Origin of the sequence: Thermotoga sp., assembly GCF_021162145.1 — a bacterium.
Taxonomy (GTDB): Bacteria; Thermotogota; Thermotogae; order Thermotogales; family Thermotogaceae; genus Thermotoga.
In genome coordinates this window covers 1-56,005 of record NZ_JAGGZH010000147.1, presented here as the reverse complement: position 1 = coordinate 56,005, position 56,005 = coordinate 1, and the positions used below count along the sequence as shown (strand labels likewise).

Sequence of the window (56,005 nt, the reverse complement as noted above, 5' to 3'; positions counted from 1 at the left end):
AGTCGACGCTGTCGTGGAAAAGATGGGAAAGATATACCCGGAGGTCGCACGCGGGAAAGACATGGTGAAAGAGGTACTTTCTTCCGAGGAAAACAGGTTTCTGAAGACCCTAAGGCAGGGAATGAAGATCTTCGACGAACTGGTGGAAAAGAAGGGAAGGATAAACTCCCAGGATGCATTCAGACTCTACGACACGTACGGGCTTCCTCTCGAACTCACCCTGGAAATTGCGAGGGAAAAGGGTGTGGAAGTTGAGGTGAAGGACTTCGACAGGTACATGGAGGAACAACAGAGAAAGTCAAGAGAAGCCATGGAGAAAGTGGAGTTCGCAAAGAGGTACGAATACTTGGAAAGTTTACCAGAAGGCTTCAAGACCGAGTTCACTGGATACGAACATCTTGAAAACGAAGCGGAAACGATTCTCATAGCGAAGGAAAATAAGCCACTGGAAGAGGCGATGGAAGGAGACAGAGTAGAAGCGGTTTTCTCCAGAACACCTTTCTACGCGGAAAAAGGTGGACAAGTCTCGGACGTGGGAGTGATGGAGTGGGAAAACGGAGAGGGAGAAGTAGAATACGTCTTTGAAGCCTCAGAAGGTATAATCGTCCACAGGATCAAGGTGTTGAGGGGGATCCTTCGGAAGGGGCAGAGGATTCTTTTGAAGGTGGACAGGAAGAGAAGAGAAGCCACCATGAGGAACCACACGGCAACGCACCTGCTCCACGCTGCCCTGAGAAAGGTGCTTGGGGAACACGTGAAGCAGGCTGGGTCTCTTGTTGCTCCTGAAAGGTTGAGGTTCGATTTTACCCATTACAAAGCACTCTCAATGGAAGAGGTAAAGAAGATAGAAAACCTGGTAAACAAGTGGATCATGCGGGCAATTCCCGTTGAGGTGAGATACACGAGCTATGAAGAAGCCATCGAGTCTGGTGTCATAGCGCTCTTCACGGAAAAATACGGTGACGTGGTCAGAGTGGTGGAAGTTCCAGGTGTGAGCAAAGAGCTCTGTGGAGGAACCCACGTGAGGAACACAGGACAGATAGGTCTCTTCAAGATAGTGTCGGAAGAATCCGTTTCTTCCGGTGTGAGAAGGTTGGAGGCGGTTACAGGTTTTCACACGCTGGAACTGATCAGGAAGTATGAGGATGTGGTGACACAATTGAAAGAACTCCTTGGTGCTGGAGAAAGTGAAATCGTGAGCAGGGTGGTGAACCTTAGGGAAAAGATCAAGGAGCTGGAAAGGAAACTCTCTCGGGGAAAGATCTCCGAAGAGAAAATCTCCGAGAGAAAGCTGGGGGATGGAACAAGGGTGTTCTACGGTGTTTTTGAAGAAGTAGAGCCGAAACACCTTGGGGGAATAGCCGACAATGTACTGAACAGGGAAAAGAGCGGTGTAGTGATAGTGTTCAGTCGATTTGAAAACAAAGTATCCCTTGTTGTGAAGGTCTCAAGCGATCTTGTGGAAAAGTATAATGCTTCTATGATAGCCAAAAGCATCGCAAAAGAACTCGGGGGAAGCGGAGGAGGTAGAAAGAACTTCGCCCAGGCAGGGGGAAAACACCCGGAGAAGTTGGAAGATGTTTTGAAGCGACTTGAGGAATTTCTGAGGTGAAGTTTTGTGGAACTTCTCGTTGATTCTCATGAGTTGAGAGAGTGGGTTTTTTTGCTCGACAAACTTGTTGGAACCATAGAACCAAGCGCGAGATTCATCGATTTCTTCTTCAGGGATGGACTCTGGCTCAGAGCGAGTGACAACTGTGCGAGCATGGAAATATTTCTAGGAAAGATCCCGCGCTTTGAGGGAAGCAGAACGGTTTCCCTGGATCTGCTCAAGTTCTTTCTGAGTGACGTGAAGGTCAAAGAAGTGTACATCACAATCTCACAAGATCATCTCGTTTTGAAGGCAGGAAACGAGGTACTGGATGTCAAATGTAAGGTGGGGGAGATCCCACCTGAAAATGGAAAGGAGGAGTTCCTCTGCACACTTTCCAAGCGCGAGTTTGAAAGATCGATCAACTTTGCCAGCTCGAATCTGGACGAAGGAGAATTTCTGATCTTCCTCTTTGAGGAGAAGAGTGTGTTGATGTTCGGACCTTCTTCGGATATAGTGACTCTCTCTCAGGTCTCCGCCGTTCCCACGACTTCTTTCTCCTTGAAAATACCCTACGTAACGGTGAGACACATCTTCAAAGCCCTTCAGAGACTGAACGTTCAAACTCTGGACTTTTACGAAAAATCAGGAAAACTGGTGGTGAAATACCCCTATCTCATCATGGAGGTCTGCGGAGACAGGGTGGACATGGTAGAAAAAGAGGCTCTCAAAAACATCTTGGTGGAAGAGACCATTGAAAGATTGGAGTCAAGAAAAGAGATCCTTGCCAAGCTTGTGAGAAAAGCAGCGGTGATCTCAAAAGGGTCTTATGCCACACTTTCAAGAAAAAACGATATAATGAAGATAGTTGTGAAGAAAAAGAATCTGAGCTATACCGCGGAACTGTTCGTAGAGCCGGGCAGGGATTTCCTCGTGGTCTTTCCCTCAAAGAAATTGAGAAGCACCCTTGCCCGCATGGAAAGCGAAAAAATTGTCCTTGAGATCACAGAAAGATTTTTGAAGATCTCGAACCCTTCAGGAACTCGCACTGTTTTTCTTGAGCTTGAGAAGCTCTCTTAATTCCTCTTCAGAGAAGACATATTTCGTGCTGCACCACTTGCAGATTACTTCTCCCTTTCCTTCCTTTCTCATATCTTCCAGTTCTTTTTCATCCAGCACAAGAAGAGCAGATTTTGCCTTCTCACGGTTGCAATCGCATCTGTATCTTATCTCCGCTGTTTCGACGAAGCCCACCTTCTCTCCGAAGATCATTTCCAAAACGTCCAGCGGTTCTGTCTCCTGAAAGAGTTTTGTGACGTAAGGAAGGTTCTTTATGTTATTTTCTATCATCTCCACATTTTCTTTTTCAAGGGACCTATCGAGAATCTGAACAGCAAATCCTCCTGCTATTTTCACACCCCTTGTATCCATGAGGACCCCAAGAGAAAAGGCAGATGGAATCTGCTCGGAAACGGTGAAGTAGTAGGCAAGATCCTCAGCAATTTCTCCGCTCACCAGTGGAACCTGGGAGACGAAGGGAGTTTTCAATCCAAGATCCCGTATCACCCTAAGGGCACCCCTTCCGATCGCTCCAGAAACGTTGAACTTCCTGTTTTCTTTCAGAGGAAGCTCCACGGAAGGATTTGCAACGTACCCCCTGACGGTGAACTTGTTCGTCGACTGGGCGATCACTTTTCTTATGGGGCCGTCCCCCTCTATGTCGAGGGTCCATCGTTCTCCTTCTGCGAGCCACGGTGTCATCAATGCTGCACCGATGAGGGCTCTTCCCAAAACGACCGTGGCAAGATAAGAAAGATTGTGCCGGTTTCTTACTTCTTCCACCACTTCTTTCATCCGGACGATAGAAAATCTCACTTTGTGATCGAATATGGTACCATAGTAAATCATTCTATCCTCTCCCACTCTCTTGCGATAATCCTCGCAAGTTCAAGGTCGCTTTTGAAAGTCACTTTAAAACAGAAGACATCTCCTTCGACAATGGATATCTCCACACCGAGTCTGTGAACAGGCTCAGTGTCGTCCGCCCACTCTTTGCCTTCGCTGTGCGCTTTTTTCAGCAGATCGTATGAAAAGGCCTGAGGTGTTTGCACCCTGTAGATGCTATCTCTTGGAACATAGTTGATCTTCGAGTCACTGAGTTTCACGAGTGTGTCTGAGTTCCTCAGAGCAAGAGTGGCCGCCCCGGTTTCCTGGGCCTTTTTTAAAACCGCTCCGACGTACTCTTTTCTCAAAAAAGGACGCGCCGAGTCGTGTATGAGAACGTACGACGGCTTGATGTTTTCAAGAAACTTAAGAGCGTTTCTGACACTCTGACTTCGAGAATCGCCACCTTCGACGATTCCCAGGATCTTTTCGTGCTTTGCTTTCTTTGTCACGCGGCCGATCCAATCTTTTGCCACCACGATCACGACACCGTCGATAACATCGCTGTCTAAGAGTGTCTTGAGAGGATATTCGAAAAGCATCCTTCCCTCTATCTCAAGAAACTGCTTGGGTACCTTTTCACCGAGCCTTTTTCCTTCCCCAGCAGCGAGCAGTACCGCAACGTTCATGTCTGATTCGCCTCTTTCTTCTTCTGACTCTTCTGATACTGATGGAAATAATTGAGTTTCAGTGTGGAGAGCACTCCCTCCATTTCACGACGCACCTTTTCGTCCACCAGGTCTTTGATCTTGTTGAAAACCGCATCTAGCGTATCTATACCCAAACGAGCCTCACCGAGATCCTGGTAGAAATCTCCGTATTCGTCTTCTGTAAGGCCCAATCTTGCCCAGCACCTTGCGCTTATAGTACTGAAAAAGAGGAGGATGAGATCCTTCATGGAGAGTTTTTCTTTCCTCTCTTCCATGGATCTTCACCTCCTCTCAATCTTCAGACCGTATTCGTCAGCATCGACCACGATGTGATCTCCCTCGCTTATTTCACCCTCCAGGATCTTGTCGGCTACCATAGACTCCAGTTCGAGCTCGATGATTCTTCTGAGAGGTCTTGCACCGAGTGAAGGAACATACCCTGCCTCGGCCAGGTATTCCTTCGCCCTTTCAGTGAGCTCGAGGGTGATTCTTTTGTCTTTCAGGATGTCTCCAAGTTGTTTTACCATGATCTCGACGATCTTCTTCACCTCATCCATTGTGAGAGGTTTGAAGTAGACAACTGCATCTATTCTGTTCAGAAACTCCGGTTTGAAGGTGTTTCGAAGCTCTTTTTCTATCTCGAGCCGGACGTTCTCCAAGGACCCCAGAATCTTATCACTTCCAATGTTGCTCGTCATGATGATGATGGTGTTTCTGAAATCCACCGTGTTTCCTTTCCCATCTGTCAGACGCCCATCTTCAAAGACTTGAAGCAATATGTTAAACACATCGGGGTGCGCCTTTTCTATCTCGTCGAGCAGTACCACACTGTAAGGTCTTCTCCTCACAGCCTCTGTGAGCTGGCCACCTTCCTCGTAACCCACGTATCCCGGAGGAGCTCCTATAAGTCTTGCAACGGAGTGCTTTTCCATGTACTCGCTCATGTCGAGCCTTATCATGGCGTCTTCACTTCCAAAGAGCACATCGGCGAGAGTTCTTGCAAGCTCGGTTTTTCCAACACCGGTTGGCCCCAAAAAGAGAAAGACACCGATGGGTCTCCTCGGATTTTTGATCCCCACCCTGGCTCGCCTGATGGTACGGGCCACTATCCTCACCGCTTCTTCCTGATTCACCAGGCGCTGGTGGATCAGTTCTTCCAGTTTCAGGAGTTTGACTTTTTCAGATTCCATGATGCGAGACACGGGAATTCCAGTCCACTGTTCCACAATTTTCGCCACAACGCTTTCGTTGACCACGGGTTCCATATTTTCCTGGTTTTCCTTTGCTTTCTCGTACTCTTCTTTCAATTTCTGGAGCTCCACTTTCAATTTTGCCGCCTCTTCGTATTCTCCTCTCACTACGGCATCGTTTATTCTATCCTCGAGATCTCTCATCTTTTTTTCCAGCTTCAAAATTTCCTCGGATGGATACGAAGATTCTAGTCTCACGTAAGAAGCCGCTTCGTCTATTAGATCTACCGCCTTGTCCGGAAGAAACCTGTTGGTTATATAGCGGGCGGAGAGTTTTGCGGCAGCTTCCAAGGCATCGTCCGTTATCTTTACCTTGTGATGGTCTTCGAAAACTTTCCTGAGTCCCTTCAGAATCTCTATCGTTTGCTCAACGGTGGGTTCCTCCACCAGAACGGGCTGAAATCTTCTTTCAAGTGCTCTGTCTTTTTCGATGTACTTTCTGTACTCTTCAACAGTGGTGGCACCTATTATTTGAATCTCTCCCGTTGTGAGCTCTGGTTTCATGATATTCGCAGCGTCGAGAGCGCCTTCGGCGGCTCCTGCACCCACGACCGTGTGTACCTCGTCTATGAAGAGGACGACTTCTCCCTTCTTCCTCCTCAACTCATCGAGGAGACGTTTCAGTCTTTCTTCGAAGTCCCCTCTGAAGCGTGTTCCTGCGACCAGTCTTCCCATGTCGAGTTTGAGCACCCTCACGTTTCTCAGAAAGAGGGGAACCTTTCCTTCAACAATTCTCTGTGCAAGTCCTTCAACAACGGCCGTTTTTCCAACCCCTGGATCTCCAATCAGAACAGGATTGTTCTTGGTACGACGTGAGAGTATCTGTATCACCCTTCTGATTTCTTTCTCACGATCCACCACGGGCATGAGCTTTTTCTCGCGGGCAAGCTGGGTGAGATCCACCGTGAAACGGGCCAAGGCTTCGATGTTCTCTGCCTCGTCCGTTTTCCCAGCTGCTCTTATCTTTCTTATGGCTTCGTACACTTTCTCTGGTGTCACGCCGTACCTTGAAAGGATACGAAATGCTGTGGAGTCGGGAGAAAGAACCATTCCGAGAAGAAGATGCTCCGTTCCTATCTTCGAGTCTCCCATCCTTCTGGCTTCTTCGCGGGCCTTTTCTATCACGTGTCTTGCGTCCGGTGTTATGAAAATCTGGGAGACGGATGTTCCATCCGGGACCCTGACACCGTATTTCCCTATGAACGTTTCTACGTCGTCTTTCAATCTGTTTATATCCACGTTCACCTCCTTCAGGAGTTCCACACCAACGTTGTTTCCTTCCTCAAGAATTGCAAGCAATATGTGTTCGCTGGAGAGCTGGTTCTGCCTGTATCTGGTCATTATATCCTGAATGCTCATCATTACTTTTTGGGCCTTTTCCGTGTACTCTTCGAGATTGAACATGCAGGTCACCTCCTCAAAAGAATATTACCACGTGTGTTAATCTTTTTCTTAGCAAGCATCAAAGGAGAGGAGATGAGTATGAAGCGAAACATTCTTCTTCCGGTGATCATAGGAATAGGTGCAGCCGTCCTCATAGTATCTCTTGCAGGCAGTGGAAACGTTTGGAAGGGTTTAAAACACCTGGATATGAGATTCATCTTTCTGCTTGCTCTGAACTTTTTCACAATAGTTATCGTTGATGCCCTGAGGACCAGTATTCTCCTCGGGAGGATTCCTTTCAAAACGTGTGTTTCGAATTCACTATGGGGTTTCTATGCCAGTACCGTAACACCCTTTGCAGCTGGGGGACAACCTTTCCAAATATATCACCTTGTGAAATCTGGCGTTCCCTTCGAGAAAGCTGCTTCGGTGATAGCGGTGAGGTTCTTTTCCTCGTTTTCCTTCACGATCGTGTCTGGTTTTTTCTTTTTCCTCTTCTATTTTGACACGTTTCGCTCTCTTGGAATCCTAGGGGATCTCTTCTTTATCGGAATTGTCCTTGCTTTCGCTTTTTACGTTTTCATAATCCTTCTTTCTTTCAGCAGGAGATTTCTCGAGAAATTCTTTCTGTCAAATCCCATCATGAAAATCATGGCGTTCTTCTCCAAAAAGAGCAGAAAAGAGGTAGAAAGCCTCGTAAAAGAGAGGATTTTGGGTTACATGTCCGCCATGAAGGAACTCTGGAGATCTTCGAGAGCGAAAGCCTTCATTACAATGGTTCTTTCCGGAACGATGATTGTGTGCATTCATGCGAGCACATACCTTTCGATAAAGACCGTGAATCCTTCGATAGAAGTGTCTCTGTTTCAGATAGTCAGTATCCAGCTTGCTCTGAGCCTGGTTGTGTACTTCGTTCCCACACCCGGTGCCAGTGGTGCTGTCGAGGTCATCTACTACGTTGTCTATTCGAACATCATCGAAAAGGCAGACGCGATCGTGTCACTTCTTATCTGGCGGTTCTTCAACTACTATCTGTTCATCATTCTGGGAATTCTCCTTGGAATTGGCAGATTAATGAAAAAACCGGAGGAACAGTCCTCCGGTTGATCTGCTTGGTGCCGAGGGCGGGACTTGAACCCGCACGGGCCGAAGCCCACATGGCCCTCAACCATGCGTGTCTGCCAGTTCCACCACCTCGGCAACTCCGAAATATATATTAGCACAACTTTCTGACCATTTCAAGTCCTTTTGAACTCCAACTCCACCTTGACGTCACGTTACAGTTATGGTATTATAATTAAGCGGTGATGGGTGCGTAGCTCAGTGGGAGAGCGCTTCCTTGACGAGGAAGAGGTCGCAGGTTCAATCCCTGCCGCACCCACCAAAAGGGAGCCTATAGGCTCCCTTTTCTTTTTAATACAAAAAAGATGTGCTCTGCTCTCCACAGAATTGCCCTGTCTTTAGAAAATTCCCTCTCCAGATCAAAAATGATGCCTTCCTCCCTCTTCAGTTGATCTTCAGTGTAGTCGAAAACCCCTATTCCACGCATGTCGATCATATCAAAAGCCTCTATAGATTTTATATCTTCCGGTTTGAAAGCATAGGAGTTGAAAGAAAAGAGTGTGCTTCCCACTTCGATGGTCTGCGTTTTCAAAAAGCGCGGGATTCTCTCCCAAGCCTCTTCTTTTATCATGTGTTGAAGAAAAGCGTAAAAATTGTCCACCGTTGCTATCAGAAGGCCACTAGGTTTCAAAACCCTTGCTATTTCGGAAAACGCTTTGATTTTATCTTCAACGTAGCTTAAGACATCCCCCATGGCCATCACAACGTCAAAGGAGTGTGAAGGGAAAGGGAGATCTTCCGCACGCGCTTTGAAAAGTTTTTTTACACCCTTTCTTTCTGCAACTTTCAACATCTCCTCGGAAGGGTCAGCTAGAGTTACGTCAAAGCCCCTCTCTTGAAGAAACAAGCTCCACCTTCCCGTACCCCCACCAAGATCCAGTACCTTACAGGGTTCCTTCAGATACTCACTCAAGAAGGACTGAATCAACTTGTGGTAAAGCCTCCACTTTGGTGTCTCGTACATGGGGTCGTACTTTCCTGCGATTCTGTCGTAGTACTCCCAGGATCTTATGATCATTCTTTCACCTTCAAAAAAACGAGTTCCGTTTCACCGTAGCCTTTTCTTTTGGTGATCTCAAAACCGGAAAGATCTATCTTGATTCTTTTGCCCTTTTCGAGAATCGCCAGGCCTTCTTTCCTCATTACCCGCGGGAGTAGTTGTAGAGTCTTTTCGATGACTTCGACATTTTCGTAAGGAGGATCGAGAAAGACGATATCGAACTTCTCACGGGCCGTTTTCAAATAATCTATTGCATCTTTGTAAACCAGTCTGGCTGAGTTTCCTATCGTTTCGAGATTTTTCCTGCATATTTTGAGAGCTCTCTTTGACCTGTCGACGCATACAACCCTGTCCGCCCCTCTGCTCAGTGCTTCGCAACTCACCACACAGCTACCGCAGAAGAGCTCCAGAAAACTCTTTCCTTCCACATTCACCATGTTGAAAAGAGCACTCCTCACGGAGGACATGGTGGGCCTGAAAAAGTCACCTGTTTTCAACTTTCTTCCCCTGTATTTGCCTCCTGTGATTCGCGTCTCTCCCATATGAGGCTCACCACTTCCCTGACTTTTTTTTCAAGATCTGCGATCGAAGAGTTGTTCGGGATGACAATCCCCTGGGGGATCACGTCTTTTTGAAACTTCAGTCTCTCTCTTGCGAATTTGTTCCTCTCAACGATCTTTTTTTCCTTCGCAACGACGGTGATGACGTGATCGCAGAGTGTATCCAATTTCATTCTCCTCAAAAGAGCGGCCTCTATCACAACAAGGCCGCTCCTTTCTTTCACGATATTTTCCACCTTTTTCCTCATGAGTGGGTGGACGAGTCGTTCGAGCTTTCTCAGTTTCTCCTCGGATCTGAAGACGATTTCACCCAGTTTTTTTCGAATCACCTTGCCGTCTTCCAGAACCGATTCACCGAACAACTCGACGAGTTTTTCTTTCACCTCTTCCAGGATCTCATGACCAATCTCGTCTACGTTCACCACGTAGGCTCCGTAGTCTCTCTTCAGAATTTCGCAGACCGTTGTCTTTCCTGTCCCTATCTTCCCCGTAACTCCGATCACCATACTCTCTTTGCCTTTTTCTCTAACTCTGACTTGAACCTCTCGTACTCGTCCCTTGCGAGGAAAATGACACTTGGTGTGTTCAGCTTTTCCATTATTTTCGATATCCTCTCCTCAACGGTGGGGTCGTCAGAAACGATAATGTAAGTTCCTTCTTCTCCAAGTGGTCCACCTTCTATGAAGAAGACCATTTCCCCTTCGTACATCACTCCTTTAAAGACGCTCATTCTATGACCACCTTCTTGGCGCGATCTTTTATTTCGTATTCGTAACCCTCTCTTCCCATGAGAGCGAATGTAATCTTCTTTCCGAGCTCCACACCCGGCTGGTCGAATGGATTGATCTCAAGAAGACATCCCATGAAGACTGTCGCGGCTTCGTAATAAGCGAAGAACTGACCCACGTTGTAGGGAGTGAGCCTGTCGAAGATCACCTTCATGTTCGGCCTGTTGTTTTTCCTCAGGGCTTCCTCCGTTCCTGTTTGCTCTGCAAAGAGAAGTTCAGAGAGCTTCCTTCTTGCAAGGTACTTGAGTTCTTCCCTTCCGGTGTCCGGTATCGTGATTTCTCTGTCGAAGTTTTCCACTCTCAAGAACGTTATCACTTTGTCGTTCGGTCCTTCGTTGTAGAGCTGTATCTGTGAGTGTTGATCAGTTGCGCCTATGGCTTTCACCGGTGTCTGCCCTGTGAAAACCTCCTCCCCTCTCACGTTGTACCTCTTTCCAAGGCTTTCTGCCCACAGCTGTCTGTACCAGTCTACAAGGTAGGTCATTCTGTTGGAGTAGGCCATCATGACGGAGATGTTCTTTCCCTTTTTCAGGTAGAGATAGTGCGTGAGGGCGATCATCGCCGCTGGATTTTCAAACACGTCTTCCTTCGTACATTTTTCGAACGCATCGCGGGCGCCATCATGGAGTTCTTCTATGTCGATACCCTCTGCCATGGCAGAGAGGAGTCCAACAGGTGTCAGCACACTGAACCTTCCCCCAACACCAGGTGGTACCTCGAGATTTCTGAAGCCTTCTTCTTTCACCACTTTTCTCAAAAAGCCTTTCTCCGGATCCGTTGTGATGAGCATATGTTCTCTAGGATCGAGTCCATTTGTCTCCAGAATTCCTCTCGCGATCGAGTAATTTGCCATAACCTCGGCGGTGGAACCGGATTTTGAGATCACGTTGAACAGCGTCGTCTTCAGGTCTATTCTGTCAAGGACAGAAGCCGTGAAGTCGGGGTCGACGTTGTCCACGACGAAGACCCTCGCGTAGCCGTTCCTCTCATCCCTGGACATCTCGTTCCAGTTCAGTGGTCTTAAGGAATAATGAAGAGCGAGGTTTCCGAGGCCAGATCCCCCAATTCCCAGAACAACTATTGTATCGAAGTTCACTACCCACTCCTCGAGTTCTTTCACCGAATCGATCCACTTTCTATCCAGTCTGGCAAAGTCTGGTGTGTTCTCCGAGAAATATCTTATCGCTTTTACCACCTTTTCTTTTGCACTCTCCACGTCTTCCTCTTTCAGTCCACCGGAGATATTTGGTTCGAAAAGATTCGAAAAATCAAATTTTAAAGCCATTTCCTCCACCTCTCAGTAAACTATCAGCGTTTTGAGATCGTAGCCCTCAAGCCTCTTTCTTGGTTCCAGATAAGAAAGCTCTACAAGGAAAGCAAGGGCAGAAATCTCTCCACCGAGTTTTTTAACGAGCCTTATGAGCGCTTCTGCTGTTCCGCCTGTTGCGAGCACATCGTCCACTATGAGGACTTTTTGGCCCTTTTCTATGGCGTCTTCATGGATATGAAGTTGCTCGATGCCGTACTCCAGCTGGTACTCCGCGTACACAGTTTTGTACGGAAGTTTTCCGGGTTTTCTTACAGGAACAAAGCCCTTTCCCAGTTTGTAGGCCATGGCAGCTCCAAGGATGAATCCTCTTGCCTCGGGAGCGACTATCAAGTCGAACTCCCTGTCAGCCACGAGTTCACACATTCTGTTGATGGCCTCGCTGAAAGCTTCGCTGTCTTTGAGGAGCGGTGTGATGTCTCTGAAGATGATACCTTTCTGTGGGAAATTGGGAATGTCTCTAATGAACTGCTTCAAATCCAATTCAAACACCTCCTACGAACGAATATTTCCCTGTGCTCGATGGATAGAGTGCGAAGAAAGTGCTGCCACTTCCGGTCATCATTCTCAGGATGGAACCTTCACCGAATCCTTCCAAATCGCGCAAAACACCCGGATATCTCTCAAGGAATATTTTCTCAAATACGTTGTAAGAGAGCTTCCTTATCTTATCGTAGTCTCTCTTCAGATAGGCTCTGTGAAGTTCTTTCAGGTTATCTGGTCCTTTCCCATACGTGTCTGGTGTAAGAAAGCTGTACATTTCCCGGGTCGAGGAGTGTATGTTTGGAACGAAAAGATTCACAGAGTATCCCGTTATATCCTTCAGCTTTTCCACGAGTTCTCCTTTTCCTTTCACCACGGCCGTTCCTCCGTACAGAAAGAAAGGCACATCGCTTCCCACTCTGATCGCCATCTCGAGAAGTTTTTCAAAAGGCACATCGAACAGCTTTCCAAGGTATCTCAAAATGGTGGCGGCGTTCGAGCTACCTCCTCCAAGGCCAGATCCCATGGGTATTCTCTTTTCTAGTTTGACTTTGAGGCCGAACTCCAATCCCGTTTCCTCTTTGAAGACCTCGTAAGTCTTCTTGATCGTGTTGTTCTTCGGCAGATCAACGTTGCTTTCCAGAAAAAAACCTTCCCTGCAGACTTCCACCGAGATTGTGTCGTACAAGGAGATCGTTTGAAAAAGACCAAGTACGCTGTGGTATCCGTCCGCTCTCTTTTCAAGAACGTCGAGATAGAGATTCAATTTCGCGGGCGAAACAAGTTCAGCAGAACATTCGCTGCGATCTTCGACCACCCTTCCATCACTCCCAAGTATTTTCCCAGCTCATCGAACTCGACAAGATGCCATTCGAACAACTCTTTTTCCTTCATCGACACGAACTTTCCTTTTCCAACAAAGAGAGCTCCAAGATGCACCTTGCTCACTTCAGTGGAAGATGAGTTGATCAAACCAAGAAATTCCAGCTCTTTCAACTCAACTTCTGCTTCCTCGTTCATCTCCCGTTCCAGCCCTTTCAAGAAAGCTTCCTGCGGTGTGTTTCCGTCCTCTTCTCGGGCGTGTCCTCCTATTCCAAGAGAATACAGATTGTGCAATCTTTTCTCCGATTGTTTCGTTGTCCTTTTGGTGAGAAGAACTTTCCTACCATCCAGTATCACAACGTATGGAATGATCTGTTTCGTCGATTCGTCGTACTCTGCCTCCAATCTGTCTCGAAAAAAGCCACAACGTTTCAGAAAATCCAGCAACTCTTCTAAGCTCGTTTTCAGAAATCCTTCAAACTTTCCGAACTCTTCGTATACGTCCTCTGTTCTCACAACCAGGATCTTTTCATCTTTCATCTTATTCTCTTCCCACCTCGTGGCTGGGTCTTTTGAAGAAATCCGTCTTTTCCTCATCTGCTTTCAGCTGTTTCCATCTGTGTGCGGCCGTTTCACAGAATCGCTGAAGTATAGCGGGGAGATCGCTCTTTCTGAAAAGCTCTTCCCCTATTTTCTCTTTGAGTCTTTCACTCAGCGCGTACTCTTCTTTCTCCGGGTCGAAGCTGATATCTTCTGTGTAGTCCCCCGCATAGAAGTCGTCCAGGACCTTCTCCAGAAATTTGAGAGCGAACTCGATAAAAACATCTCCCACTTCATCGATTCTCTTCACGTCATGGAGTTTCTTCCTGTAGTCTTCAATCAACTCCTTTTCCTGTTTCACGAAAGAGAACATCTTTTCACCTTTTTTCATGAGAAACACCTCCGTTCAGATTTTTTGTTTTCTCAGAGCGATGTATCCTACCGTTAAAATGGCTGCCGTTTCGAACCTCAGGATTTTCTTTCCAAGGTTCACCATGATCGTTTTGCTCCTCAAAAGCTCTTTCTCCCTGTCAGAAAATCCTCCTTCTGGCCCCACAACGATTGTTATGCTTCCCGATACGTCTGTCTCGAGCAGGCTGACAGGAGCATCGGGATCGAGGGCGATCGTCTTCTCGTTGAAGTTAAGTTCTTCCATCATCTTTACTTTCGGAAAGAGGTACCTTCTGCACTGTTTCGCTGCCTCTCTGACCACAACACCGGCTTTTTCAAGGTTGATGGTGTGCTGGGATCTCTCGAATCTGTGGAATAACATTTCGTCCACTCCAAGTTCCACGCACTTTTCTATCAGAAGGCGTGTCCTCTCCCATCGACCGACTGGAACTATCACCCTCAGTTTCTCAGAGGATTCCTCTTCTTTTTTCTCTGTTTTCAGGATCCTGGCAATTGCCTCATTTTTTTTTAGTCTGATCAGAACGCAGGTGTAGGAGAAACCTTCACCGTCGGTTGCTTCTATTGTTTGCCCTTCTTTCAATCTCACCACTCTCATGTGGTGTGCTTCTCTTTCATCGAAAATGACCTCACCGTTCTGGGGTGTTCCATAGAACAGGTGAGGCATCTATGGTATCACCTCAAAGCCGGTGTATGGAACGAGCACTTCTGGAACCTTCACACTTCCATCTGGTTGCTGGTAGTTTTCTAGAATCGCAACCAGTGTTCTTCCCACAGCGATGCCCGAGCCGTTCAGGGTGTGAACGAACGTGAGCTTTCCATCCGACCTTCTCCTGTATCTCATGTTCCCCCTTCTTGCCTGAAAATCCGTCACGTTGCTGCAAGAAGAAATCTCTTTGTACGCGTTGTAAGATGGGAGCCACACTTCGATGTCGTACGTTTTTGCGGAGGTGAATCCAAGGTCTCCAGTGCAGAGTGAGACAACGCGGTATGGAAGATTCAACCTCTGAAGGATTGTCTCAGCGTCTTTCACCAGTCGTTCTAGATCGTCAAAAGACCTTTCTGGAGTGGTTATCCAGACAAGCTCCACCTTGTCGAACTGGTGCTGTCTGATCATTCCTCGAACGTCTTTTCCGTAACTACCGGCTTCCCTCCTGTAGCACGGGGTGTAAGCAACGTATTTCTTTGGAAGATCTTTTTCTTCGAGAATCTCACCACTGTGAAGGGCAATCAGGGGTACTTCCGCTGTTGGTATGAGGAACAAATCGTCCCTTTCTGTCAGATACAGTTCTTCCTCAAACTTCGGTAGCTGACCTGTGATCGTAATCGTTTCTCTTTTCACAAGATGAGGAACCCACACTTCCATGTATCCATGCTCCTTCGTGTGAATATCGAGCATAAAATTTACGAGCGCTCTTTCAAGTTTTGCAAGTTTTCCGTACATCACGGTGAATCTAGAGCCACTAAGCTTGGAAGCTCTATCGAAGTCCATGAGTCTCCAGGCAGGTCCGAGGTCCCAGTGTGCGAGAGGAACGAAATCGAATTTTTTCGGTTCACCCCACCTTCTCACCTCAACGTTTTGGGACTCATCAGAACCAACGGGAACGGACTCGTGAGGAATATTCGGCACTCTGAGGAGAAGATCTCTCAATTTCGACTGGAGCTCTTTTTCTTCCTCTTCGAGTGATTTTATTTCCTCGCCAATCTTTTTTCCTTCCTCGATTAGAACATCCGCCTCGGAGGACTTTCCCTCTCTTTTCAATTTTGCCACGCTCTTGGAAATGTCGTTTCTCTTTGCCCGTAACTCGTTGAGCTTTGTCGTCACAGAACGCCACTCACTGTCGATCTTCAGTATTTCATCGATGATGCTGGTGTCCTCTCCACGTTTTCTCAGCGCCTCTTTCACGAAATTGGAATCTTGCCTGATGAGCTTTATGTCTATCATCCTATCCCTCCCTTATTTCAATTCTATCAGAATATGTACCTCACGAATTTTCTGAGGATGAACCCAAGAAGGATCGTGCCAGCAATCATGAAGGTAGAGATGGCGTTCACCGTGGGGGAGATACCGAATCTTATCATGGAGTATATCTGTATGGGGAGAGTTGTTGAGCCCGGTCCCGCGACGAAGAAAGTGATGACGAAATCGTCTATAGACAATGTAAAGACCAGAAGGAATGCTGCCACTATCCCTGGAACGAGATTCGGTATTATGACCTTGTAGAAAACTTGAAAGTCTGTGCTTCCCAGGTCATATGCTGCCTCTATTATGTTTTTGTCGAAGTCCTGGAGCCTTGAGTACACGATCATCATCGTGTATGGGATGGAAAAGGTAATGTGTGCAAGAATGATGGTGAAGAGTCCAAGTCGCACCCTGAGCATCGAGAAGAGTAGAAGAAGGGATATTCCTATGATCACGTCAGGTACCACGAAAGGTAAGTAAGTGAGAAACCAGATGGTGTTTTCGACGCGTGTTTTTCTCCAATGGAGCTCAATTGCCGTTACAGTTCCTATGGCCGTTGCTATCACACTCGACACAGTTGCCACTATCAACGAATTTTTGAAAGAATTCCACACGGAGTACTCCCTAGTGAAGAGCTCCACGTACCACTTCAGGGTAAAGCCTGCCCACACGAGTGATTTGGCCGCGTTGAACGACATGAGAATTACTATGAAGAGTGGCAAGTAGAAAAATACCATTGTCAGGATAGCCACCATCTTGATGAATCGGCCTGGACTCAACTCTTCTCTCTCCTTTTCATCACGATGATGATGCTCAAAAGAGCGATCAGTGTGAGCAAGTTCGACATGGCAGATGCAACCGGCCAGTTTCTGATAGTCATGAGCTGCCTGGCAATCTCATTCCCTATCATTTTGGAGGAGACGCCTCCAACGAGATCGGGAATCGCGTAGGAACCAAGAGCAGGTACGAAAACGAAGACAAAAGCTGTGAGAAACCCCATGCGAACGTTTGGAAGCAGAACTTTTGTGAAGGTGTGGATCTTACTGGCTCCAAGATCCAGAGAAGCTTCCAGAATGCTGTTGTCTATCTTCTCCATGGCGGTATAGAGTGGCAGTATGGCAAACGGCAGGTAGGTGTAAACTATCACGAGAATGACGGCGAAGGGATTGTAGAGGAATTGCACGGGTCCAAGACCGAGAAGATTGAGAAACTGATTTATTATTCCGTTGTTTCCAAGGACGATCTTCCAGGCGTAGATCCTTATAAGAGAGTTGGTCCAGAAGGGAACGATTGTGAGCAAAAGAAGGAAATTCTTCAGTCGGCTTTTTGCTATGTAGAAAGAAACGGGAAGCGCTACCGCGAGAGTGACAAGGGTGGCAACTCCCGAGATCCAGATCGATCTCCATATGAGGTTCAGGTACCTTGGAAGGTACTTATAGGCATCCAGTGTGAAGCTCCACTGGACACCACCGTAGATCTGGGGTTCCAGAAAACTGTAGATGAAGATGATGGAGATTGGTAGAACGAACAGAAGAATTAGCCAGAGAAGGTAAACGTACCTCATTTCAGCACCTCTACGATGAAGCTGTCATCGGGATCCCATGCAGCGAAGACCTCGTCTTCCCATTTTATGATCGGCTCGTCTAGTATGTACTTTGCATGCTGTTTGTACACTTTGAGCATATAACCCTCATCGAGTCGAATAAAATACTTTGTCTGGTGCCCCATGTAGATCTCTTCTTCCACAACTCCGTGAAAGACGTTGAGAGCACCGTTGGATTCAAACCTTTTCTTTGAAATCCTGATTTTTTCCGGCCTGAGTGTGATGATCATCCTGTCTCCCTTTTTGGCTTCTTTGTCCTTGTAACACCTGAATTCTCCAAGGCCGGGACTTTCCACAATATAGTATTCGTCTTCTACGTCCACAACCTCGACTTTCATGAGGTTCGTCTCTCCTATGAAAGTAGCGACGAAAACGTTGGCAGGACTCTCGTAAACCTCGTAAGGTGTTCCAACCTGAACGATCTCGCCTTCGTTCATGAGGGCGACCCTGTCCGAGACGCTGATCGCCTCTGTTTGATCGTGGGTTACATAAATGAACGTGATGCCAACTTTGTCGTGCAGGTTGTCCAGTTCCACAAGGAGTTCCTGTCTCAGCTTCGCATCGAGCGCACTCAGAGGTTCGTCCAGAAGGAGGACCCTCGGTTCGTTCGCGAGGGCCCTCGCTATAGCCACCCTTTGTTTCTGACCACCGGAAAGTTGAGAGGGCATCTTCTTCGCGTGATCTTCCATTCTTATCAAAGAGAGCAGACTGTTCACCCTTTCCTTTATTTCCGCTTCAGATAACTTTTTCAATCTCAGTGGGAAGGCTATATTTTCGAAAACATTGAGATGCGGAAAGAGAGCGTAGTTCTGGAAGATAATGTTCACTGGCCTTCTGTTCGCAGGAAGGTTTAGAATGGACTTTCCATCCAGCAAAACATCACCATTCTCTACATCTTCAAAACCTGCTATCACACGAAGGAGTGTGGTCTTCCCACAACCGGAAGGCCCGAGCACGGAGAAAAACTCTCCTTTCTTTATCTCTAGAGAGATGTTTTTCAAGACATGGAAGTCTCCAAAGAACTTGTCAACGTTTCTTATTAAGACCTCTCCACCTATCAACTTCGTTCACTCCATCACATTATGATTTCGAGCCAGACTTTGTTGTAGAGCTCCAGGGTTTTTCCAACGTCTTCTATGAATTCACAGTTCTTGAGGTTCTCTATGGTGTAGATGGGCTTTGTCTTCATGTACTTTCTTGCCTCAACATTTGGAGAAGGAAGTCCCAGGTAGTCCGCTATCTTCGCGGCATTTTTCGGTTCGAGCAGGAAGTTGATGAATTCGTACGCGAGGTCAACGTTCCTCGCTCCTTTTGGTATCACCATGTTGTCTATCCATAGGGTTCCTCCTTCTTTGGGGATGAAGAAGTCAAAGTTTTCTTCCTCTCCCTCTGGTATCCTTTGGTACACATCCTCTGCGTATCCGTGTACCACCCAGTACTCTCCAGAGACTATTCCATCGGCGTAAGAAGTGGCGTCAAATTTTGCTATGTTCTTTTTCCATTTGAGAACGATTTGTTTTGCCTCTTCGAGCTCCTTTGGATTTTTCGTGTTGACCGAGTAGCCAAGGTATTTCAGCGCGGCACCGAGAACTTCCCTCATATCATCGAGGAGGGTCATTCTCCCTTTAAGATCTTCTCTCTCGAAGATTGACCAGGACTTTTCGTATTTCTTGACGTACTTCCTGTTCACAATGACAACCGTTGAACCCATCATGTAGGGCACACTGTATTCGTGGTTCGGATCGTACGTGGTCTTCGCGAGGATATCCTTGTCGAGGTACTTGAAGTTCGGAATCCTCGAAAGATCCAGTTTTTGAAGCATGCCCTCCTTGGACATGATCGACACGTAATCACCCGAGGGGAATATCAGATCGTACCCTTTTCCACCGCCTGCTTTGAACTTTGCGTACATCTCTTCATTGGACGCGTACGTGTCGTAAACTACGCGGCAATTGTACTTTTCTTCGAAAGCTCTGATGACGTCCTCTGGAATGTAGTCGGCCCAGTTGTAAATGTAGAGAGTGGGCTTGCCGAAAACGGTGAAAGTTGTTAAAACGATGAGGAAAAAGAGAACCTTTTTCATTGTTCATACCTCCTTCTCCCAATATAAAAAGCCAGGCGCTGCAGCCTGGCTTTCTGGAGGCGGCGGTGGGATTCGAACCCACGAATAGGGATTTTGCAGACCCCCGCCTTGGACCGCTTGGCTACGCCGCCGTCCGCATAGAATATAATACCACATACCTGAGGGTGTTCAAGTGTTTTCTAAGTGACACGTATCGTTCAGAAGAACAAGTCTTGGTTTGCTTTCGATTTCAACTATGCTCAAAGAAGCATTATCAAGCTTGAAGTTTCGATGTAAATTAAGAGGAAGTCCTAATACCCAGCAAATATAAGATCTAAGTGAGAGAGAATGAGAAACAATAACAACATCGCTCGAATTGTTGAGTCTTTCCTGAGCTACTATTTTCACTACAACGTTCACCATCCTCTTTTGTACACTTCTCATTGATTCAAGTCCTTTTGTTTCAAAATTTGGATCCACTGACCATTTTTTGTATTCGTAAGGATACCTTCTCAGCGCTTCTTCAACAGTGAGTCCATTCCACAGTGAAATTTCACACTCTCTCAAGTCGTGTTCAATCCTAACTTCTTTTCCAAATTTTTCTGCAATCTCTTTTGCTGTTTCAAAACTCCGCAAGAGAGGACTGGAATAAACAGCGTCCACTCTTTTCAGTCTCTCCGCAACTCTTCTTGCTTGTTCTTTTCCTTTTTCATTCAGAGGGACATCTGTAATACCCTGCCAGAGACCTTTCTCGTTCCACAAGGTTTCACCGTGTCTTATCAAATAAAGTCTCATCTTTCAGAACTCCTCTTTGTGATAAACTTTTTGAGGAGGTGATCAGAGATGAAAACATTCGTTTTTGCGTTTTTAATTATAATTTCGTCCTTTTTGTTCTCATGGAGTGGTCATGAAGGTTTAACCTATTACATCGTGAAAGATATTGTACCAGATGAACTGGTGAAAATCACTCCTTACAACTATCAGGAAAAAAGAGTTTACAATCTCTCAAAACTTGTTCTCAGAGATGTGTGCGGTGAGAATACCATAAAAGCCTGGGAAGGTGCCATCACACCTCCAAATCCTTCTCCGGTTGATGAAAAGGTTCCGGCTTGGCAGATACTCACAGTTTATTCATCTGAACCAGACTGGGGAATGGATCAGGGGCTTGATCTTTCACCGTATCAGTTTCTCATTGGAAACAGTCAGGGTGTGAGGCACATGAAGTATCGCATTATGGGTCTCGAATTCTTCGAAGCCGATAAGAGCTTTTACTACTTTCACGATCTTGCGAAGGAGGCTTTTAGAAAAGGTGACAGGTACTGGGGCTACAGATTCCTTGCAAGAGCGCTTCACTACATAGAAGACCTTTCACAGCCTTATCACAACAAGCCCGGAGAGATAGGAGAGATTTTTCAGGCGCTCTTTGATAAATCAATCATGAAGATGTTAATGAACGCTCATTACACGTACGATGACTATCTTGCCTATCTCATCTATTCGGGCGATGAAGAGACGATAAGAACGATTGAAGAGGCAAAACCGATCTTCCTGAAATCCGAATGGCATCTCGTTCAGGAAGTAAGGAAACTGGCTCTGTCATACTTTCCGAAGGTTCATCATGAGATAAAGAAAGTCTTTGGAAGTAAACTGAAAGATAGAGAAGGCAAGCTGAGAAGTTTTTCCATGGTGTCCGTCGAAGAGTTCAAAGAAGCAGACCAAAGAGGAGACCTTTCCAACTTGAAGCGCTACACACTGGAACTCATAGGAAAGGTCTCTTCTTACTTAAAAGGATACCTCATCGACTTTCTCAAGACTGTGAAAGCTTTCTGATCACCTGATCGAGAGTTCTCCACGAAAGGAGAAAACACTTCACTCTTGCCGGATAGTTTTTCACATCCGACATGATGGTGATGTTGCCAAGTTTTTTCTCATCGAAAGAGCCTCCCTTTGCCATCTTCTCTGCTTCTTCTATGATAGAAATCACGTTTTTCAACTTTTCTCCAATGATCCTCTCTATCATCAGAGAAGCAGAAGCCTGGCTTATCACACAACCTATACCTTCGAACCTGGTGTCTTTTACAACACCGTCTTCTACTTTCAGATAGAGAATTATCTCATCACCGCAGGAGATGTTTTTTCCCTCTTCCACAGCGGTGGCATCTTCTAGCCTTCCCCTGAACCTCTTTGAATTGGCGTAGTCCAGAATGGCTTCTGAGTACATCATCTCGTGAACCACTCCTTTATCTTTTTCACTCCTTCCACGAAAGTTTCAACATCGTCTTCGGTGTTGTAGATGTAGAAACTCGCCCTGCAGGTAGAGTTGGGGAATTCCACCAGGGTAGACTGTTTTTTCAGGAGCTCTATCAAAGGCTGGGCGCAGTGATGACCGCTTCTCACCGCCACACCGAACTCCTGATCAAGGATATGCGCCACATCGTGTGGGTGTATCCCCTTCACGTTGAAAGAAACTATTCCTTGTTGTCTTTCATCGAGGGGACCGTAGATCTCGACTCCGTCTATTTGTTTCAAGCCATCCACGGCAAGCTCCGTTAATTTCCGTGTTCTTCTTCTGATCTCTTCGAACCCCATCTCTTCCAGATAAATCAGAGCCTCCTTCGAAGCAACGATACCTGCTATGTTTGGCGTTCCCGCCTCGAATTTGTACGGGAGTTCGTTGAAGGTCACGTTTTCTAGGGTGACCCTGTCTATCATCTCCCCTCCGTATAAGAAGGGTTCCATCTGTTCAAGAAATTCCCGCCTTCCGTAAAGAACACCAACTCCAGTTGGACCCAACATCTTGTGAAGTGAAAAGACGAGAAAATCCACACCGATTTCTTCTGGCTTTACACGCTCGTGGGGCACAAGCTGGGCTCCGTCTAGAACAATGATCGAGTCTGGGAACACATTTCTCAGTTCCTCTACAGGTAGTCTCTGACCAGTCACGTTCGAAAGACCAGTTATGGCGACAACCTTCGGTCTTGCTTTCCTGAATTTCAGCAGATCGTCCAGTTCGAGCGTGCCAAATCTTCCGGAAGGTTTTATGTAATCCACTTTGTAACCATGAAACTTCGAAAGCCTCAACCACGGAACGAAATTTGCATGGTGCTCCAGGAGAGAAACGAGAACGAGATCATCTTCTTTCAAAAAGCCACTTCTCAAAAGAGAAACAACAACGAGGTTTATGGACATGGTCGTGCCCGAGGTAAACACGATCTCTTCCGGAGACACACCGAGGAAATTAGCGAACTTTTCCCTGGACTCTTCCAGTTCAACCGTTGCCTGTGAAGCCAGAGTGTGAACCGCTCTGTGAACGTTGGAATAGCTGGTGTAATAGAAGTCTTTCAGCTTTTCAACGACTCGCTTTGGTTTCAAAGAAGAGGCCGCACTGTCTAGGTAGACGAGCCTTTTTCCGTTTATCTTTAGTTTCAAAGTGGGAAAGTCCTCATACAATCTGGTTGATAACATTCTCCACCTCTCCCCTCATCGATTCGTTTACTTCATCGAGAAGATCGGAGAAAACACCTCTTACAATCAATTTCTTTGCTTCTGCTTCACTGAGTCCCCTTGTCATCAGATAGAAAAGTCCGTTTTCGTCGAGAGAAGAAGAACTCGCAGAGTGTGAAGCTATGACGTCGTTTTCGTCCACCCAGAGGCTGGGGATCGCGTCCATCCTTGCACTTGGAGAGAGTATCAGAGTGTGTTCCATCTCCTCAGCGACTGCGTTTTTTGCTCCTCTTTTCACATCGAGAATACCGCGGAACACCACTTTTCCTGAGTCGTCCACTATACCATGTCCCTTCAGGTGCCCTTCTGACTCTTCACTGGAGAATCTCATAGCGTAGAGAAGGTCCACTACTCCGTTTTTGTTCTGGTAGAAGTAAGATTTCACGTCGGCCTGGCTCTCTTCACCCAGTTTCACCAGCACATGGCCGACTTTTCTGTTTCCAAAGGCTTTGAAATCTCTGAAGACAAGCTTTGCATCTTCTTCGAGGAAGATGAACATGTTCTCAAAGGAGTGGTTCCCAAACAGATCTACATTCACGAATTTCAATCTGGCGCCCTTTTTCACCAGGATTCTCATGACGGTGTTTTTGAACCTGTCGGTTTTTGAAATTCTGTAGATCTCAGCTTCGTTCTCAACAACTACCAGGTAATTCTCAACACCGTCTTCATTCGATCTTATGATGCTCTTTCCATCTCCAAGAGAGAAGAAGTCTGTGAAAAAAGTGTCCCCCATGAGAACAAACTTTCTGTGGGCACCTTCAAAGTCCAGCTTTTCAAGAAGAGAGATATCGATCTCAAGCTCAGTTTGCTTAAAGGAAAGTTCTGGAAGGATCATTCCATCGAGATTACACCTTTTCCACTTTGGAAAACCCCATTCCCTGTACTCCTGGTACTTTCTCTTTCTCCACTCCTTTAAAGGACCCTCTGTTGCTTCCAGCGCCCTTTCCAAAATGTCGTATCCGTAATCGCTCTCAGAAAAAATCTGGGGAGTTTCCCAGATGACCGCCTTTTCTCTGTCGTGCTCTATCACTATCACCTTTTCCATTTTGAACACCTCACCCTATACTCTTTTCTATTTCCAGCTCGAGAAGTTTGTTGAGTTCGACGGCGTATTCGAAGGGAAGCTCCTTGACGACGGGTTCCACGAAACCTTTCACGATCATCGATTTTGCTTCCTGTTCCGAAAGCCCTCTGTTCATGAGATAGAATATCTGGTCCTCTCCGATTCTGCCTATCCTTGCTTCGTGTCCCACGTCTGCTTTGTCTGTTTCCACCTCTATGATGGGGACCGTATCGCTTTTGGATCTGTTGTCGAGCATTAAAGCCGCACATTCCACAGATGCTTTGCTCTTTACAGCTTCTTTTGTTATTTTCAGAAGTCCCCTGTAAAATGCCCATCCACCTCCGAGCGAGATGCTCTTTGCACTGACCACGGAGCTCGTGTACGGGGCAAGATGAACTACTTTGGATCCTGTATCCATGTGTTGACCAGGACCCGCGTACGTGATCGACAGACTTTCAGCCCTCGATCCCCTTCCTTTCAGTATCGTCATCGGATACAGCATGGTCTTGTGGCTACCAAGAGAACCGGAAACCCACGTCATCGATCCTTCTTCTTCGACGATCGATCTTTTCGTGTTGAGGTTGAACGTGTTTTTGCTCCAGTTCTGTATGGTGAGATATTTCACCTTTGCTCCCCTCTTCACATATATCTCGACCATCCCAGCATGAAGGTTGATAACGTTGTACCTCGGAGCGGAACACCCTTCTATGAAAGTGACCTCGCTTCCTTCTTCTGCGACTATTATGGTGTGCTCGAACTGACCCATTCCGGGATTGCTCATAAGGAAGTAAGCCTGAAGCGGCATTGGAACCTTCACTCCCGTTGGAACGTACAGGAAAGTTCCTCCACTCCATATGGCACCGTGGAGTGCAGCGAATTTGTGATCGGTGTTGGGAACGAGCTTCATGAAGTACTCTCTAACAAGGTCGGGATATTCCCTCACAGCACTCTCCATGTCGAGAAAAATGACACCCAGTTTCTCGAGTTCTTTCTTTATGTTCTGATAGACAACCTCCGAGTCGAGTTGAGCGCCAACGCCTGCAAGGTATTTTCTTTCCGCTTCGGGAATTCCGAGTCTGTCAAACGCCTCTTTTATTTCACCAGGTACCTCTTCCCAGGAGGTACCCTTTTTTGCATCTGGTTTTATGTAAGATACGATCTTTCCTAAATCAAGATCGGATATATCAACACCAAACCTCGGATTGTGCCACTCCCTGAATATTTTCAAAGATTCGAGTCGATGCTTCAGCATCCACCCGGGCTCTTCCTTTGTCCGGGATATCTCCTCTATCAATTTTTCGTCGAGCCCTGGAGGGGCCTTGTAGGCGGTTTTCACTTTGGGGACGAAGTTGAATCTGGAGTCATCGAGGATGATTCTTTCCATCATCTCACTCCTTCCAGGCTGTAACCCTTTTCTTCAACTTCGCTGGCAAGCTCTGCTCCGCCGCTTCTCACAATGCGGCCATCTACATAAACGTGCACTCTGTCAATCCTTTCCAGGTAATCGAGGAGTCTTTTGTAATGTGTGATGATGAGAAGGGTAACTCCCTCTTTGTTGAGATCCGCAATCGTCTTCGCTATGAGTCTGAGCGCATCCACATCGAGACCCGAGTCTATCTCGTCGAGGATGAGGAACTTAGGCTTCAAAAAAAGGATTTGGAGAATTTCGGCCCTCTTTTTCTCCCCCCCGGAGAAACCGACGTTCAGGTATCTTTCAAGGAAATCCTTTCCAAGTCCAAGCCTTTCTGATTGGTTCTCCAGTTCTTTTCTCAGTTCCATGTAGTTTTTTTCCTCTTCGTGGATCTTCCTGTGCGATGTGGTGAGGAACTGAGAAAACCTCACGCCTTCAATCTCGTACGGATTTTGGAATGTCATCATGATACCAAGCTTTGCTCTTTCGTTTGCAGGAAGATCTTTTATGGAACGCCCTTCAAAGAGGATATCTCCCTTTGTCACAACGTACTTTGGATTGCCCATCACAACGTTTGCAAGAGTGGATTTTCCACTGCCGTTTGGTCCCATGAGAACGTGGACCTCGCCTCTTTTTATCTTCAGGTTTACTCCCTTCAGTATTTCCTTTTCCTCGTCTCTCAACTTCGCATAGAGATCCTTGATTTCAAGCATCTTGCTCCCTCCTCTTATGTTCTCCTAATTTATTATACCACATCCACGAAAAATATCCCTTTTGTTTTGGATTTGTAAGGTTGAGATAACAGAATAGGGGTTGTGATATAATAAAGAACGAGCCGGGGTGGCGGAATTGGCAGACGCAGCGGACTTAAAATCCGCTGGGGTTCATAACCCCGTGTCGGTTCGAGTCCGATCCCCGGCACCAGCTGTGAGGCACCAGAAGGGTGCCTCTTTTCTTTGGGGGGATATCATGAAGATGGAACTGGTTTTCGAAAGTGCAAGGTGTCTAATTGAACTGGATGAATCCTACGAGGTGGTTAGAAGGTTGAAAGAAAAGGTTCCGTTCAAGAGTGTGGTGAACACCTGGGGTGAGGAGATCTATTTCTCAACGCCCGTTGTTGTCTCAAAGATGGAGAACCCAAAAGAGGTGGTAGAAATAGGAGACATTGGTTATTGGCCCCCTGGAAAAGCCCTGTGCTTGTTTTTCGGGAGGACACCGATAAGCGACGACAAGATAAGGCCCGCGAGTGCTGTGAACGTGATCGGAAAGATTGTAGAAGGTCTTGAGAACTTGAAAGAAGTGAAAGACGGTGAGAAGGTCACCGTCAGATTTGCATCCTCATGATCTCCCTGTAAGCTTCGACGATTCTGTTTCTCACCTCAACGGTGAGTCTTAGAGCAATCGAAGCTTTTTCCGCTTCTATTATAACCTCGTGGATGTTGCTTATCTTACCCTGTGCGAAGTCGTCTGTCAGTTTTTCCGCTCTTTTTTGGATATTGTTCACCTTTTCCAGAGCTTCCTTCAATGCCTCTGAAAAGTTGTCTCCATTTTTCTTCTGGGTTTTTCCGGTATCTTCTATGGGACCGAGTCCCTCTATCCTATCTATCATACCCTACTACCCCCTTCCAATCTGAAGAGCGCTGTTTACCATGTTCTTGGTCACGTTGAACGCAGCCACGTTCGCATCGTACGCCCTCTGGGCATTTATGAGATCCACCATCTCTCTGACTATGTTCACGTTGGGCATTCTCACGTAGCCGTTCTCGTCTGCATCGGGATGGGTGGGGTCGTAAACGAGTCTGAAAGGTGATGGATCCTCCACGATCCTCACCACTTTCACACCTGCTCTCTCTATTCTACCATCCTTTGCTTTCCTGAGGTATTCAGCGAAGACAGGCACTTTCCTTCTGTAAGGTTCGCCCGTTTCAGTCCTGGTGGTTTCTGCGTTCGCTATGTTCGTGGAAACGATCTCCACCCTGAGTCTCTGAGCGGACATACCCGTCGCGCTGATATTCATTATATCGAACTCGCTCATCATCTCACACCTCTCAAAACGGCGTTGTATCTGTCTATGTTCAAAGACATGAGCCTGGTCAGTACCTGATACCTGAGACCGTTCTTTACAAGCTGAACCATTTCGTAATCGATGTCCACATTGTTACCGTCATTTCTCATGATTGTATCGTTCTGTATCAAAACACGCGGCTCTATCACCCTTTGAAGGTTTCCAAGGTGCTTTTCGTTGGTTTTCAAAAGTTTGAGTTTCATCTTCGACTCTTTCAAGAACTCTTCAAACGCCACGTACTTTCTCTTGTAGCCGGGAGTACTTACATTCGCTATGTTGAGGGCGTGTACTTTCTGCCTCAACAAAGATACATCCATCGCCTGTTTCAGGGTGTAGAAGTTCGAGTTGAACATCTTCACACCTCCACTGTTAATGTTCTCCACTGGAGGTACTTGTTCCTAAAATTTCTTCGATGTTGCTTTCTATATCGTGTTCTATCAGTTTCGATATGATCTCGTCGAGATCCCCGTCGAGAATCTCTTGAAGCTTGTAAGATGTGTAGTTTATTCTGTGATCGGTAACTCTGTTCTGGGGGAAGTTGTAAGTTCTGATCTTTTCACTTCTCTCACCGGTTCCAATCTGCGATTTCCTCTTTTGAGAAAGTTCCTTCTCCAGTTGCTCTCTCTGAAGCTGATAGAGGCGGGCTCGAAGGATTCTCAGAGCGGTCTGTTTGTTTTGATACTGCGACCTTTCGTTCTGGCAGGAAACGACGATTCCTGTTGGAATGTGTGTGATCCTCACAGCAGATTCCGTTTTATTAACGTATTGGCCACCATGTCCCGATGCCCTGAAAGTCTCTATCCTCAGATCCTCCGGTCTTATCTCGATGTCCTTTTCCTCTATCTCAGGAAGGACCACGACGGTTGCCGTTGAAGTGTGTATTCTCCCTCCGGACTCAGTGACCGGTACTCTTTGCACCCTGTGAACACCGCTCTCATATCTCAAGGTACTGTAGGCGTTTCTTCCTTTTACAAAGAAAACAGCTTCTTTTACCCCTCCAAGGTCCGTTTCATGTATCTCGGCGATCTCCACGTTCCATCTTTTTCTTTCGGCGTACCTTGTATACATTCTGAAGAGATCCCTCGCAAACAGGGCCGCTTCTTCTCCACCCGTTCCCGGCCTGATCTCTACAATCGCCTTGTCTCCCGCTTCAGGAGAGAGAAGTAGAAAAAGCTCCTGGAAGAGACCATCCAGCTCTTTCTCGTAGCGTTCTATTTCTTGCTCGCTTTCCCCTTCTTCTTTCAAAAGTTCTATGAACTCCTGTGTCTCCTTTATTTTGTTCACAATACTCTCTATCTCTTCGAGCTTTGAGTACTCCATTCCGTAATTTTTCATCTCCTCTGGACTCAGATCGGGTCTGGCCAGTTGTTCTTCCAGCTCTTTTTTTCTTTCCTGCAGAACCGAAGAGATCTTTTCTACGAGACCTTCACTCCTAATCTTCTGGCCACCTCCTCCTGATCCCTGGCGAACTGTATGGCGTCTTCTTTGGCTATGTCGCCCCTCAGAGCAGCTTTCACAAGGGCGTCGTCGAACAGGATCATACCATGTCTGGCACCTGCTTGGATGACGGATTCCAGCTGATGGATTTTGTTTTCTCTTATCAGATTCCTTACAGCCGGTGTTCCCACCATGATCTCGAGGATCGGGGTGAAACCTATGCCATTCGCTTTGGGAAGGAGTCTCTGGTAAATAACAGCGATAAGTGTGTTAGCTAGTTGAAGAGCAATCTGTCTCTGCTGGTGTGCCGGGAAGACGTCTATTATCCTTTCCGGCGCAGATGCCGCCGAATTTGTGTGTACCGTAGCGAGAACCAGGTGACCTGTTTCTGCTGCGGTGAGAGCAAGAGCCATCGTTTCGAGATCTCTCATTTCCCCAACGAGGATCACATCGGGGTCTTGTCTGAGGGCGTACTTCAAACCGTTGTAGAACGAGTCGGTATCGGAACCCAGTTCTCTTTGGTGTATCACCGATTTTTTGTTTACGAAAACGTACTCTATAGGATCCTCTATTGTGATTATGTGGTGCGGGAAGTTCTCGTTGATGTAATCTATCATGGCGGCAAGAGTCGTGGATTTCCCACTTCCCGTTGGTCCGGCAACCAGTATCAAACCGTACTTTCTTTCAACGAATGTCTTCAAAATCTCGGGAAGTCCGAGTTCCTGAAACGTTCTGATTTTCTTTGGAATCAATCTGAAGGCGAGTGCGGGATTCTTTCTCTCGTAGTAGAGGTTCCCTCTCACCCTGATTGCTTCTCCAACAGTGAAGGAAAAGTCCACCTCTTTTTCTTTTGGTGGAAAAGGATGCCCGATTTCCAGAAAGAGCTCTTTCAGACCGTTCATCACGTCCTCTCTGGAAAACTTACCGTATTTTTCTTGAGGAACGAGTTTTCCGTCGATTCGATAATAGGGAGGGCAACCTGCCGAGATGTGAACATCGGTTGCCCTCAAACCATAAGCTTCTGTGATGATCTTCAAAAGAGATCTATCCATCATTCCTCACTTCCTCTCTCCCTTCAAAACGGCAAGGCACCTTGGACAGACGCCTGGGAATTCTTCAGATTGGGAGATCTCGGTTGTGTATTTCCAGCACCTTTGACATTTTTCCCCTTCTGCGTGTTTCACAATGACCTCGACAAGCTCCCCTTTCAGCTCGCCTGAGCCATCCGAAAGGCTCACTTTGGAAACGATGAAGAGTTCCTCGAGAACATCCCTGTATTCTTCGAGAAGAGCTTTCACAGAGTTATTTTTGGGAACGAGGATCACTTCAGCATCCAGGGAGTGCCCTATCGTATCCTGCTGTCTTTTTTCTTCGAGTGCCTTCAGGACGTCTTCCCTTATGGAGAGGAGTTTTTCGAAATCTTCCATTATCTTCTTGTCGATCAAATTCCCTCTGTACTCTGGCCAGTACTCTGCCTGGACCGTCTTGTACTTCCTGTCCTTCTCGTGAAGATGCAAGTACACTTCCTCCATTGTGAAGGTCATGATGGGTGCGAGGATCTTCATCAGGGCGATCAATATCTCGTGCATCACCGTTTGAGCCGATCTTCTGTAAAGTGAATCTTTCGCCTCGACGTAAAGTCTGTCCTTCACAACATCAAGGTAGAGGGAGCTGAGTTCCGTTGTACAGTACTTCACCACAAGGTTGTAGACTTTCGAGAACTCGTAACTGTCGTAGTACTCCGTAGAGCGCCTTATAATCTCCTGGAGTCTTCCAAGCGCCCATTTATCAATGGTGAGAAGCTTTTCGTAGGGGACTCTGTCTACTTCGGGATCAAAATCTCCGAGATTTCCAAGAAGGAATCTGAACGTGTTTCTTATCTTCCTGTACACCTCTGTCTGTTGTTCGACTATCTTCATGGAGATCTTTATGTCGTTGAAGTAATCGCTACTTGCGAGCCAAAGCCTCAGAATTTCTGCTCCGTACTTTTCGACCACTTCCATAGGGTCCACGACGTTTCCAAGGGATTTGCTCATCTTCCTTCCAAGCTCATCTTTTATGAAGCCGTGTGTCAGAACCTCCCTGTAAGGTGCAGAGTTTCTCTTTGCTACGGCAAGGAATATGGAGGAGTGGAACCATCCTCTGTGCTGATCGCTCCCTTCGAGATACATATCCAGCGGAAATGGATGATCTTCCCTCGTAATTATGTACTCGAAAGATGATCCAGAGTCGATCCACACGTCCAGTGTATCGAGCATCTTCTCGAAGGAACGTGCTCCACACCTTGGGCATTTGAAATCGTCGGGAATCAATTCTTCTATGTCTTTTTCAAACCACGCGTTGGTCCCCTCTTTTTCCACTATCTTCATGAAATGCTCGATCACCTTCGGATCGAGCGTGATTTCTCCACATTCCTTACATTTAACAGCCGGTATGGGAGTTCCCCAGACGCGCTGCCTTGAGATGCACCAATCGGGTCTTTCTTTCACCATGGATCTGATCCTGTTTCGACCCCACTCTGGTATCCATTTGATCCTGTCTATCTCTTCCAGAACTCTTTGTCTCAGATCGTTGTGATCCACGGAGATGAACCACTGCTCGGTTGCCCTGAAGATCACAGGTCCTTTACAGCGCCAGCAGTGTGGATAAGAGTGGGTGATGGAGGAAGCATGAACGAGGATTCCCTTTTCTTTCAAATCGTCTATGATCACTTTGTTGGCATCCTCTATGAACATTCCCCTGTATTTCCCTGCTTCCTCGGTGAAGCGCCCTTCTTCATCGACTGGAGAGACGACAGGAAGACCGTATTTTACATGTCCGTAAATGTAGTCCTCTTCACCATGCCCTGGAGCGATGTGAACACATCCCGTTCCCGTTTCCAGAGAAACGTAATCTGCTAGAATGACACGGGAGGTTTTATCCCCGAAGATGGGATGCTGGAATTCCTTCCCTTCCAGATCTTTACCCTTTATCTTTTCTATTACTTCGGAACAATCCACCCCCGTTTCTTTGGAGAAAGGCTCAAGAAGGTCTGCGGCGATCACCCATTTTTCTTCTCCTACTCTCACAACGGAATACTCGAAATCAGGATGAAGAGCAATACCCACGTTCGCCGGGAGTGTCCAGGGAGTGGTGGTCCATATCACGACGTAAAAGTTTGGATCATCTTCGGATCTGAACTTCACGTATATGGAGGGTGATCTGTGATCGTGATACTCGATCTCTGCCTCTGCAAGGGCTGTTCTGCACCTTGGACACCAGTATATAGGTTTCAGTGATCTGTAGACGTTTCCACGTTCGACAAGCGTTTTGAAGACATCCAGTATTTTCACCTCGTAGTCCGGTTTGAGGGTAATGTAGGGATTGTTCCAGTCACCCCGCACTCCCAACCTCTTGAACTCTTCTCTCTGTATGTCAACGAACTTCAGAGCGAACTCTTCGCACTTCTTCCTTATCTCCGCGGGAGACATCTCTTTTATCTTGTCTCCAAGTTCCTGAGAGACCTTGTGTTCTATGGGAAGACCGTGGGTATCCCATCCCGGTACGTACGGTACCCTGTATCCCCTCATTGTTTTGTACTTGACCACAATGTCTTTCAGAATCTTGTTCAGTGCAGTTCCGATGTGTATGTGTCCGTTGGCGTACGGGGGGCCATCATGGAGGACAAAAAGCGGCTTTCCTTTTCTTTGTCCAAGCACGTAGTTATAGAGATCCATCTCTTCCCAGCTTTTCAGAAAGGTCTTTTCCTTGTTGACCAGGTTTGCTTTCATCGGAAAGGCGGTTTTCGGTAGATTCAGTGTTTTCTTGTAGTCCAATTTTTCCACACCTCCCGGGTCATGAGAGAAGTTTTTTCACTTTCTCTTTCAGTTCGTCGAAGTTGAATGATTTTACAACATACTCGTCGGCAGCCCAAGAAGAGAGATCTGACCTGTAATGAGAATAGGCGGTGAGTAGAATGATTTTGGCATCCTTTTTCTTTTCTCGAATCTTTCCCGCAACTTCCAAACCATTCATGCCGGGCATCTCTATATCGAGGATCACCAGATCGTAACCGCCTGAAAAGAACTTTTCCAAGGCTTCTTCTCCGTTCTCCGCTGCCTCGACTTCGTATCCTTCCTCTTCGAGTTCTTCTTTCAGGAGTTCTCGCATGTTGGGTTCGTCGTCCACAACGAGTATTTTCTTTTTCATTCTCTCACCTCTTTTCCTGGTGTTTTTGGGATCTCGAAAATAAACGTGACCCCTTTTTCCGTGTTCTCCACCCATATTTTTCCTTCGTGTTCATCCTCTATGATCTTCCTGCAAATCGATAGTCCCAAACCCGTTCCCTGAGTCTTGGTGGTGAAGAACGGGGAGAATATCTTTTCCTTCAACTCTTCTGGAATGGGAGAACCTGAGTTCCATACGGAAACTCTGGCACTGTCGTAAACATCCTCCGACTTTATTTTTATCTTACCATTTTCCCCCGTTGCTTCCATCGCATTCTGGACAAGATTTATCAACACTTGTTTTATTCTCGATCTGTCGACCTTCACCCTCAAATCTTCGTTGTCGGTTTCAAAGTAGAAATCTATGTTAAGCTCTTTGAACTTCTCCTCGAAGAGCACATAGACTTCTTTTATGAGCTCGTTCAAATTGAACTCGGAGAACTCCAGCACCTGTTCCTCTTTACTGTACTCCAAGACCTTCCTGGCAATTCCCTCGAGCCTTGACAGTTCATTGGTGATTATGTCCACGTACTTCTTCAGAGTTTCTGGATCGTCTATGTGCTTTCTCATTCGTTTTACGAAACCGCCTATTATGGTGATAGGATTCCGGATCTCGTGAGCAACTCGCGCTGCCATTTCTCCCAGTATGGAGAGCTTTTCTTTTCTCTTTCGCTCTTCTTCGAACCTGTACAGTTCAGTTACATCATCAATTGTAATGATCACACCTTCGAGGAGTTGTGTTTTGGTGTTTCTCAAAGGAGAAAATCTCACGTTGAAGTACTTCTCCTGGAACTTGTAGAAATTGAGAAAGACTGGTTCGCGTTTTTCCATGACACTCTCGGCGATGGTACCTATTTCCTCGAACCCAGACAGGTTCTTCAACTTCTTTCCAAGCACTTGCTCTTTCCTGAAACCAAAGAGTACTTCTGATTTTTTGTTCCACTCCGTTATTCGGTTCTCCCTGTCCAGCGTGATGATGGCGGCCTCCAGACTTTCTAGAATGCTTTCACTGAAGTTTTTCAGTTTCTCTACAAGTTCGTTCTGACGTTGTAGATCCAGGGTTTTTCTCTTCAAATCTTCGTAGTTGATAGCGCTTTCCAGGGCAAGTCCCGCACTCTCCGAAAAGAGTTTCAAAACGTCCAAATCCAGATCTGTGATCGGTCTTTTACTGAATTTGCCGTCTACCACAACCGCTCCAAGGGTATCCCAACGTCCTACGAGGGGGAAAACGACAAAGTTTTCATTTCTGAAAGCATCGAGTACATCCTCTACTTCATAGCCCATCTTCCTGAGAATATCTCCAGAGACTCTCACAATGCTTTTTCTCAGAACCACTCTCTCGAAGATGGGATGTCCCCTGTAGTAAAACCTCCTTTGCTTCAATCTTTCGCTGAAGCTTGTTTCAAAAGAGAATGTGAGTGCTTCTTCTCTGAGGAACTGGACGAGATCGGTGTATCTAAGGGTTCTTCTTCTGAGATACCGTTTCAGTTCTTCATGTTCCTGCGGAACATCTCCTCCCAGTGCAGAGACAATCTCCAAGGAGTTTGTAACATCGTCTTTTTTCAGAAGGACCGCCCGGTCAAAATTGAAACCTCTCTCTGAGACAAGACTCAGAAGAATTACACGATACAGGTTGTTTGGATCGTAAACGGATCGCATGGCCTGGCTAACGTAGTATATTATCCGCATCCTCTTTATGTGCTCTTTCTGAATTTCCACCAGTCTTGAACGTTCCTCCAGAGTCTCCTTCATCTTCTGCATGTCTCCTTTGAGATTCCACTTCTCGCTCAGTGATTCGGCCAGTTCCAAAAATTTTTGACAAAAGAGATTTTCTTCTTCGTCCAGCTCTTTTTCTCTTGCGATAACGAGGTAGAACCTGTTTTTCAACTCTCTCACGTGAATCTTCGGATATCTTCTCTTTATCTCATCTAGGGACAATTCCTCTCCCTTGGAGGAAAAGGAGGCTTGAGTGTCGATGAAGAAGACCTCCTCAGCGTTGAAAAACTCTTCAATTGTCTTGAGGGAGCGTTTGAAAAATTCCTCTTTTGAAAGATAACAGGCCAGAGTGGAGAAAGAAAAGAGTGTCTTATAAACGGAAAGCTTCCTGAATAGTTTCACCACGAGAGCTGAAGTGTGATCGTGCGCCACAATTGTGAAACGACCGATTCTACAGGAGTACACTCCTTCAGGAATGTTCGTGTCGTTTTCCACAATCTTTATTCCCTGTATTTTCTTCAGTTCTTCTAGGGTCATGTCCTATCACTTCCTCGATCCATCTTAGATGAGATCCCTTCCAGAAAATCCTCCCACACTTTGGACACTTTGAGAATTTTTCCATACTCAAGAAGACGTAGACCGGTACTTTGCCGAGCACCTCCTCGCGTTGAACTGACAGCAATTCTTCATTGCAGAATGGACATCTTGATTGTCCTGTCCCAAAGCGTTCAAGAACTATTTTGAGTCCTTCTTCTTCAGTGCCAACAAGTAAACACTCCTGGTTATATCTCTTAAAGACATCGGCGAGAGATTTGTCTTTTGTGAGAAGAATTCTTCGTTCTTTCCTGCAGAACACAAGAACTTCAACCGGTGTTCTCGCTTGGCAGATTATAACGTCCAGACCGAGCGTTCTCATCCTTCTTGCCAGGGAAGCAAACCCCGGATCTACAGCTAAGCGACTTCCTTCCATTTCCGTCCCCTCGTTCTATTCTATCATTTAATGATAAACTAAAAGTTGGGAGGGAAAGCTATGAAAGTAGAAAGACTCGATAAATACATATGGAGGATTCCAAAAGAGAGAAAGATGAAGGTGGACGCCATCGTTTTCACAGACGCAGGAAGTGTGGAAGACCCCCAATTCAGAGAGGCAATGAAGCAGCTTATGAACGTAGCGACACTTCCCGGGATTGTGAAGTATGCCCTTGCCATGCCTGATATACACTGGGGTTACGGCTTTCCTATAGGTGGAGTTGCTGCTTTTGACGTAAAAAACGGCATCATTTCGCCTGGAGGGGTTGGTTTTGATATAAATTGTGGTGTTCGATTGATGAAAACGGATCTCATGTACGAGGATGTCAAAGGCAGGTTGAGATCCATCGTTGAAGCCATTTACGAAATGGTGCCCGCTGGTGTCGGAGCGAGGGGAGACATCGTCCTTGGGGAAAAAGGCCTCAGGAAGGTTCTCGTCGATGGTGCAGAGTGGGCCATAAAAGCTGGATATGGTCTGGAAGAGGATCTCGAAAGAATAGAGGACGGAGGCAAGATACACCCTGCTGATCCAAATTACATATCTGAGGAAGCCTTTGAGAGGGGAAGTGACGAGCTTGGAACACTCGGAGCAGGGAACCACTTCATAGAGGTTCAGATGGTGCAGGAGATCTACAAGGAGGATCTGGCAGAGTTTTTCGGCTTGGAAGTAGGGATGATAACGGTCATGATACACTCCGGAAGCAGAGGATTTGGACATCAGGTGGCAACAGATTACATCAGGCTCATGAGAGATAAATTGAAAGACCACAACAAAGATTTACCGGATAAACAACTCATAAACGCTCCTTTCCAGCATCCGCTTGGTCAGGCTTATTACTCGGCTATGAACTGTGCGGCGAACTACGCGTTTGCAAACAGAGAGATACTCGGCCACCTTGTCAGGAGGGCTTTCTGGAAAGTGTTCGGGAAGGATACGCGTGTGGAGCTTGTCTACGACGTTGCTCACAATATCGCCAAGGTGGAGGAATACGAGATCGACGGCAAGAGAAGAAAACTGGTTGTTCACAGAAAGGGAGCTACACGCTCTCTTGGTCCTGGAAATGAAAAAGTTCCAGAGATCTACAGAGAAGTGGGGCAACCTGTTATCATACCAGGCGACATGGGAACGGCTTCTTATCTTCTGATCGGTACCAGAAAGGCCGAAGAAAAAACCTTCGGATCTACCGCCCATGGAGCTGGAAGGGTCCTTGGAAGATCCGCAGCTCTGAAAAGGTGGAATTACAGAGAGATTCTCAACAAGCTCGAAGAAAAGAACATCTTTGTCATGAGCAGGAGCAAGAAAACCCTTGTCGAAGAAGCACCCGAAGCCTACAAGGATGTGGACAGAGTGGTGCACATCGTACATGAGATAGGCATCTCAAAGAAGGTAGCCAGAATGGTGCCCCTCGGGGTTGTGAAGGGGTGATTCCATGGTTGAAAGGATGTTTGTGAAGGAAGTGAGAGGAAACAAAGTGGTGGTGGCCAAGGTCAGAACGAGCGCGTGTGGAAGCTGTCCCGCGAAGAATGTATGTCTTTCTGGAGATGAGATAAATATCGAGGCGGAGTGGGACGGAGAAGGGCGGTTGAAGCCAGGTGACGAAGTGATTGTTGACATTCCTGAGTACGATCCTATGAAGGTATCTACCATTGTCTACTTTGTTCCACTTGTGATATTCGCTGGGATTGTGGTAGTTGGTTACACCTTGAACTGGAAAGATTGGTTGACGTTTTCTGCGGCGTTGGGAGGCGTTTTTGTATATTATTCTCTTTTGCGGCTCAGAAAGAAAGGTAAGAAACATCCAAGAATCGTAAAAAAAGTTGCCTAGGAGGTGTTTCTGTGACGCTGGAAGAGATAGTTTCCACGGTGGAAGGAATGATTCTCACCGGAAATGGAAAGCTAGAGATAGAAAAGGCTGTTGCAACGGATCTTATGAGTGATGTGCTGGCTTTTGCCGAACCGGGGGTTCTCTTGATCACTGGGCTTCATTCTCCACAGGCAGTGAGAACCGCTATGGTGGTGGGAATTCCAGCGGTTCTTTTCGTCAGAAAAAAAGACATCCCGGAGAATGTCATCAGATTTGCAGAAGAGTGTAACATAGCCCTTCTGTCGACGAATCTTTCCATGTTCGAGACTTGCGGAAGGCTTTTTGCAAAGGGGTTAAAGCCAAGCAGGAGAGGATAGAATGAGTGTTTCCATTATAGACAAGCTCCACACAGTATTCCAGGACGTAAGGGTTTCTGAATTCATGAATCCTGATGTGGTCTACGTGACCCCGGAGAAAACCCTCCTTCATGTGAAGGAGATCATGCGTATCAAGAGGATCTCCGGTGTACCGGTCGTGGACAGTGAAAAGCATGTGATCGGAATAGTCAGTCTGGAAGACATCATAAAGGCTCTTGAAGGTGACTACATAAAAGACACCGTTGGAAAACGAATGACGAGAAACGTGGTGTGTTTGAAGGTGGACGACACACTCCAGGATGCTGTGAAGACGTTCGAAAAGTACGGGTACGGAAGATTTCCCGTTGTGAACGAGGGAAACAAGCTAGCTGGGATCGTCACGAAGCACGACATCGTCTACTTTCTCCTCGCAAAACTAGGCATTATGTACCTCCATGATAAAAGAATGGAGGAGGTTCTCGAGAGAGGAACCTCCCTTGTAACTGGTGAGGTGCTCGAGAAAGGAAAAGCGGATTTCGTTTTCCGTGTAGACTACTTCGATGTAAACATGATAGGTATCGGTGCCTCCAGATTGAAGAGGTTCCTTCTGGACTCTGGGGTGAATGAGGATCTTGCAAGGAAAGTGGCGATTGCCACCTATGAGGCGGAGGCGAACGTGGTTCTCCATAGCGAGTCCGATGGGTACATATACTGTTTCATCGACGAGGAAAAGATCACGGTGAGAGTAGAAGACAGGGGTAAAGGCATTGAAAATCTCGAACTTGCCATGAAAGAAGGCTATTCCACAGCGCCCGATCACATAAGAGAGCTCGGATTTGGAGCGGGAATGGGCCTTCCCAACATGAAGAGATATTCTGATAAGATGGTCATCATCTCGGAAGTAGGCAAGGGTGTAATAGTCGAAATGGTCTTTTTCAGGAGGGATAAACGTGAGGATAGGGGAGATAGTTGAGAAACTGGGACTGGAACACGTGTGTGGGGATCTGAACGTTGAAGTGGAACACGGTTTCACCTGTGACCTTCTGAGTGAAGTCCTGGGAAGGGCTCAACCTTCAACGCTATGGATAACCGTTCAGTCTCACGTGAACATCGTTGCCGTTGCCTCCGTGGTGGGGATAAAGGGTATTGTTCTCTGCGATGGACACGAGTACGAAAGGGAGACGGTGGAGAAAGCCAGAGAAAACGGTATAGTTCTTCTGAAGACCAGCGAGAATTCTTTTGTGGTTTCCGGGAAGGTGTACGAGCTGGGATTGAGATGAAGGCGGATCTTCACGTGCACACGTGTCTTTCACCCTGTGCTGACCTACTCATGATACCACCTGCGATCGAGAAAGCAAGAGTAGATGTGCTTGGAATTGTCGATCATAATAGTGCAAAGAACGCTTCCGCTTTCTTGAAGATGAGAAAGCTCGTGATCCCTGGAATAGAGATACAAACGGTGGAGGATGTTCATTTGCTTGCTTTCTTCGTAGATCTTGAAGCTGCTCTCAAACTCACCGAAGTCGTGTACGAACATCTTCCCAAAGTGAAACATGATCACGAGAAGATGGGATATCAGCTTCTTGTCAACGAAAACGGTGACTACATCGGATACGAGGACGCTCCTCTTGGCTTTCCAACGAACCTGACGATATCTCAGGCAGTTGAACTCGTCTTGTCTTTCAGAGGAGTACCGGCTTATGCTCATGTTGAAAGGAGATTCGGTGTTCTGTATCAACTCGGTTTTTTCCCAGATCTCGATGTTCCGATAGCCGAGGTGGTGAGTGAAGAGGGAAGGTTAAAGGCGGAAGAGAAATTCAGGGTGATAGTTTCGTCTGATGCGCATTTTCCTGTTGAAGTGGGAAGAAGGTACATAGATCTGAAGGGAAAACCAGATTCACCGAAGAAGGTTTTGGATCGAATCCTGGCCGGTGAATACACTCTGGGAGGTGTTCTGGATTGACAAGAGTGAGATTCGCGCCGAGCCCAACGGGATTTCTACACGTTGGTGGGGCCAGAACCGCTCTGTTCAACTTCTTGTTCGCAAGAAAAGAAAGAGGAAAGTTTGTCCTGAGAATAGAAGATACCGATCTGGAAAGATCGGAAAAAGAGTATGAAGAGAGACTCATGGACTCCCTTAGATGGCTTGGCCTCACATGGGATGAAGGGCCTGACGTTGGGGGAGATTTTGGGCCGTACAGACAAAGTGAGAGGGTGGACATATACAAAAAGTACGCGGAAATACTCGTGAAGGAAGGGAAGGCATACCATGTCTACGCCTATCCAGAAGAAATAGAAGAGATCAGAGAAAAACTCCTGTCGGAAGGGAAACCACCTCATTATTCTCAGGATATGTTCGAAGAGTACAACACACCCGAGAGGAGAAAAGAATACGAGGAAAAAGGGCTTTCACCCGCCGTTTTCTTCAAGATGCCAAGGAAAGGCTACAGTTTGAACGATGTTGTAAAGGGTGAGGTGATCTTCAGGAAAGGTTCGATAGGAGACTTCGTGATAATGAGAAGTAACGGCCTCCCCACTTACAATTTCGCCTGTGTAGTGGACGACATGCTCATGGAAATAACACACGTGATCAGGGGAGATGATCATCTATCCAATACTCTGAGGCAGCTTGCGATCTACGAGGCCTTTGAGAAAAAACCACCCATCTTCGCACATGTTTCCACCATACTAGGACCAGATGGCAAGAAATTGAGCAAAAGACACGGTGCCACTTCCGTGGAGGCTTTCAGGGAAATGGGTTATCTTCCGGAGGCGGTGGTGAACTATCTTGCACTTCTGGGATGGTCCCATCCAGAGGGGAAGGAAATTCTGCACATGGAGGAGTTGATCATTTCTTTCTCTTTGGACAGACTCAGTCCAAATCCCGCTATCTTCGATCCCCAGAAACTGAAGTGGATGAACGGGTACTATTTGAGGAACCTACCGATGGAAAAGGTAGTGGAACTCTCCAGACCTTTCTTCAAGAAAGCAGGCATAGAAGTCGGCGATGAAGAATATCTGAAAAAAGTACTGGAAGTTACAAGAGAGCGAGCAGAAACCCTTACCGATCTTCCAGAGGAGGCACGCTTTTTCTTTGAAGATCCAGAACCAGTAACCATACCAGAAGAACTGAGGACCGCCTTTGTTTCCTTGAAGGAAGAGCTTCAAAACGCTGACTGGGAGATGGAACATATCGTGAAGATTCTCAAAAAGGTGTTGAAGGGCAGCAAAATAAGGCCTAGAGACTTCTACATGACGTTGAGGAGGATTCTCACCGGAAAAGATGAGGGACCGGAACTTGTGAACATAATTCCCATCCTTGGCAAAGAGGCTTTCATGAGAAGACTCGAGAGGACACTGGAGGGGGGAACATGAATGTTCAAAGATATGGGGAGGATTGGAAGGGAACGGTTGTGATCGTGCACGGTCTTGGGGAACACTCCGGAAGGTACAGAAGGTTAGTGAGGGAGTTTGTTTCAGAAGGTGTTCAGGTAATCACCTTTGACCTTCCTGGCCACGGAAAAGCCCAGGGAAGGCGGGGACACTTTCGATTCGAGGATGTTTTCAAGATTTTGAAGAGCATCACCCGCGATCTTGAGAAATACGTTCTATTCGGTCACAGCCTTGGGGGGCTTTTGAGCATCAGATACGTTCAGGTCTTTCAGCCAAGGAACCTGAATGGACTGGTGGTGTCTGCTCCTGCTCTTTCGCTCCCAGATCCTCCATTGCCCCCTCTTGTGTTATTCGTCAAATTTTTGTCGATGTTTGTGCCGTTTCTTACCATGAGTAACAACATAGATCCGAAAGACCTTTCCCGTAGCAAAGAAGCAGTGGAGGCGTACGTGAAAGATCCGCTTGTCCACGATAAGATCTCGTTCAAGCTGGCTTCGGACATGTTGTTACACATGAGAAAGGTCTTCAGGGAAGTTGATAAGATAAGGGTCCCTGTCCTTATTCTCCATGGAACGGACGACCGTGTAGTATCTTTCGAAGGAAGCAAGAAATTCTATGACGCATTGAAAACAGAAAAAAAACTGGTGAGTTTCCCTGGTGGTTATCATGAACTGTTCGAGGATCCTGAACATCAGAAAAGTTTCTACCACACTGTGGTGAAATGGAGCGTTGAGAAGCTCGGGAGGGAATGAATTGAAGGGGATCAGAAGATTCGTTGAAGACAGGGCATTCTTCTTTACCACTCTGTACATCCTGGTGTCTTTTCTGGTGTTCAAGGTGTTTCCAGAAGTTTTTGTAGTCATCACCATGATGATATTCTTCACTCTGCTGTTGGATCCCGTTGTACAACTTCTGGAGAAAATGAAATTTGGAAGGCGAGTTTCCCGTGTTGTGGCACTCTTGTTGTTCTTTTTTGTGGTGATCTACTCCCTCTACGTGATTATTCCACCCGTGTTCAACGAGTTCGGTAACTTCATCGAGTTCATGACGAGCGTTTTTGAAAACAGAATATGGAGAGATTACGTGAAATCACCCGAACTGGTTCCTGTCTTTGACAAAATAATGACGTTTTTCGAGCCAAAGCTCAACGATCTTTTGAACTACGTCTTTTCGTTGGTGACCACGAACTTTCTCTCTGTTACCACTGTGGTGGTGTTCACCTTGTTTGGACTGGGTTACTCTATTTTCTACACACGCGAGATAGCCGATTTCTTCGTTGCGATCTATCCGAAAAGCGCTAGAGAAGAAGCAAAAAGCTTTTTGATCAGCGTCTACAACAGTATGGGAAGGTACATAAGGGTGATCTTCATAAACGCGATCATCATTGGTCTTTCGTACTGGATCGTGTTCAAAATGTTTGACCTGAAGTACAGCGCCATCATCAGCCTCTGGGCGTTCGTGACCAATTTCATACCCATCGTAGGAGTGGTGCTCGAATACGTTCCTGTTCTACTCTTTTCTCTCACACTCGGCGTGAAGGGTGTTTTGCTCATCGCTCTGTTTGCTATCCTCATCCATGCTGTTGCCTTCATCGTGTTCATCCAGCTGATGAAAGGATTGGAAAAACTCAATCCTGTATACATCATCCTTTCCATTCTGTTCTTTGGAAAGCTCTTTGGTATGTTTGGATCTTTCGTCGGGGTACCACTCGCTTTGTTCTTCAAAGTCTTCTGGAGAAAGTTCTTAAAGCCCCTTCTGGAATCGGGGTGATAGCTTGTGGAGAGTGGTTTTGTTTTTCCTTCTTTCTTCTTCGCTCCTTTTAGCTGCCTCTCTCGATGAAATAAAGGAAGTTTCAAAAAGCAACATTCAGAAAGCCATCGACATGTTTCTGAACTACGTGAAGGAACATCCCTCCGATCCGAAGATCGAAAAAATGGGAGAATTTCTCTTTGCGAAGAAACGGTTGATTGAAGCCCATCCTTCCTTGTCCAAAGAAATTGTCTCGGAAGATCTCCGAGGGCTTGTGAAAAAACTTCGAGATGAGACGTTCACAAAAGAGGAAACTGAGCTTTTGAAGAAGGTCTTCCCGAATCTGGAGCCATTTGTGAAAGGTCTTCAGAGCTTGAACGATGTGCTTGTGTATCCTCTTTTCTGGAAACTGAACGTTCCTTTGGAGATAAAAGATCCAGATGCGTTTGCCGACGATCTCATCGAGAGATTTTTCGAAAATCCTTTTCTATTCTCGTACGAAGTACTTACTGCTCTTTCGAAGATCAAAAACGCCAGAGAGATAAGTTTTGCCATCGTGCGAAGGATAGGGAACCTTCCCTTGGAGGAGGAGAGGTATCCGTACCTTCTGAGACTCTTTGAAATCGCGAGGATCATGGGATACGACCAACTGAACACCCTGGAAGAGGAGATCAGAAAGTACCTCTCCTTAATGGCAAAATTGACGTCTCCTGTTTCTTCCGATGAATTGAAAGATCTTGTTTCTGAATACGAAAGTCTCACCATTCCCAAGGAAAATCTCAGAAAGAAACTAGTTTTGCTGTCTAGAGAAAGAAAAGCTCAAGTGACTCGCAGGAACTCATACCTTTACCTTCTTTTAGTTTTACCCGCCTTTTTGTTCTTCTTCCCGCGGTTCAGGGCGTTTCTCTACAGAACTTTTGGCTTAAAAAAAAGAGCAGCTTCACTCTATTTGAAGCTGCTCCAGAAACACCCGAAAAACGTGAAGCTCAGGCTGAAACTTGCTAGACTCTACGAAGAACTCGGTATGCATGAGAAAGCAATGAAAGAATACGAGATCATAAAGAAACTTTCTCAGGTTTGAATCCAGTAGTTCGGTGCTTCTTTCGTTATGATGATATCGTGTGGATGACTTTCTTTCACACCAGCGGGTGTAACCCTCACAAAGACGGCTCTTTTCTGAAGTTCTTTTATTGTTCTGGCTCCCACATATCCCATACCGGCTTTTAACCCCCCCACGAGCTGGTGTACCACATCCTTGACGGTTCCTTTGTACGGCACCATACCCTCGATTCCCTCAGGAACGAACTTGTTCTCCCCTTCTTGTCCGTATCTGTCGGCACTACCGGATCTCATGGCACCGAGACTTCCCATTCCCCTGTAGGCCTTGTACTTTCTTCCCTGATACAGTATCGTCTCTCCTGGTGCCTCTTCCGTTCCCGCAAAGATGCTTCCAACCATCACACTCTCGGCACCTGCCGCCAAAGCCTTCACGATGTCACCGGAGTATCGAATGCCTCCATCTGCTATTATGGGAATGCCGTGCTTCTTTGCCACTTCAGAGCATTCCATGATGGCGGTGAGCTGTGGGACCCCAACACCCGCGACAATCCTTGTGGTGCATATAGAACCTGGCCCCACGCCGACCTTCACAGCATCTGCCCCTGCTTTTATGAGAGCTTCAGCTCCTTCAGATGTGGCCACGTTTCCAGCTACAATGGGTAGATCTGGGTAGTCAGCCTTTATCATTTCAAGAGTCTCTATCACCCTTCTGGAATAGCCGTGTGCTGTGTCTATGACGATAACGTCCACACCCGCTTTGACGAGTTTTTCCACCCTCTCCATGGTATCAGGACCCGTCCCGACGGCAGCACCAACGAGAAGTCTTCCTTTATCATCTCTTGCCGCGTTGGGATGCTCTATTACACTCAGAATATCCTTGATGGTGATCAAACCAACGAGTTTATTTTCCTTGGAAACAAGAGGAAGCTTTTCTATCCTGTGCTCGTGAAGAATCTCCTTTGCCTTTTCGAGAGAGATGTCTGGTGGTGCTACGATGAGCTTTTCTCTCGGTGTCATCAGGTCTTTTATCCTCTTCGAGAGATTCTTTTCAAACCTGATGTCCCTGTTTGTGAGGAGACCAACGAGCTTTCCCTCTTCGTCCACGACGGGAAGGCCACCTATTTTGTACTCTGCCATCAGATCAACTGCCTCTTTCACGGTCATGTCCGGTGTCACCGTTATGGGATCGTAGATGATACCGTTTTCTGTCTTCTTCACAATCGACACCTGGTGCGCCTGTTCCTCTGGGGAAAGGTTCTTGTGGATGATACCTATTCCACCTTCTCTTGCCAGAGCCTTGGCGAGAGCGGCTTCGGTAACAGTATCCATGGCGGCACTCACAAGGGGAATGTTTATTCGGATCTGTCGTGTGAGTCTTGTTTCCGTTTTCACATCCTTCGGGAGAACTTCGCTGTACTGGGGAATCAGCAGTACGTCATCGAACGTTAGGGCTTCTTTCATCACATCCCTCCTCAAACGATCATCTCGTAATTTTCCAGAATCCTTCCCGCTTCAGGGCCTATTCCAAACACACTCCATTTCCCTGTCACAAACCTCTCGTAGACTCTTCGATACTCTTCCTGGGTAACGGCCTTCATTTTCTCCACGCGATCTTCAAGAGTTTCCAGGAAACCGTGCGACAGGTTTTCGATAACAAAACTCATCATCCCGCTCGGATTGTCCGTTATCATCTCGAGTTTTCCAAGGTATCTCATCTTTCCGTACTCGTAGTTTTTCATGAAAAGCTTTTCGCTGGAGAGAACCGCTTTGAGTTTCTTGAAAAACTCTTCTATTTTCTCTGGAGAGAATGCAGCGTAGACGATCAGAATTCCCGTTTCTTTCAAGGTGTAGAGCTGGGAGAACACGTCGTAGACGAAGCCTTCCTTTTCTCTTATCTCGTGAAAGAGAATCGAGCTCATACCACTTCCCAGGGCGGTGTTCAAGGTGAAAAGAGGGTATATATCTCTGTCAGCCCTGCCGCAGACAGGCTTTGCGATCGCGATGTGCACCTGTTCCAGATCGTTTCTCAGCACGTACTTGGGCTCTGTGTAGTGAAAAGATGGTGGAGGTGGAAGCTCGTTTCCTTTTTCTGTTTTTTTCAGATCCTTCAGAGTCTCCTCGAGAAATGTCAGAAGCTGATCGTTCACCTTTCCAGCAAGAACGATCTTCGTGTCCGAAAGGTTGTAGTTTTTCTTATGGTATTCCCTGAGGTCTTCCGCTGAGATCTTCTCTATGGTCTCTTTTCTTCCTATGATCGGCCTTCCGTACGCTCCAGGCCAGACCGTTTCGATCAGAGTGTCGAACAATTTGCTTGTGGGATCGTCCTGGGACATCTTGTACTCTTCGATTATGATCTTTCGTTCTATCTCCATGTCCTCCGGCGAGAAAATTGGGTGGAAAGTCAGCTCTTTCAAAACGTCTATGGACTTTTCAAAATGGAACTCAGGTACCTTCGCATAGTACGCCGTTGCGAGTCTATCTGTGAAAGCGTTGAGATTCCCACCAACCACTTCAACAGTGTACTTGAGAGAGAAACGATCGTACTTTTCTGTCCCTCGAAACACCATGTGTTCTATGAAGTGGGATATTCCTGCGAGTTCCTCTGGTTCGTGTACCGATCCTTTTTTAATTAAAAAGGCGCAGGAAACTGTCCGCGCCTTGTCAAACGGTATGATGAAGGTTTCAACGTCGTTTATTGTGTATTTTTCCATGCTGAATGCTTTCCTCCTTCACGCGTTTGAACTGGAGTCTTCCGAGGTCGTCTATGTTGATCACCTGTACCTTTATCGTATCACCGACCTTCACCTTTTTCAAGAATTGCCTCATGTCTTCTCCAACTTTGCTCTGATGAAGCAAACCGATTTTCCCAGGTCTCACCTCTATGAATAGACCGTAAGGCTCGATCCTTGTAATCTTTCCTTCAAGAATCTCTCCCACTTCTATTTCTTTGGCGATCTCTCTTATGAGTGCAATCGCGTTGTCGACATTTTCCTCGGAATTCCCAACCACCTTGACAAGCCCCGTTTCGTCGTCGATTTCTACCTTCACTTCGTAATCCTTTATGATCTTCTTTATGACCCTCCCGCCGGGACCTATGACGTCGGCGACCTTGTCCGGATCGATCTTCGTCACTTTTATTATGGGTGCGTACTTAGAAAGGTGGGACCTTGGCACAGAGATAGTTTCGTACATCCTGTCGAGGATGTACATCCTTGCTTCTCTTGCCCGCATGAGAGCCTTCATGAGCAGCTCATCAGAAACCCCCGAGACCTTACAGTCCATCTGGAAGGCGGTGATCCCGTCTCTTGTTCCCGCCACCTTGAAGTCCATATCACCGTAGTGGTCTTCCATTCCGATAATGTCGGTGAGGATGACTTCAGCGTCTTCTTCAAGGATGAGCCCCATTGCTATTCCGGCAACGTGTTTTTTGATAGGGACGCCCGCGTCCATCAGAGCAAGGGATCCCGAGCACACCGTCGCCATGGATGAAGAACCGTTGGATTCGAGAATTTCAGAAACCACTCTTATAGTGTAGGGAAACTCCTCCTCAGGTGGTAGCATGTTCTTCAAAGCCCTTTCTGCCAAGTGACCATGCCCTATCTCCCTTCTGCTTGGCCCTCTCAAAGGTTTCACTTCGCCGGTGCAGAATGGTGGAAAGTTGTAATGGAGCATAAATCTTTTAACACCTTCCTCGAGGAGCGTATCGATGATCTGAACGTCCATGGGAGCACCGAGTGTGACAATTCCAAGGCTCTGCGTTTCTCCCCTCGTGAACAATGCAGATCCGTGTGTTCTCGGGAAGAGACCCACTTCGCAGGAAATGGGCCTGATCTCGTTCGGCTTTCTTCCGTCTGCCCTGATTCCTTTTTCGACGATCAAACGTCTCATCGTCTTTTTAACAGCATCTTCGTAGAGTTCAGAAACAAAAGGTTTTATCTCTTCAGGATCGACCACGGAAAGTGCCTCTGCTATTTGGCCAAGAAGCTTTTCTTCGTACTCCTTGAGTGCTGTTTCTCTTTCTTTCTTTGCTTTCACAAGGATTCTTCTTTCGAGCTCCTCTTCGTCCAAAAGATTGTTGAACACTTCAACAAGCCCTTCCGGTGGTGTAGGTTCAACGACAGATATCTTTTCCACGTTGAACTCCGACAGGATCTTCTCTTGGAAATCGACGAGTGCTCTTATCACAGAGTGTGCAAATCTCAAAGCCTTCACCATGTCTTCTTCTGAGACCTCTTTGGCTTCACCCTCAACCATGGTAACGGCATCTTTCGTCCCCGCAACGGTGATGTCCATGAGGCCTTTTTCGATATCTTCTTCAGTGGGGAAGGCTATAAACTGACCATCCCTGTAACCTATTCTGATACCTGCAACTATCCCCTCAAAGGGTATCTTAGAGAAGTTCAGGGCGAGTGATGCCGCAAAGATTCCAACAACATCCGGAGGAACACTGGGATCTGCTGAAAGAACTGTTACTATCACCTGCACATCGTTTCTGAGTTTTTTTGGAAAGAGAGGCCTTATAGGTCTGTCGATGAGACGAGCCGAGAGAATAGCAGATTCACTGGGTTTCCCCTCTCTCTTTATGAATCCGCCCGGGATCTTTCCGGCAGCGTAGAATCTTTCCTGGAACTCAACGGTCAGTGGAACAAAGTCAATTCCCTCGACTACTTTGTCAGAAATGTTTGCCGTTGCCAGAACGGCGGTGTCCCCAAGTCTCACCAACACAGCTCCATTGGACTGTTTTGCCACCTTTCCGTGTTGGACTACGAGTTCTTTTCCAAGGATCTCTCGTCGCCACTCTTTCATGTTTCCATCACCTCGTCCTACTAATTCTAATTTAAATCAGGAAGCGGGCAACACGCCCGCTTCCCCCTCCTAAGATTTTATTTCCTGATTCCTAACTTGATGATGAGCTCTCGGTAAACCTCTGGTTTTGTTCGGCGCAGATACTTCAGAAGCTTTCTTCTTCTTCCTATCATCTTCATGAGTCCTCTTCTGGAATGAAAATCTTTGGGGTGTTTCTTCAAGTGTTCTGTCAGGTGCTTAATCCTCGCTGTGAGGAGAGCGATCTGTACCTCAACGGATCCGGTGTCGTTCTCGTGGATCTGGAACTCTTTGATGATCTCACTCTTCTTCTCTGGGTCGAGAGACACTTCACCACACCTCCATTTTTCAGTCTCCGCCAACCCAGGACTCCCCAGGTTGGGGTCGAAGATGATTATACCACAAAAATATACCCCGGCGTTCGCCGGGAAGTGGAGCGGGCGACGGGACTCGAACCCGCGACCCCCAGCTTGGGAAGCTGGTGCTCTACCAACTGAGCTACACCCGCTCATTCACTTCAATTTTATCATATACCGAAGAGAACATGCAAGATATCCCCTCCCCCAGGGCTGTTTCAAAAATAACGTGAAGGTATAGAAAATAAAGCAAGAGAGATGATAATCTCTTTGCCATGAGGAGAATAAACCTTAAAACAATCATCAAACTCATCTACTTTTACTTCCTCAAAATCATACCACATCTTTCCAAGTTCTCAGGCAGGGGAAAACCTGGAGCTAGAATAATCTCCATGCTTCTGGGAGAAACCGTCCAGACAATCATAGTGGATGGTACAGGGATAAGGTAAAGAAGGCCACACCGTACTGAATGAGAGAAGCACAGGTGAGAAAGGTGAAAGACCACATAAGATGTGAGGTGGTTATGACAAAGGGAAAGTACAAGTTAGTTGAGTACGTTGAGGCAGGAAGGATGTGCGATGGGAGGAATACGAGGAAAGAAATGAGATAGAAGGATTGTTTGGGAATCTCAAAGGAAAGGTATGTTGCAGCGTGCAGGGAAGATATGGCTATGGTGTTTGCTCTTGTGAGGTTTCTTGTCTGTAACATGTGGGTGGTATATTTTTTGCCATCTTCATATCACCTCTTTTTTGTGTTCTCTCGTGTCGGCATCCCTCACTCTTTTTAATTTTTGCAACAGCCCCATATCTGTTTCCCCAGACAGAATCTGTTTTTGCCTTTCTCAAGCTTTTCAGGGAATACATCTGAGGATCAGCTTTTCGCACGACGTTTTCTATATCCTTACCTGGTTTCCGTGTGTCTATACCGTAAGAATATTTCAAAGGAAGGCCAAGTGGACTGAACAGGAGTTTCTTTTCCGATCTCTTTGCGATGCCTTCTTCTGTTTTCTCATCCGTTTCTGGAAAGACAACCAGTATTTCATCACCTCCAAGCCTCACAGCACAGTCCGTTTTTCTGATGTTTTTGGTTATCTCTTGGGCAACGTATTTTAAAAGTTTGTCCCCCCACTCTGTGGAAATAGCGGTCGTTTATCATCTTGAAGTTGTCCAGGTTTATCACGAGAAACGCTACTTCCTTTCCTCTCTTTCGCTTTTGCCTTTCCATCTCCAGCTACTCCTCGAAGAGGTAGTACCTCGTGTAGAGCTCTGTCAGATAGTCTCTAATTGCTACCTTTTTGAGACTTCTGAAAACCTTCAATACGTTAACTCCTCGATCAATTAGAATCACTCTCTATTTCGTATTTTCCAAGGAATATCTTCGCACCCTCTGGAGCTATCAGAAAGTGGGGTGGAATCACAAAGTAGAATCCTTCTCTTTTTGTTTCTATTTCGAAAACGTGGCATTCCTTTTCATCTTCTACTCTTATTTCTATGGTCGGCGTGGCCTGAGCAGTTGGAGAGAAGATCCATCCAGAGAGGATCAGTCCCTTTTGTTCCTCACTTTCAAAGAGAGTAAAATATTTCACGAGGAAAGATCTTGTACCAACCGTTTTGTAGAGCTCTTCTGGGAAATCTACGTCGACTTTTTCGAGGAGTAGAAAAGAACCAAAGACAGAAGAAAGGAAAAGAAACATCATCAGAAAAGCAAGTCTTTCCATTCGTTATTCCCCCTTTTGGAGGTGATGTGTGTGGATATCTTTGAGGCGATCGAGAGAAGGCACTCGGTGCGGGATTTTCTGGAGAGCAAGCTGCCAGAGAGTATAAAAAAAGAGATAGAAAACCTCTCTTTGAAGTCTATCACAAGAAAGTACGACTGGAAAGTAAATCTTTCCACTTTTCCGAGTTACATTTATGCAGTAACTGAAAAAAACTTTGAAGAATTGGTAGACTACGGTTTTCAGGGAGAACAAATCGTTCTCTTCCTCACTATAAAAAACTTTGGAACCTGCTGGATGGCCCTCTCGCCACAACCCAACATTCCCTACATAATAGCCTTCGGGTACCCTAAGAGAAGGAATTTCGTGAGAGTCAGGAAACCCATTGACTCGTTTCTAGAAAACGACATAGAAGAGCTCCCACCGGAGATTGTGAGAGTAGTGGAGATGTCTGTCCTGGCGCCATCTGCCATGAACAGGCAACCATGGAAGATAAGGTTCACGGGTGGAGAACTCTGTATTTCTTCCAGAAGCCCTGTGGATCTTGGGATAGCCTTGTCGCATGCGTATCTTGTTGCACGAGAGATATTTAAAAGAGAACCAGAAATTGTAAGGAAGGGAGAAGATGCATATTGTCTGGTGCTGAATTACTGAAAACAGCGATCGAGATAGTAGAAAAATCTATAGAATCTGTGTTACCGGATAGGGCAGTGAAAGATACACTTGAAAGATTGAACCTGAAAGACGTCTTTCTCGTGGCAGTTGGAAAGGCGGCATGGCGAATGGCAAAAGCCGCCCATGAGGTTCTGAATGGAAAGATAAAGAGAGGAATTGTGATTACAAAGTATGGACACAGTGAAGGCCCCATCGACGGCTTTGAAATATACGAGGCAGGACATCCAATCCCAGATGGGAACACCGTAAGAGCCACCCGAAGAGTTATGGAGATGGTTGAAAAATTGAGGGAGAAAGACACCGTTCTCTTTCTCCTGTCTGGTGGAGGTTCTGCGTTGTTTGAACTGCCCATGGAGGGTGTCTCCCTTGAGGAACTGCAAGAGATAACCGATTCGCTGTTGAAGAGCGGCGCAAAGGTAGAGGAGATAAACACCGTGAGAAAGCACCTTTCACAAGTGAAAGGGGGAAGATTTGCCGAGAAAATATACCCCGCGAAGGTGATCACACTTGTTCTCTCCGATGTTTTGGGTGATAGGATCGACGTTGTGGCTTCCGGTCCAACCTGGCCAGATAGATCGACTTCGGAGGAAGCCATCAGAATCCTGGAAAGATACAAAATCAGCGTGAGTGACAGGGTGAAGAAAGCCCTTTTGAAAGAAACTCCAGAGTATCTTTCAAACGTGGAAGTCCACGTTCTGGGAAACGTTCAGAAGGTGTGTGAGGCAGCAAAGAGGATAGCTGTCGAGAAAGGTTTTAACACTGAGATACTAACAACCACGCTGGATTGTGAAGCAAAAGAAGCTGGAAGGTTCATCGCCAGCATCATGAGGGAGATCAAAGAGAAGAACAGACCGTTGAGGAAACCCGCTGCAGTGATCTTCGGTGGAGAAACAGTGGTGCACGTGAAGGGGAATGGGATGGGAGGGAGAAACCAGGAGCTCGCACTTTCGGCAGCAATTGCTCTCGAAGGACTGGAGGGAGTGGTTCTATGTTCTGTTGGAACAGATGGAACAGATGGGCCCACTGATGCAGCAGGAGGAGTTGTCGATGGAAAAACCGCTGCCATTTTAAAAGAAATGGGAGAAGATCCCCTTGAATACCTCGAAAGCAACGACTCCTATAACGCGCTGAAAAAGGCAGGGGCCCTTCTCAAGACGGGACCAACTGGAACAAACGTCAACGATCTGATCATCGGTTTGATCACTTAGCCTTCGCCAGAACGTACACGAAGACCCTCTCCGCACCGTTTTTAAGAAGTGTTCGCGCGCAGTCTTTCACGCTCGTTCCGGTTGTTATCACATCGTCCAGCAGTATAACCCTGTGTGGAGGGTGTTTTCGGCATATGAACCTCCCCAGCTTTTTTCTCTCTTCTCTTTCTCTCTCCACCTGCCTTCCTTCTGAGATGTTTTCAAGGATCTTTACAGAAGGGATGGCAAGGCTTCTGGCGAATCTCTTTGCTATCAACTCCATATGATCGAAACCTCTTTCTTCGAGTGAGCTGAAGGAAGACGGTACCCAGGTGATGGCATCCGCTTTTCTTTGAAAATAGCCGTACAACCTGATGAGAACTTCTACAAGAAAACTTGAAAGTGAAATTTCATGATGATACTTGTAGAGCTTTATCACCTCTTCTAATCTGCCGGTGTAGATGGAATAAACGAAAATCTCGTAGCTTCTGTGGGACTCGTGATAGAAGGATGGCCCTTTTTCCACGATCTCTGCCTTGCACCTTTCACAAAGAGAGGAAAGTGGGGAAATCTCCCTTTCACAGAGAAGGCACGTGTTCATATAAAGACAGTTCAACATCTTCTCCAAATTCTTCTTGAGTCTATCCAGGATATTCTCAATACTCCTTTCTTTTTAAGGTAATTCCTTGAAGATTCCTCCACAAGGAAATTGAAGGCTACAGACGTTCCAACAAGATCGAAGCGTTCCAGCTTTTCGAAAATGACTTTTTTGTCCAGTTCAACCAGATGGGCCACTAGGTGGTCATTTTTTGTTACAGCACAACAGTCGAAAGCAGGATGCATGGAAAGAGCCTCCGTGAAACTGTTCGTTGGAACGGGCTCTCTAAGAACGCCAGCAGTTCCAAAGAGAACCATTCCTTCTTCGTGTGTGTCAAACTCACTCAATTTGACACCCTCTACATTTCCTTCGAAATCCTCGGCCACGACGAAGTCGTATTTCCTCTCCCCAGAAAAGATTCCTTTGTATCCCAAAACTCCACCACTCATATTGGGAAGATCCCCTTTTGAGGAAGCGTACACAACGATCCGATCTTTCACTAGGATACACGCTCCATGGGGAAGATATCGAAGGAAATGAACTACAAGGCTGACATCCAACGCTTTTTCTACGGATATCTTTGAAGGGAGCCGCTTCACCACCACTCCAGAATTTTCCTCCTGTATCCTTTCCAGAACGAACGATTCCCATTCTTTTATGAAGAACAGGTCGGACAGATCTTTTAGAATCCTCGACTGGAAACTTAAAAAGTGCGCCAGAGCTTTGAGAAGGAGGAATCTTCTGGTTTGGAGTGAGACATCACCCGTTCGTTCTATTTCAGAAAGGGCAAGCCTCAAGCCATCGGGATCTGTAACCACCACTCTTTCGCGGTAGTCTTTTATTGTTTCGAAGAAGAGCTTTATCGCATTCTCATCTATAGTGGAAAGAACTTCATTTTCTCTTTTCTCAGACGGAAGTTCTTTCCATTTCACATACAGGATATCAAAATCTTGTGACTGCTCTTGGGGAAGAAGGATTTCGTACTCTTCACCAAGTCCTTCCAAGATGTCCGAAATTTCACTTTTAGTTTCAGGAGCACTCAGAAGAATTTTCATTCGTACACAACCTCCTCATTTGGTGTGTTTATGGGCGATTTTCGTTGCGGCAAAAGAATCTGGTTTTACCTGGTAAGGGTATCCCATTCCCTTCACGTAACCTATTACAGAGGAGACCAAGTCCCTTGTGAGACCATCGTACCCAATATCCAGATGGACCACGGGTTTTCCCAGCTCTAGAACCTTTTCCACGAACCTAGCCATCTCCAGACTCATTTCCGCTTCTTTGAATATCCTTGTGTATAGATCTCTATTTTTTCCATCTTTGTAGACAGTGTAAAAATAAGTGGCGCCATTCCCAAGCCGGTACACCACGATCACTGTAGCGTACACAACCTCCCCGTCTTTGATGTCGCTGTCCGTTCCCACGAAGACCTCGTATTTGTATCCTTGTGTGAACTTTTTTATGAGATGCCTTACTCTTTGGTGATCGACGTTCCCCCAAGTGGGGCTCTTCAGATAACGGAATCTATCACCTCCGGTAAACCACCAAGGGAACCACTAGCTCTTGATGAGTAAGACTCCCGTGCCTTCCAGCAAGACTTTCTTCTTTTCCCGTGTACCTGTAGTTGAAGGAGAAGTTCTCTTTCGCTATCAAAATTACGTCACCAATTCTGTGTATGAATTCAGGATGATTTCTTCCCGTCCCAAAAAGGCGCGTAGCCTTTCTGGAGTCAATGAAGATTGCAAAATCCGCGTACTTCCCTACGAGATATTCTACCAAAGCTTTTTTTCTTTTTGTGTAAAGATACATCATCCTCTGTTCACCAGCAGGAGGCCTGTCAAGGAATCTCATTACCTCTGACGAGCTGTTCCACACCACTTCCTTCTCTGAAGGTGTTGAAATCTGCCCATGATCGCTCACCATGAAAAAGAGAGTGTCCGATCTCAGTCTCTCGATGAGTTCTGATTTCAAAATCTTATACAGCCACCTGAGTTCTCTGAAATAGGCTTTTCCAATTCCCATCTTGTGCGCGATTGAATCCAGAGAGGGCCAATAGATGAAGACGAGTATTGTTTCTTGCTGTTCCAATATCTCCAGCGATTTCTCGATCATATCGCCGAAGCTGGAAAAACCAACCTGCTCGGCTCCCTGGGACATGAGTCTAGAGAAGCCTGTCCCCAGTAGATACCTGGGGACGAGAAAGAAAGACCGAACCTTTCTTTGAAGCATTTGAAATATGGTTGTGAATCGGAAGCTATGGATTCTAAGCACGCTGTCTCGAGGAAAACCCAGGGGAGACAGCTCTATCATGTTTACAAGACTGCCTACTTCTCGGAGGTGAAGGATGTAAGCCAAGAAACCGT

Annotated in this window: 64 protein-coding genes and 5 tRNA genes (1 of these 69 cut by a window edge); 21 read left to right on the top strand and 48 right to left on the bottom strand. The window is 46.5% G+C overall.

Features of this window, described 5'->3' with window-relative positions:
• On the top strand, positions 1-1,612 hold the 3' portion of the coding sequence (gene alaS, locus J7K79_RS09020) for an alanine--tRNA ligase (RefSeq protein ID WP_296907795.1). It extends 983 nt beyond the left edge of the window; 1,612 of the gene's 2,595 nt are visible here — the last part of the coding sequence; its start codon lies off the left edge, out of view; its stop codon occupies positions 1,610-1,612.
• Positions 1,613-1,618: 6 nt separating this feature from the next.
• A complete protein-coding gene (locus J7K79_RS09015; RefSeq protein WP_296907792.1) occupies positions 1,619-2,671 on the top strand; it encodes a hypothetical protein in 1,053 nt (350 codons plus the stop codon).
• On the opposite strand, the gene hslO is transcribed toward J7K79_RS09015, so the two are convergent.
• Genes hslO through J7K79_RS08995 form a run of 4 tightly spaced genes read right to left on the bottom strand, consistent with a single transcriptional unit; the run spans position 2,627 to position 6,839 of the window.
• Entirely contained in the window at positions 2,627-3,499 is an 873-nt protein-coding gene (gene hslO, locus J7K79_RS09010) for an Hsp33 family molecular chaperone HslO (RefSeq protein ID WP_296907789.1), read from the bottom strand. The two genes, J7K79_RS09015 and hslO, sit on opposite strands and share 45 nt — an antisense overlap.
• On the bottom strand, positions 3,496-4,164 hold the full coding sequence (gene ispD / locus J7K79_RS09005; protein WP_296907786.1) for a 2-C-methyl-D-erythritol 4-phosphate cytidylyltransferase: 669 nt from the start codon (positions 4,162-4,164) through the stop codon (positions 3,496-3,498). The genes hslO and ispD overlap by 4 nt, the downstream gene beginning before the upstream one ends.
• Positions 4,161-4,460 carry a DUF1844 domain-containing protein gene (locus J7K79_RS09000; RefSeq protein WP_296907783.1) on the bottom strand — a complete coding sequence of 100 codons (300 nt, stop codon included), beginning with the start codon at positions 4,458-4,460 and terminating at the stop codon, positions 4,161-4,163. Before J7K79_RS09000 ends, ispD begins: the two co-directional genes overlap by 4 nt.
• 6 nt (positions 4,461-4,466) lie before the next feature.
• Positions 4,467-6,839: an ATP-dependent Clp protease ATP-binding subunit gene (locus J7K79_RS08995; protein WP_296907780.1), complete on the bottom strand. Its 2,373-nt coding sequence runs from the start codon at positions 6,837-6,839 to the stop codon at positions 4,467-4,469.
• A 78-nt stretch (positions 6,840-6,917) separates the two neighbouring features.
• Between J7K79_RS08995 and J7K79_RS08990 the strand changes: the two genes are divergently transcribed.
• The gene (locus J7K79_RS08990; RefSeq protein WP_296907777.1) at positions 6,918-7,925 is read left to right on the top strand and encodes a lysylphosphatidylglycerol synthase transmembrane domain-containing protein; all 1,008 of its coding nucleotides are present in this window, start codon (positions 6,918-6,920) and stop codon (positions 7,923-7,925) included.
• Positions 7,926-7,931: 6 nt separating this feature from the next.
• Here the strand turns inward: J7K79_RS08990 and J7K79_RS08985 are convergent.
• A tRNA-Leu gene (locus J7K79_RS08985) sits at positions 7,932-8,018 on the bottom strand.
• 109 nt (positions 8,019-8,127) lie between these two features.
• On the opposite strand from J7K79_RS08985, the gene J7K79_RS08980 reads away from it, so the two are divergent.
• Positions 8,128-8,202: transfer RNA gene (locus J7K79_RS08980), tRNA-Val, on the top strand.
• A 9-nt stretch (positions 8,203-8,211) separates the two neighbouring features.
• Here J7K79_RS08980 and J7K79_RS08975 read toward each other — a convergent pair.
• The 17 genes from J7K79_RS08975 to J7K79_RS08895 all read right to left on the bottom strand — a co-directional run bounded on the left by J7K79_RS08975 (position 8,212) and on the right by J7K79_RS08895 (position 20,291).
• Positions 8,212-8,958, bottom strand: a complete 747-nt coding sequence (locus J7K79_RS08975; RefSeq protein ID WP_296907775.1) for a class I SAM-dependent methyltransferase — start codon at positions 8,956-8,958, stop codon at positions 8,212-8,214.
• Positions 8,955-9,437 (bottom strand): RsmD family RNA methyltransferase, encoded by a 483-nt coding sequence (locus J7K79_RS08970; RefSeq protein ID WP_296907772.1) that lies wholly within the window; start codon positions 9,435-9,437, stop codon positions 8,955-8,957. Before J7K79_RS08970 ends, J7K79_RS08975 begins: the two co-directional genes overlap by 4 nt.
• Complete coding sequence (coaE, locus tag J7K79_RS08965; protein WP_296907769.1) at positions 9,434-10,006, bottom strand: dephospho-CoA kinase; 573 nt, start codon at positions 10,004-10,006, stop codon at positions 9,434-9,436. Before coaE ends, J7K79_RS08970 begins: the two co-directional genes overlap by 4 nt.
• Complete coding sequence (locus J7K79_RS08960) at positions 10,000-10,230, bottom strand: hypothetical protein (RefSeq protein WP_296907766.1); 231 nt, start codon at positions 10,228-10,230, stop codon at positions 10,000-10,002. Before J7K79_RS08960 ends, coaE begins: the two co-directional genes overlap by 7 nt.
• Complete coding sequence (locus tag J7K79_RS08955; protein ID WP_296907763.1) at positions 10,227-11,573, bottom strand: glucose-6-phosphate isomerase; 1,347 nt, start codon at positions 11,571-11,573, stop codon at positions 10,227-10,229. Before J7K79_RS08955 ends, J7K79_RS08960 begins: the two co-directional genes overlap by 4 nt.
• A gap of 12 nt (positions 11,574-11,585) precedes the next feature.
• On the bottom strand, positions 11,586-12,098 hold the full coding sequence (locus J7K79_RS08950; RefSeq protein WP_296907760.1) for an adenine phosphoribosyltransferase: 513 nt from the start codon (positions 12,096-12,098) through the stop codon (positions 11,586-11,588).
• Between the two features lies 1 nt (position 12,099).
• A complete protein-coding gene (gene ispE / locus J7K79_RS08945) occupies positions 12,100-12,915 on the bottom strand; it encodes a 4-(cytidine 5'-diphospho)-2-C-methyl-D-erythritol kinase (RefSeq protein ID WP_296907757.1) in 816 nt (271 codons plus the stop codon).
• Positions 12,861-13,460, bottom strand: a complete 600-nt coding sequence (locus J7K79_RS08940; RefSeq protein ID WP_296907754.1) for an NUDIX domain-containing protein — start codon at positions 13,458-13,460, stop codon at positions 12,861-12,863. The genes ispE and J7K79_RS08940 overlap by 55 nt, the downstream gene beginning before the upstream one ends.
• A 1-nt stretch (position 13,461) precedes the next feature.
• Complete coding sequence (locus tag J7K79_RS08935) at positions 13,462-13,851, bottom strand: hypothetical protein (protein WP_296907751.1); 390 nt, start codon at positions 13,849-13,851, stop codon at positions 13,462-13,464.
• 15 nt (positions 13,852-13,866) lie between these two features.
• Positions 13,867-14,535, bottom strand: coding sequence for a 16S rRNA (uracil(1498)-N(3))-methyltransferase (locus tag J7K79_RS08930; protein ID WP_296907749.1), 669 nt, complete (start codon positions 14,533-14,535; stop codon positions 13,867-13,869).
• Entirely contained in the window at positions 14,536-15,813 is a 1,278-nt protein-coding gene (gene serS / locus J7K79_RS08925; RefSeq protein WP_296907746.1) for a serine--tRNA ligase, read from the bottom strand.
• 26 nt (positions 15,814-15,839) lie between these two features.
• Positions 15,840-16,610, bottom strand: coding sequence for an ABC transporter permease (locus J7K79_RS08920; RefSeq protein ID WP_296907743.1), 771 nt, complete (start codon positions 16,608-16,610; stop codon positions 15,840-15,842).
• On the bottom strand, positions 16,607-17,395 hold the full coding sequence (locus J7K79_RS08915) for an ABC transporter permease (protein ID WP_296907740.1): 789 nt from the start codon (positions 17,393-17,395) through the stop codon (positions 16,607-16,609). The genes J7K79_RS08920 and J7K79_RS08915 overlap by 4 nt, the downstream gene beginning before the upstream one ends.
• Complete coding sequence (locus J7K79_RS08910; protein WP_296907736.1) at positions 17,392-18,495, bottom strand: ABC transporter ATP-binding protein; 1,104 nt, start codon at positions 18,493-18,495, stop codon at positions 17,392-17,394. Before J7K79_RS08910 ends, J7K79_RS08915 begins: the two co-directional genes overlap by 4 nt.
• A gap of 14 nt (positions 18,496-18,509) precedes the next feature.
• A complete protein-coding gene (locus tag J7K79_RS08905; protein WP_296907715.1) occupies positions 18,510-19,517 on the bottom strand; it encodes an extracellular solute-binding protein in 1,008 nt (335 codons plus the stop codon).
• Between the two features lie 54 nt (positions 19,518-19,571).
• Positions 19,572-19,648: transfer RNA gene (locus J7K79_RS08900), tRNA-Cys, on the bottom strand.
• A 37-nt stretch (positions 19,649-19,685) separates the two neighbouring features.
• A complete protein-coding gene (locus J7K79_RS08895; protein WP_296907713.1) occupies positions 19,686-20,291 on the bottom strand; it encodes a histidine phosphatase family protein in 606 nt (201 codons plus the stop codon).
• A gap of 48 nt (positions 20,292-20,339) precedes the next feature.
• On the opposite strand from J7K79_RS08895, the gene J7K79_RS08890 reads away from it, so the two are divergent.
• Positions 20,340-21,326 (top strand): hypothetical protein, encoded by a 987-nt coding sequence (locus tag J7K79_RS08890; protein ID WP_296907711.1) that lies wholly within the window; start codon positions 20,340-20,342, stop codon positions 21,324-21,326.
• On the opposite strand, the gene sufU is transcribed toward J7K79_RS08890, so the two are convergent.
• From sufU to sufC, 5 genes are read right to left on the bottom strand one after another with little or no spacing between them, the layout of a single operon-like run.
• A complete protein-coding gene (sufU, locus tag J7K79_RS08885; protein ID WP_296907709.1) occupies positions 21,304-21,720 on the bottom strand; it encodes a Fe-S cluster assembly sulfur transfer protein SufU in 417 nt (138 codons plus the stop codon). The two genes, J7K79_RS08890 and sufU, sit on opposite strands and share 23 nt — an antisense overlap.
• The gene (locus J7K79_RS08880) at positions 21,717-22,961 is read right to left on the bottom strand and encodes a SufS family cysteine desulfurase (RefSeq protein WP_296907707.1); all 1,245 of its coding nucleotides are present in this window, start codon (positions 22,959-22,961) and stop codon (positions 21,717-21,719) included. The genes sufU and J7K79_RS08880 overlap by 4 nt, the downstream gene beginning before the upstream one ends.
• Entirely contained in the window at positions 22,939-24,045 is a 1,107-nt protein-coding gene (locus tag J7K79_RS08875) for a SufD family Fe-S cluster assembly protein (RefSeq protein ID WP_296907704.1), read from the bottom strand. Before J7K79_RS08875 ends, J7K79_RS08880 begins: the two co-directional genes overlap by 23 nt.
• Before the next feature lie 10 nt (positions 24,046-24,055).
• Positions 24,056-25,450 carry a Fe-S cluster assembly protein SufB gene (gene sufB, locus J7K79_RS08870; RefSeq protein ID WP_296907702.1) on the bottom strand — a complete coding sequence of 465 codons (1,395 nt, stop codon included), beginning with the start codon at positions 25,448-25,450 and terminating at the stop codon, positions 24,056-24,058.
• A complete protein-coding gene (sufC, locus tag J7K79_RS08865; RefSeq protein WP_296907700.1) occupies positions 25,447-26,187 on the bottom strand; it encodes a Fe-S cluster assembly ATPase SufC in 741 nt (246 codons plus the stop codon). Before sufC ends, sufB begins: the two co-directional genes overlap by 4 nt.
• 121 nt (positions 26,188-26,308) lie before the next feature.
• Between sufC and J7K79_RS08860 the strand changes: the two genes are divergently transcribed.
• Positions 26,309-26,398: transfer RNA gene (locus J7K79_RS08860), tRNA-Leu, on the top strand.
• A 45-nt stretch (positions 26,399-26,443) separates the two neighbouring features.
• Entirely contained in the window at positions 26,444-26,818 is a 375-nt protein-coding gene (locus tag J7K79_RS08855; RefSeq protein WP_296907698.1) for a cyclophilin-like fold protein, read from the top strand.
• Here the strand turns inward: J7K79_RS08855 and fliE are convergent.
• From fliE to J7K79_RS08810, 9 genes are read right to left on the bottom strand one after another with little or no spacing between them, the layout of a single operon-like run.
• Positions 26,799-27,083, bottom strand: coding sequence for a flagellar hook-basal body complex protein FliE (gene fliE / locus J7K79_RS08850; RefSeq protein ID WP_296907696.1), 285 nt, complete (start codon positions 27,081-27,083; stop codon positions 26,799-26,801). The genes J7K79_RS08855 and fliE overlap by 20 nt on opposite strands.
• A gap of 6 nt (positions 27,084-27,089) precedes the next feature.
• On the bottom strand, positions 27,090-27,512 hold the full coding sequence (gene flgC, locus J7K79_RS08845) for a flagellar basal body rod protein FlgC (RefSeq protein ID WP_296907694.1): 423 nt from the start codon (positions 27,510-27,512) through the stop codon (positions 27,090-27,092).
• Positions 27,509-27,892, bottom strand: coding sequence for a flagellar basal body rod protein FlgB (flgB, locus tag J7K79_RS08840; RefSeq protein ID WP_296907692.1), 384 nt, complete (start codon positions 27,890-27,892; stop codon positions 27,509-27,511). Before flgB ends, flgC begins: the two co-directional genes overlap by 4 nt.
• Positions 27,893-27,908: 16 nt before the next feature.
• Positions 27,909-28,976, bottom strand: a complete 1,068-nt coding sequence (prfA, locus tag J7K79_RS08835; protein WP_296907829.1) for a peptide chain release factor 1 — start codon at positions 28,974-28,976, stop codon at positions 27,909-27,911.
• The gene (locus J7K79_RS08830; RefSeq protein WP_296907691.1) at positions 28,955-30,031 is read right to left on the bottom strand and encodes a type IV pilus twitching motility protein PilT; all 1,077 of its coding nucleotides are present in this window, start codon (positions 30,029-30,031) and stop codon (positions 28,955-28,957) included. The genes prfA and J7K79_RS08830 overlap by 22 nt, the downstream gene beginning before the upstream one ends.
• 3 nt (positions 30,032-30,034) lie before the next feature.
• Complete coding sequence (ileS, locus tag J7K79_RS08825) at positions 30,035-32,791, bottom strand: isoleucine--tRNA ligase (RefSeq protein WP_296907689.1); 2,757 nt, start codon at positions 32,789-32,791, stop codon at positions 30,035-30,037.
• 19 nt (positions 32,792-32,810) lie between these two features.
• Positions 32,811-33,164, bottom strand: a complete 354-nt coding sequence (locus tag J7K79_RS08820) for a response regulator (RefSeq protein ID WP_296907687.1) — start codon at positions 33,162-33,164, stop codon at positions 32,811-32,813.
• Positions 33,161-35,434 carry a sensor histidine kinase gene (locus J7K79_RS08815; RefSeq protein WP_296907684.1) on the bottom strand — a complete coding sequence of 758 codons (2,274 nt, stop codon included), beginning with the start codon at positions 35,432-35,434 and terminating at the stop codon, positions 33,161-33,163. Before J7K79_RS08815 ends, J7K79_RS08820 begins: the two co-directional genes overlap by 4 nt.
• On the bottom strand, positions 35,367-35,867 hold the full coding sequence (locus J7K79_RS08810) for a Mut7-C RNAse domain-containing protein (protein ID WP_296907681.1): 501 nt from the start codon (positions 35,865-35,867) through the stop codon (positions 35,367-35,369). The genes J7K79_RS08815 and J7K79_RS08810 overlap by 68 nt, the downstream gene beginning before the upstream one ends.
• Positions 35,868-35,927: 60 nt before the next feature.
• Between J7K79_RS08810 and J7K79_RS08805 the strand changes: the two genes are divergently transcribed.
• The 10 genes from J7K79_RS08805 to J7K79_RS08760 are packed head-to-tail and all read left to right on the top strand — an operon-like array spanning position 35,928 to position 44,310.
• A complete protein-coding gene (locus J7K79_RS08805; protein ID WP_296907679.1) occupies positions 35,928-37,352 on the top strand; it encodes an RtcB family protein in 1,425 nt (474 codons plus the stop codon).
• A gap of 4 nt (positions 37,353-37,356) precedes the next feature.
• Positions 37,357-37,752: a SoxR reducing system RseC family protein gene (locus tag J7K79_RS08800; protein ID WP_296907677.1), complete on the top strand. Its 396-nt coding sequence runs from the start codon at positions 37,357-37,359 to the stop codon at positions 37,750-37,752.
• An 11-nt stretch (positions 37,753-37,763) separates the two neighbouring features.
• Positions 37,764-38,108 carry a DRTGG domain-containing protein gene (locus J7K79_RS08795; protein WP_296907675.1) on the top strand — a complete coding sequence of 115 codons (345 nt, stop codon included), beginning with the start codon at positions 37,764-37,766 and terminating at the stop codon, positions 38,106-38,108.
• Between the two features lies 1 nt (position 38,109).
• Positions 38,110-39,060, top strand: a complete 951-nt coding sequence (locus tag J7K79_RS08790; RefSeq protein WP_296907672.1) for a CBS domain-containing protein — start codon at positions 38,110-38,112, stop codon at positions 39,058-39,060.
• Positions 39,038-39,367, top strand: a complete 330-nt coding sequence (locus J7K79_RS08785; RefSeq protein WP_296907670.1) for a DRTGG domain-containing protein — start codon at positions 39,038-39,040, stop codon at positions 39,365-39,367. The genes J7K79_RS08790 and J7K79_RS08785 overlap by 23 nt, the downstream gene beginning before the upstream one ends.
• Positions 39,364-40,050: a PHP-associated domain-containing protein gene (locus tag J7K79_RS08780; RefSeq protein WP_296907667.1), complete on the top strand. Its 687-nt coding sequence runs from the start codon at positions 39,364-39,366 to the stop codon at positions 40,048-40,050. Before J7K79_RS08785 ends, J7K79_RS08780 begins: the two co-directional genes overlap by 4 nt.
• Positions 40,047-41,462: a glutamate--tRNA ligase gene (gene gltX, locus J7K79_RS08775; protein ID WP_296907665.1), complete on the top strand. Its 1,416-nt coding sequence runs from the start codon at positions 40,047-40,049 to the stop codon at positions 41,460-41,462. The genes J7K79_RS08780 and gltX overlap by 4 nt, the downstream gene beginning before the upstream one ends.
• Positions 41,459-42,232 carry an alpha/beta hydrolase gene (locus J7K79_RS08770; protein WP_296907663.1) on the top strand — a complete coding sequence of 258 codons (774 nt, stop codon included), beginning with the start codon at positions 41,459-41,461 and terminating at the stop codon, positions 42,230-42,232. The genes gltX and J7K79_RS08770 overlap by 4 nt, the downstream gene beginning before the upstream one ends.
• 1 nt (position 42,233) lies before the next feature.
• Positions 42,234-43,250, top strand: coding sequence for an AI-2E family transporter (locus J7K79_RS08765; protein ID WP_296907661.1), 1,017 nt, complete (start codon positions 42,234-42,236; stop codon positions 43,248-43,250).
• A gap of 13 nt (positions 43,251-43,263) precedes the next feature.
• On the top strand, positions 43,264-44,310 hold the full coding sequence (locus tag J7K79_RS08760) for a tetratricopeptide repeat protein (protein ID WP_296907826.1): 1,047 nt from the start codon (positions 43,264-43,266) through the stop codon (positions 44,308-44,310).
• On the opposite strand, the gene guaB is transcribed toward J7K79_RS08760, so the two are convergent.
• The 5 genes from guaB to J7K79_RS08735 all read right to left on the bottom strand — a co-directional run bounded on the left by guaB (position 44,301) and on the right by J7K79_RS08735 (position 49,620).
• Complete coding sequence (gene guaB / locus J7K79_RS08755) at positions 44,301-45,749, bottom strand: IMP dehydrogenase (RefSeq protein WP_296907658.1); 1,449 nt, start codon at positions 45,747-45,749, stop codon at positions 44,301-44,303. The two genes, J7K79_RS08760 and guaB, sit on opposite strands and share 10 nt — an antisense overlap.
• An 11-nt stretch (positions 45,750-45,760) precedes the next feature.
• Positions 45,761-46,999, bottom strand: a complete 1,239-nt coding sequence (locus J7K79_RS08750) for a pitrilysin family protein (protein ID WP_296907656.1) — start codon at positions 46,997-46,999, stop codon at positions 45,761-45,763.
• A complete protein-coding gene (gene pnp / locus J7K79_RS08745) occupies positions 46,971-49,094 on the bottom strand; it encodes a polyribonucleotide nucleotidyltransferase (RefSeq protein WP_296907654.1) in 2,124 nt (707 codons plus the stop codon). The genes J7K79_RS08750 and pnp overlap by 29 nt, the downstream gene beginning before the upstream one ends.
• Positions 49,095-49,171: 77 nt before the next feature.
• Positions 49,172-49,441, bottom strand: a complete 270-nt coding sequence (gene rpsO / locus J7K79_RS08740) for a 30S ribosomal protein S15 (RefSeq protein WP_296907651.1) — start codon at positions 49,439-49,441, stop codon at positions 49,172-49,174.
• 103 nt (positions 49,442-49,544) lie between these two features.
• Positions 49,545-49,620 (bottom strand) — tRNA-Gly (locus J7K79_RS08735).
• A gap of 123 nt (positions 49,621-49,743) precedes the next feature.
• On the opposite strand from J7K79_RS08735, the gene J7K79_RS08730 reads away from it, so the two are divergent.
• Together J7K79_RS08730 and J7K79_RS08725 are read left to right on the top strand one after the other, a co-directional pair.
• The gene (locus tag J7K79_RS08730; protein WP_296907649.1) at positions 49,744-49,917 is read left to right on the top strand and encodes a hypothetical protein; all 174 of its coding nucleotides are present in this window, start codon (positions 49,744-49,746) and stop codon (positions 49,915-49,917) included.
• A gap of 20 nt (positions 49,918-49,937) precedes the next feature.
• Complete coding sequence (locus J7K79_RS08725) at positions 49,938-50,078, top strand: hypothetical protein (RefSeq protein ID WP_296907647.1); 141 nt, start codon at positions 49,938-49,940, stop codon at positions 50,076-50,078.
• A gap of 58 nt (positions 50,079-50,136) precedes the next feature.
• Here the strand turns inward: J7K79_RS08725 and J7K79_RS08720 are convergent, their stop codons facing one another.
• The 3 genes from J7K79_RS08720 to J7K79_RS08710 form a co-directional block, all read right to left on the bottom strand.
• Positions 50,137-50,547, bottom strand: coding sequence for a diguanylate cyclase (locus tag J7K79_RS08720; RefSeq protein ID WP_296907823.1), 411 nt, complete (start codon positions 50,545-50,547; stop codon positions 50,137-50,139).
• Entirely contained in the window at positions 50,510-50,692 is a 183-nt protein-coding gene (locus J7K79_RS08715) for a diguanylate cyclase (protein ID WP_296907645.1), read from the bottom strand. Before J7K79_RS08715 ends, J7K79_RS08720 begins: the two co-directional genes overlap by 38 nt.
• A 109-nt stretch (positions 50,693-50,801) precedes the next feature.
• Entirely contained in the window at positions 50,802-51,185 is a 384-nt protein-coding gene (locus tag J7K79_RS08710) for a hypothetical protein (RefSeq protein ID WP_296907642.1), read from the bottom strand.
• A 30-nt stretch (positions 51,186-51,215) separates the two neighbouring features.
• Here J7K79_RS08710 and J7K79_RS08705 point away from each other — a divergent pair, with 30 nt between their 5' ends.
• On the top strand, positions 51,216-51,836 hold the full coding sequence (locus J7K79_RS08705) for a nitroreductase family protein (RefSeq protein ID WP_296907639.1): 621 nt from the start codon (positions 51,216-51,218) through the stop codon (positions 51,834-51,836).
• Positions 51,815-53,065, top strand: a complete 1,251-nt coding sequence (locus J7K79_RS08700) for a glycerate kinase (RefSeq protein WP_296907636.1) — start codon at positions 51,815-51,817, stop codon at positions 53,063-53,065. The genes J7K79_RS08705 and J7K79_RS08700 overlap by 22 nt, the downstream gene beginning before the upstream one ends.
• Here J7K79_RS08700 and J7K79_RS08695 read toward each other — a convergent pair.
• The 4 genes from J7K79_RS08695 to J7K79_RS08680 all read right to left on the bottom strand — a co-directional run.
• Positions 53,058-53,663, bottom strand: a complete 606-nt coding sequence (locus J7K79_RS08695) for a ComF family protein (protein ID WP_296907634.1) — start codon at positions 53,661-53,663, stop codon at positions 53,058-53,060. The genes J7K79_RS08700 and J7K79_RS08695 overlap by 8 nt on opposite strands.
• Positions 53,657-54,697, bottom strand: a complete 1,041-nt coding sequence (locus J7K79_RS08690) for a hypothetical protein (RefSeq protein ID WP_296907631.1) — start codon at positions 54,695-54,697, stop codon at positions 53,657-53,659. Before J7K79_RS08690 ends, J7K79_RS08695 begins: the two co-directional genes overlap by 7 nt.
• A gap of 15 nt (positions 54,698-54,712) precedes the next feature.
• Entirely contained in the window at positions 54,713-55,105 is a 393-nt protein-coding gene (locus J7K79_RS08685) for a ribonuclease H-like YkuK family protein (RefSeq protein WP_296907821.1), read from the bottom strand.
• A 64-nt stretch (positions 55,106-55,169) separates the two neighbouring features.
• On the bottom strand, positions 55,170-56,005 hold an 836-nt coding region (locus J7K79_RS08680), incomplete at its 5' end, for an alkaline phosphatase family protein (RefSeq protein WP_296907629.1).

Coding starts and splice junctions, on each gene's coding strand:
- J7K79_RS08830 (WP_296907691.1), bottom strand. CDS start 30,031: ATGATGGATAGATCTCTTTTGAAGATCATCACAGAAGCTTATGGTTTG.
- guaB (WP_296907658.1), bottom strand. CDS start 45,749: ATGAAAGAAGCCCTAACGTTCGATGACGTACTGCTGATTCCCCAGTAC.
- J7K79_RS08810 (WP_296907681.1), bottom strand. CDS start 35,867: ATGGAAGGAAGTCGCTTAGCTGTAGATCCGGGGTTTGCTTCCCTGGCA.
- J7K79_RS08990 (WP_296907777.1), top strand. CDS start 6,918: ATGAAGCGAAACATTCTTCTTCCGGTGATCATAGGAATAGGTGCAGCC.
- J7K79_RS08940 (WP_296907754.1), bottom strand. CDS start 13,460: ATGAAAGATGAAAAGATCCTGGTTGTGAGAACAGAGGACGTATACGAA.
- fliE (WP_296907696.1), bottom strand. CDS start 27,083: ATGATAGATAGGATAGAGGGACTCGGTCCCATAGAAGATACCGGAAAA.
- J7K79_RS08935 (WP_296907751.1), bottom strand. CDS start 13,851: ATGAAAAAAGGTGAAAAGATGTTCTCTTTCGTGAAACAGGAAAAGGAG.
- J7K79_RS08880 (WP_296907707.1), bottom strand. CDS start 22,961: ATGTTATCAACCAGATTGTATGAGGACTTTCCCACTTTGAAACTAAAG.
- J7K79_RS08895 (WP_296907713.1), bottom strand. CDS start 20,291: ATGAGACTTTATTTGATAAGACACGGTGAAACCTTGTGGAACGAGAAA.
- J7K79_RS08995 (WP_296907780.1), bottom strand. CDS start 6,839: ATGTTCAATCTCGAAGAGTACACGGAAAAGGCCCAAAAAGTAATGATG.
- sufB (WP_296907702.1), bottom strand. CDS start 25,450: ATGATGGAAAGAATCATCCTCGATGACTCCAGATTCAACTTCGTCCCC.
- J7K79_RS08690 (WP_296907631.1), bottom strand. CDS start 54,697: ATGAAAATTCTTCTGAGTGCTCCTGAAACTAAAAGTGAAATTTCGGAC.
- J7K79_RS08975 (WP_296907775.1), bottom strand. CDS start 8,958: ATGATCATAAGATCCTGGGAGTACTACGACAGAATCGCAGGAAAGTAC.
- J7K79_RS08915 (WP_296907740.1), bottom strand. CDS start 17,395: ATGAGGTACGTTTACCTTCTCTGGCTAATTCTTCTGTTCGTTCTACCA.
- flgC (WP_296907694.1), bottom strand. CDS start 27,512: ATGATGAGCGAGTTCGATATAATGAATATCAGCGCGACGGGTATGTCC.
- J7K79_RS08770 (WP_296907663.1), top strand. CDS start 41,459: ATGAATGTTCAAAGATATGGGGAGGATTGGAAGGGAACGGTTGTGATC.
- J7K79_RS08875 (WP_296907704.1), bottom strand. CDS start 24,045: ATGGAAAAGGTGATAGTGATAGAGCACGACAGAGAAAAGGCGGTCATC.
- J7K79_RS08710 (WP_296907642.1), bottom strand. CDS start 51,185: ATGGAAAGACTTGCTTTTCTGATGATGTTTCTTTTCCTTTCTTCTGTC.
- J7K79_RS08715 (WP_296907645.1), bottom strand. CDS start 50,692: ATGGAAAGGCAAAAGCGAAAGAGAGGAAAGGAAGTAGCGTTTCTCGTG.
- J7K79_RS08805 (WP_296907679.1), top strand. CDS start 35,928: ATGAAAGTAGAAAGACTCGATAAATACATATGGAGGATTCCAAAAGAG.
- J7K79_RS08780 (WP_296907667.1), top strand. CDS start 39,364: ATGAAGGCGGATCTTCACGTGCACACGTGTCTTTCACCCTGTGCTGAC.
- flgB (WP_296907692.1), bottom strand. CDS start 27,892: ATGTTCAACTCGAACTTCTACACCCTGAAACAGGCGATGGATGTATCT.
- J7K79_RS08800 (WP_296907677.1), top strand. CDS start 37,357: ATGGTTGAAAGGATGTTTGTGAAGGAAGTGAGAGGAAACAAAGTGGTG.
- J7K79_RS08905 (WP_296907715.1), bottom strand. CDS start 19,517: ATGAAAAAGGTTCTCTTTTTCCTCATCGTTTTAACAACTTTCACCGTT.
- serS (WP_296907746.1), bottom strand. CDS start 15,813: ATGATAGACATAAAGCTCATCAGGCAAGATTCCAATTTCGTGAAAGAG.
- ispD (WP_296907786.1), bottom strand. CDS start 4,164: ATGAACGTTGCGGTACTGCTCGCTGCTGGGGAAGGAAAAAGGCTCGGT.
- J7K79_RS08815 (WP_296907684.1), bottom strand. CDS start 35,434: ATGACCCTAGAAGAACTGAAGAAAATACAGGGAATAAAGATTGTGGAA.
- J7K79_RS08725 (WP_296907647.1), top strand. CDS start 49,938: ATGAGAGAAGCACAGGTGAGAAAGGTGAAAGACCACATAAGATGTGAG.
- sufU (WP_296907709.1), bottom strand. CDS start 21,720: ATGATGTACTCAGAAGCCATTCTGGACTACGCCAATTCAAAGAGGTTC.
- J7K79_RS08695 (WP_296907634.1), bottom strand. CDS start 53,663: ATGTTGAACTGTCTTTATATGAACACGTGCCTTCTCTGTGAAAGGGAG.
- J7K79_RS08955 (WP_296907763.1), bottom strand. CDS start 11,573: ATGGCTTTAAAATTTGATTTTTCGAATCTTTTCGAACCAAATATCTCC.
- coaE (WP_296907769.1), bottom strand. CDS start 10,006: ATGGTGATCGGAGTTACGGGGAAGATAGGGACAGGAAAGACAACGGTC.
- hslO (WP_296907789.1), bottom strand. CDS start 3,499: ATGATTTACTATGGTACCATATTCGATCACAAAGTGAGATTTTCTATC.
- J7K79_RS08960 (WP_296907766.1), bottom strand. CDS start 10,230: ATGAGCGTCTTTAAAGGAGTGATGTACGAAGGGGAAATGGTCTTCTTC.
- J7K79_RS08890 (WP_296907711.1), top strand. CDS start 20,340: ATGAAAACATTCGTTTTTGCGTTTTTAATTATAATTTCGTCCTTTTTG.
- J7K79_RS08790 (WP_296907672.1), top strand. CDS start 38,110: ATGAGTGTTTCCATTATAGACAAGCTCCACACAGTATTCCAGGACGTA.
- J7K79_RS08930 (WP_296907749.1), bottom strand. CDS start 14,535: ATGCCTCACCTGTTCTATGGAACACCCCAGAACGGTGAGGTCATTTTC.
- sufC (WP_296907700.1), bottom strand. CDS start 26,187: ATGCTTGAAATCAAGGATCTCTATGCGAAGTTGAGAGACGAGGAAAAG.
- J7K79_RS08730 (WP_296907649.1), top strand. CDS start 49,744: ATGAGGAGAATAAACCTTAAAACAATCATCAAACTCATCTACTTTTAC.
- J7K79_RS08855 (WP_296907698.1), top strand. CDS start 26,444: ATGAAGATGGAACTGGTTTTCGAAAGTGCAAGGTGTCTAATTGAACTG.
- J7K79_RS08820 (WP_296907687.1), bottom strand. CDS start 33,164: ATGAAAAAGAAAATACTCGTTGTGGACGACGAACCCAACATGCGAGAA.
- J7K79_RS09000 (WP_296907783.1), bottom strand. CDS start 4,460: ATGGAAGAGAGGAAAGAAAAACTCTCCATGAAGGATCTCATCCTCCTC.
- pnp (WP_296907654.1), bottom strand. CDS start 49,094: ATGAAAGAGTGGCGACGAGAGATCCTTGGAAAAGAACTCGTAGTCCAA.
- J7K79_RS08750 (WP_296907656.1), bottom strand. CDS start 46,999: ATGGAAAAATACACAATAAACGACGTTGAAACCTTCATCATACCGTTT.